At 61.0% G+C, this 57,671-nt stretch carries 51 protein-coding genes (2 of these 51 running past the window's edge); 22 read left to right on the top strand and 29 right to left on the bottom strand.

Annotated features, from left to right (window positions below; all coding sequences use genetic code 11):
• The 4 genes from H4W29_RS14245 to H4W29_RS14230 form a co-directional block, all read right to left on the bottom strand.
• Nucleotides 1-332 carry the 5' end (the start) of an IlvD/Edd family dehydratase gene (locus H4W29_RS14245; RefSeq protein ID WP_192729480.1) on the bottom strand. Its footprint begins 1,453 nt before the window's first position, so the window shows 332 of its 1,785 coding nt (coding positions 1-332); the start codon lies at nt 330-332; its stop codon lies off the left edge, out of view.
• A gap of 232 nt (nt 333-564) precedes the next feature.
• Nucleotides 565-3,762, bottom strand: coding sequence for an efflux RND transporter permease subunit (locus H4W29_RS14240; protein ID WP_192729479.1), 3,198 nt, complete (start codon nt 3,760-3,762; stop codon nt 565-567).
• 121 nt (nt 3,763-3,883) lie between these two features.
• Entirely contained in the window at nt 3,884-5,074 is a 1,191-nt protein-coding gene (locus H4W29_RS14235; protein WP_192729478.1) for an efflux RND transporter periplasmic adaptor subunit, read from the bottom strand.
• Between the two features lie 48 nt (nt 5,075-5,122).
• Nucleotides 5,123-5,935: an alpha/beta hydrolase fold domain-containing protein gene (locus H4W29_RS14230; protein ID WP_192729477.1), complete on the bottom strand. Its 813-nt coding sequence runs from the start codon at nt 5,933-5,935 to the stop codon at nt 5,123-5,125.
• 156 nt (nt 5,936-6,091) lie between these two features.
• On the opposite strand from H4W29_RS14230, the gene H4W29_RS14225 reads away from it, so the two are divergent.
• The gene (locus tag H4W29_RS14225; RefSeq protein ID WP_192729476.1) at nt 6,092-7,003 is read left to right on the top strand and encodes a LysR family transcriptional regulator; all 912 of its coding nucleotides are present in this window, start codon (nt 6,092-6,094) and stop codon (nt 7,001-7,003) included.
• Between the two features lie 240 nt (nt 7,004-7,243).
• On the opposite strand, the gene H4W29_RS14220 is transcribed toward H4W29_RS14225, so the two are convergent.
• The 3 genes from H4W29_RS14220 to H4W29_RS14210 form a co-directional block, all read right to left on the bottom strand.
• Complete coding sequence (locus H4W29_RS14220) at nt 7,244-7,747, bottom strand: DUF1097 domain-containing protein (protein WP_192729475.1); 504 nt, start codon at nt 7,745-7,747, stop codon at nt 7,244-7,246.
• 71 nt (nt 7,748-7,818) lie between these two features.
• Complete coding sequence (locus tag H4W29_RS14215; RefSeq protein ID WP_192729474.1) at nt 7,819-8,721, bottom strand: SDR family oxidoreductase; 903 nt, start codon at nt 8,719-8,721, stop codon at nt 7,819-7,821.
• 82 nt (nt 8,722-8,803) lie between these two features.
• A complete protein-coding gene (locus H4W29_RS14210; RefSeq protein ID WP_192729473.1) occupies nt 8,804-9,544 on the bottom strand; it encodes an SDR family oxidoreductase in 741 nt (246 codons plus the stop codon).
• 120 nt (nt 9,545-9,664) lie between these two features.
• On the opposite strand from H4W29_RS14210, the gene H4W29_RS14205 reads away from it, so the two are divergent.
• Complete coding sequence (locus H4W29_RS14205) at nt 9,665-10,579, top strand: LysR family transcriptional regulator (protein WP_192729472.1); 915 nt, start codon at nt 9,665-9,667, stop codon at nt 10,577-10,579.
• A 19-nt stretch (nt 10,580-10,598) separates the two neighbouring features.
• Nucleotides 10,599-10,913 (top strand): hypothetical protein, encoded by a 315-nt coding sequence (locus H4W29_RS14200; protein WP_192729471.1) that lies wholly within the window; start codon nt 10,599-10,601, stop codon nt 10,911-10,913.
• Here H4W29_RS14200 and H4W29_RS14195 read toward each other — a convergent pair.
• Nucleotides 10,910-11,230: a hypothetical protein gene (locus H4W29_RS14195; protein WP_210332177.1), complete on the bottom strand. Its 321-nt coding sequence runs from the start codon at nt 11,228-11,230 to the stop codon at nt 10,910-10,912. The two genes, H4W29_RS14200 and H4W29_RS14195, sit on opposite strands and share 4 nt — an antisense overlap.
• An 83-nt stretch (nt 11,231-11,313) precedes the next feature.
• On the opposite strand from H4W29_RS14195, the gene H4W29_RS14190 reads away from it, so the two are divergent.
• Nucleotides 11,314-11,928, top strand: coding sequence for a DNA-3-methyladenine glycosylase (locus H4W29_RS14190; RefSeq protein WP_192729470.1), 615 nt, complete (start codon nt 11,314-11,316; stop codon nt 11,926-11,928).
• A 16-nt stretch (nt 11,929-11,944) separates the two neighbouring features.
• On the opposite strand, the gene H4W29_RS14185 is transcribed toward H4W29_RS14190, so the two are convergent.
• From H4W29_RS14185 to H4W29_RS14175, 3 genes are read right to left on the bottom strand one after another with little or no spacing between them, the layout of a single operon-like run.
• Nucleotides 11,945-13,486, bottom strand: a complete 1,542-nt coding sequence (locus tag H4W29_RS14185) for a DHA2 family efflux MFS transporter permease subunit (RefSeq protein ID WP_192729469.1) — start codon at nt 13,484-13,486, stop codon at nt 11,945-11,947.
• A gap of 5 nt (nt 13,487-13,491) precedes the next feature.
• Nucleotides 13,492-14,715, bottom strand: a complete 1,224-nt coding sequence (locus H4W29_RS14180) for an HlyD family secretion protein (RefSeq protein WP_192729468.1) — start codon at nt 14,713-14,715, stop codon at nt 13,492-13,494.
• Complete coding sequence (locus H4W29_RS14175; RefSeq protein ID WP_192729467.1) at nt 14,708-15,172, bottom strand: MarR family winged helix-turn-helix transcriptional regulator; 465 nt, start codon at nt 15,170-15,172, stop codon at nt 14,708-14,710. Before H4W29_RS14175 ends, H4W29_RS14180 begins: the two co-directional genes overlap by 8 nt.
• A gap of 497 nt (nt 15,173-15,669) precedes the next feature.
• On the opposite strand from H4W29_RS14175, the gene H4W29_RS14170 reads away from it, so the two are divergent.
• Nucleotides 15,670-16,845, top strand: coding sequence for an efflux RND transporter periplasmic adaptor subunit (locus tag H4W29_RS14170; protein ID WP_192729466.1), 1,176 nt, complete (start codon nt 15,670-15,672; stop codon nt 16,843-16,845).
• Complete coding sequence (locus H4W29_RS14165) at nt 16,842-20,048, top strand: efflux RND transporter permease subunit (RefSeq protein WP_192729465.1); 3,207 nt, start codon at nt 16,842-16,844, stop codon at nt 20,046-20,048. The genes H4W29_RS14170 and H4W29_RS14165 overlap by 4 nt, the downstream gene beginning before the upstream one ends.
• Here the strand turns inward: H4W29_RS14165 and H4W29_RS14160 are convergent.
• Nucleotides 20,030-20,806: a metallophosphoesterase gene (locus H4W29_RS14160; RefSeq protein WP_192729464.1), complete on the bottom strand. Its 777-nt coding sequence runs from the start codon at nt 20,804-20,806 to the stop codon at nt 20,030-20,032. The two genes, H4W29_RS14165 and H4W29_RS14160, sit on opposite strands and share 19 nt — an antisense overlap.
• A 162-nt stretch (nt 20,807-20,968) precedes the next feature.
• On the opposite strand from H4W29_RS14160, the gene H4W29_RS14155 reads away from it, so the two are divergent.
• Complete coding sequence (locus H4W29_RS14155; RefSeq protein ID WP_192729463.1) at nt 20,969-22,093, top strand: acyl-CoA dehydrogenase; 1,125 nt, start codon at nt 20,969-20,971, stop codon at nt 22,091-22,093.
• Nucleotides 22,094-22,158: 65 nt separating this feature from the next.
• Here the strand turns inward: H4W29_RS14155 and H4W29_RS14150 are convergent, their stop codons facing one another.
• Both H4W29_RS14150 and H4W29_RS14145 read right to left on the bottom strand, forming a co-directional pair.
• Nucleotides 22,159-22,620: an RrF2 family transcriptional regulator gene (locus H4W29_RS14150; RefSeq protein WP_113319555.1), complete on the bottom strand. Its 462-nt coding sequence runs from the start codon at nt 22,618-22,620 to the stop codon at nt 22,159-22,161.
• Between the two features lie 211 nt (nt 22,621-22,831).
• The gene (locus tag H4W29_RS14145; protein WP_192729462.1) at nt 22,832-23,620 is read right to left on the bottom strand and encodes an SDR family NAD(P)-dependent oxidoreductase; all 789 of its coding nucleotides are present in this window, start codon (nt 23,618-23,620) and stop codon (nt 22,832-22,834) included.
• Between the two features lie 162 nt (nt 23,621-23,782).
• On the opposite strand from H4W29_RS14145, the gene H4W29_RS14140 reads away from it, so the two are divergent.
• On the top strand, nt 23,783-24,550 hold the full coding sequence (locus tag H4W29_RS14140) for a TIM barrel protein (RefSeq protein WP_192729461.1): 768 nt from the start codon (nt 23,783-23,785) through the stop codon (nt 24,548-24,550).
• Nucleotides 24,551-24,588: 38 nt separating this feature from the next.
• Here H4W29_RS14140 and H4W29_RS14135 read toward each other — a convergent pair whose 3' ends face one another.
• Nucleotides 24,589-25,644 (bottom strand): LacI family DNA-binding transcriptional regulator, encoded by a 1,056-nt coding sequence (locus tag H4W29_RS14135; RefSeq protein WP_192729460.1) that lies wholly within the window; start codon nt 25,642-25,644, stop codon nt 24,589-24,591.
• Between the two features lie 182 nt (nt 25,645-25,826).
• On the opposite strand from H4W29_RS14135, the gene H4W29_RS14130 reads away from it, so the two are divergent.
• From H4W29_RS14130 to H4W29_RS14095, 8 genes are all read left to right on the top strand, one after another.
• The gene (locus H4W29_RS14130) at nt 25,827-27,752 is read left to right on the top strand and encodes an ABC transporter substrate-binding protein (protein ID WP_192729459.1); all 1,926 of its coding nucleotides are present in this window, start codon (nt 25,827-25,829) and stop codon (nt 27,750-27,752) included.
• A gap of 87 nt (nt 27,753-27,839) precedes the next feature.
• Nucleotides 27,840-29,948, top strand: a complete 2,109-nt coding sequence (locus tag H4W29_RS14125; RefSeq protein ID WP_192729458.1) for an alpha-amylase family protein — start codon at nt 27,840-27,842, stop codon at nt 29,946-29,948.
• 107 nt (nt 29,949-30,055) lie between these two features.
• Nucleotides 30,056-31,042: an ABC transporter permease gene (locus H4W29_RS14120; protein WP_132653339.1), complete on the top strand. Its 987-nt coding sequence runs from the start codon at nt 30,056-30,058 to the stop codon at nt 31,040-31,042.
• Between the two features lie 10 nt (nt 31,043-31,052).
• Nucleotides 31,053-32,240, top strand: a complete 1,188-nt coding sequence (locus H4W29_RS14115) for an ABC transporter permease (RefSeq protein ID WP_192729457.1) — start codon at nt 31,053-31,055, stop codon at nt 32,238-32,240.
• A 10-nt stretch (nt 32,241-32,250) separates the two neighbouring features.
• The gene (locus tag H4W29_RS14110) at nt 32,251-33,963 is read left to right on the top strand and encodes an ABC transporter ATP-binding protein (RefSeq protein WP_192729456.1); all 1,713 of its coding nucleotides are present in this window, start codon (nt 32,251-32,253) and stop codon (nt 33,961-33,963) included.
• A 10-nt stretch (nt 33,964-33,973) separates the two neighbouring features.
• Nucleotides 33,974-34,753, top strand: coding sequence for a 2-oxo-tetronate isomerase (gene otnI, locus H4W29_RS14105; protein ID WP_192729455.1), 780 nt, complete (start codon nt 33,974-33,976; stop codon nt 34,751-34,753).
• Nucleotides 34,754-34,760: 7 nt separating this feature from the next.
• Nucleotides 34,761-35,636 (top strand): 2-hydroxy-3-oxopropionate reductase, encoded by an 876-nt coding sequence (locus H4W29_RS14100; protein ID WP_192729454.1) that lies wholly within the window; start codon nt 34,761-34,763, stop codon nt 35,634-35,636.
• A gap of 107 nt (nt 35,637-35,743) precedes the next feature.
• Entirely contained in the window at nt 35,744-37,846 is a 2,103-nt protein-coding gene (locus tag H4W29_RS14095; protein ID WP_192729453.1) for a beta-galactosidase, read from the top strand.
• On the opposite strand, the gene H4W29_RS14090 is transcribed toward H4W29_RS14095, so the two are convergent.
• Genes H4W29_RS14090 through H4W29_RS14065 form a run of 6 tightly spaced genes read right to left on the bottom strand, consistent with a single transcriptional unit; the run spans nt 37,847 to nt 43,470 of the window.
• A complete protein-coding gene (locus tag H4W29_RS14090) occupies nt 37,847-38,575 on the bottom strand; it encodes an ABC transporter ATP-binding protein (protein WP_183732435.1) in 729 nt (242 codons plus the stop codon).
• On the bottom strand, nt 38,572-39,396 hold the full coding sequence (locus H4W29_RS14085) for an ATP-binding cassette domain-containing protein (RefSeq protein WP_192729452.1): 825 nt from the start codon (nt 39,394-39,396) through the stop codon (nt 38,572-38,574). The genes H4W29_RS14090 and H4W29_RS14085 overlap by 4 nt, the downstream gene beginning before the upstream one ends.
• On the bottom strand, nt 39,389-40,246 hold the full coding sequence (locus H4W29_RS14080; RefSeq protein ID WP_192729451.1) for an ABC transporter permease: 858 nt from the start codon (nt 40,244-40,246) through the stop codon (nt 39,389-39,391). Before H4W29_RS14080 ends, H4W29_RS14085 begins: the two co-directional genes overlap by 8 nt.
• Nucleotides 40,243-41,325: an ABC transporter permease gene (locus H4W29_RS14075; protein WP_192729450.1), complete on the bottom strand. Its 1,083-nt coding sequence runs from the start codon at nt 41,323-41,325 to the stop codon at nt 40,243-40,245. The genes H4W29_RS14080 and H4W29_RS14075 overlap by 4 nt, the downstream gene beginning before the upstream one ends.
• Entirely contained in the window at nt 41,326-42,912 is a 1,587-nt protein-coding gene (locus H4W29_RS14070; RefSeq protein ID WP_192729449.1) for an ABC transporter substrate-binding protein, read from the bottom strand. It lies immediately after the preceding gene.
• A gap of 27 nt (nt 42,913-42,939) precedes the next feature.
• Nucleotides 42,940-43,470: a carboxymuconolactone decarboxylase family protein gene (locus tag H4W29_RS14065; RefSeq protein ID WP_192729448.1), complete on the bottom strand. Its 531-nt coding sequence runs from the start codon at nt 43,468-43,470 to the stop codon at nt 42,940-42,942.
• 229 nt (nt 43,471-43,699) lie between these two features.
• Here H4W29_RS14065 and H4W29_RS14060 point away from each other — a divergent pair, with 229 nt between their 5' ends.
• From H4W29_RS14060 to H4W29_RS14040, 5 genes are read left to right on the top strand one after another with little or no spacing between them, the layout of a single operon-like run.
• Nucleotides 43,700-44,371 (top strand): amino acid ABC transporter permease, encoded by a 672-nt coding sequence (locus H4W29_RS14060; protein WP_192729447.1) that lies wholly within the window; start codon nt 43,700-43,702, stop codon nt 44,369-44,371.
• Nucleotides 44,371-45,042, top strand: coding sequence for an amino acid ABC transporter permease (locus H4W29_RS14055; protein ID WP_192729446.1), 672 nt, complete (start codon nt 44,371-44,373; stop codon nt 45,040-45,042). The genes H4W29_RS14060 and H4W29_RS14055 overlap by 1 nt, the downstream gene beginning before the upstream one ends.
• Nucleotide 45,043: 1 nt before the next feature.
• A complete protein-coding gene (locus H4W29_RS14050; protein WP_192729445.1) occupies nt 45,044-45,778 on the top strand; it encodes an amino acid ABC transporter ATP-binding protein in 735 nt (244 codons plus the stop codon).
• 8 nt (nt 45,779-45,786) lie between these two features.
• Entirely contained in the window at nt 45,787-46,704 is a 918-nt protein-coding gene (locus H4W29_RS14045) for an isoaspartyl peptidase/L-asparaginase (protein WP_113204116.1), read from the top strand.
• Between the two features lie 22 nt (nt 46,705-46,726).
• A complete protein-coding gene (locus tag H4W29_RS14040; RefSeq protein ID WP_113116746.1) occupies nt 46,727-47,518 on the top strand; it encodes a transporter substrate-binding domain-containing protein in 792 nt (263 codons plus the stop codon).
• A 57-nt stretch (nt 47,519-47,575) separates the two neighbouring features.
• Here H4W29_RS14040 and H4W29_RS14035 read toward each other — a convergent pair whose 3' ends face one another.
• Complete coding sequence (locus H4W29_RS14035) at nt 47,576-48,577, bottom strand: LacI family DNA-binding transcriptional regulator (protein WP_192729444.1); 1,002 nt, start codon at nt 48,575-48,577, stop codon at nt 47,576-47,578.
• Nucleotides 48,578-48,770: 193 nt separating this feature from the next.
• Between H4W29_RS14035 and H4W29_RS14030 the strand changes: the two genes are divergently transcribed.
• Nucleotides 48,771-49,247 carry a cupin domain-containing protein gene (locus tag H4W29_RS14030; RefSeq protein ID WP_192729443.1) on the top strand — a complete coding sequence of 159 codons (477 nt, stop codon included), beginning with the start codon at nt 48,771-48,773 and terminating at the stop codon, nt 49,245-49,247.
• A 9-nt stretch (nt 49,248-49,256) separates the two neighbouring features.
• Here H4W29_RS14030 and H4W29_RS14025 read toward each other — a convergent pair whose 3' ends face one another.
• The 7 genes from H4W29_RS14025 to H4W29_RS13995 all read right to left on the bottom strand — a co-directional run.
• Nucleotides 49,257-50,870 carry a GMC family oxidoreductase gene (locus H4W29_RS14025; RefSeq protein ID WP_192729442.1) on the bottom strand — a complete coding sequence of 538 codons (1,614 nt, stop codon included), beginning with the start codon at nt 50,868-50,870 and terminating at the stop codon, nt 49,257-49,259.
• An 8-nt stretch (nt 50,871-50,878) separates the two neighbouring features.
• Complete coding sequence (locus tag H4W29_RS14020; RefSeq protein WP_192729441.1) at nt 50,879-52,096, bottom strand: mandelate racemase/muconate lactonizing enzyme family protein; 1,218 nt, start codon at nt 52,094-52,096, stop codon at nt 50,879-50,881.
• Between the two features lie 11 nt (nt 52,097-52,107).
• Nucleotides 52,108-53,526 carry an aldehyde dehydrogenase family protein gene (locus tag H4W29_RS14015; protein WP_192729440.1) on the bottom strand — a complete coding sequence of 473 codons (1,419 nt, stop codon included), beginning with the start codon at nt 53,524-53,526 and terminating at the stop codon, nt 52,108-52,110.
• A 96-nt stretch (nt 53,527-53,622) separates the two neighbouring features.
• Entirely contained in the window at nt 53,623-55,212 is a 1,590-nt protein-coding gene (locus H4W29_RS14010) for a dipeptide ABC transporter ATP-binding protein (RefSeq protein ID WP_192729439.1), read from the bottom strand.
• On the bottom strand, nt 55,209-56,054 hold the full coding sequence (locus H4W29_RS14005; RefSeq protein ID WP_192729438.1) for an ABC transporter permease: 846 nt from the start codon (nt 56,052-56,054) through the stop codon (nt 55,209-55,211). Before H4W29_RS14005 ends, H4W29_RS14010 begins: the two co-directional genes overlap by 4 nt.
• 8 nt (nt 56,055-56,062) lie before the next feature.
• Entirely contained in the window at nt 56,063-57,022 is a 960-nt protein-coding gene (locus H4W29_RS14000; protein WP_312872303.1) for an ABC transporter permease, read from the bottom strand.
• A gap of 53 nt (nt 57,023-57,075) precedes the next feature.
• A protein-coding gene (locus H4W29_RS13995; protein WP_192729437.1) for an ABC transporter substrate-binding protein crosses the window boundary here: on the bottom strand, nt 57,076-57,671 show its 3' end. Its footprint extends 1,030 nt past the window's final position; the window shows 596 of its 1,626 coding nt (coding positions 1,031-1,626); its start codon lies off the right edge, out of view — the gene reads right to left on this strand; the stop codon is at nt 57,076-57,078.

Here is a 57,671-nt window from a genome sequence, read left to right as displayed (position 1 = left end):
CCGAGATAGGCGAGATTGCGGTCGAGCGCTGCCGTCGGGCGCTTGCAGTTCTCGAAGATCGGGTGCGTCGGAAATTCGATCGGGATGCCGCCTGCGTCGCGGATGCCGTCACGTACGCGCTTTGCCAACTCGATATGGACGCGGTTGCAGGGGGTCAGATCGCTGCCGCTCTGGGCGATGCCAATGATCGGCTTGCCGGACCGCAGCTCCTCCGGCGTTACCCCGTAATTCATGAAGCGCTCCAGATAGAGCGCCGTCATGTCGATATGATCGGGGTTATCGAACCAGTCCTGTGAACGCAGGCGGCGCTTGGCGGTCTTGCTGTCGGTCATTTCTTTCCTCCCAATCGGGCATTCCTGTCTTCGAGATGGAGCAGCAAGGCGCTGTGATCCGTCTCGCCAAGCATGCGTCACCCAGCCCTCCCGAACTGTTGCCTGCCCTTGATATCCCCCTCACCTCAGCATGCAACCGTTTTGATGGACGTAACGCATTTTTGTCGCATCGCCTAAAAACGAAACGGGCGAGGACCCAAGCCCCCGCCCGATTTACCCGACAAAGGAGAGGTTACTCTGCAGCGACCTTCATATGGTCGTCTTCGTCCTGCGGATGATTGTCGTTGTGCTGAATGAGCGGACGGTTGCCCGTCATCCGGCGCAGAAGCACGTAGAATACCGGCGTCATGAAGATGCCGAAGAAGGTGACGCCGATCATGCCCGAAAACACCGCGACACCCATCGCGGCGCGCATTTCCGAACCGGCACCGGTCGAGGTGACGAGCGGCACGACACCCATGATGAAGGCCATCGAGGTCATCAGGATCGGGCGCAGACGCAGGCGGCTGGCCTCGATCGCGGCTTCACGCGGCGTCCTGCCTTCGAACTCCAGTTCACGGGCAAATTCCACGATCAGGATCGCGTTCTTGGCCGATAGACCGACAAGGACGACGAGGCCGATCTGCGTGAAGATGTTGTTGTCTCCACCGGTGAGCCAGACGCCGGTCAGGGCGGCCAGAACACCCATCGGCACGATCATGATGATCGCAAGCGGCAGCGTCAGGCTCTCATACTGGGCAGCGAGCACGAGGAAGACGAGCAGCAGCGCCAGCGGGAAAACGACGACGCTGGAGTTGCCGGCAAGGATCTGCTGGTAGGTCAGGTCCGTCCACTCGAAGTCGATGCCCGAGGGCAGCGTTTCATGCAGGATCTTCTCGATTGCCGCCTGGGCCTGGCCGGACGAGAAGCCCGGAGCCGGACCGCCGTTGATATCGGCAGCGAGGAAGCCGTTGTAGCGGTTCGCACGCTCAGGACCGGTGCTGGCATCCACCTTCAGAAGAGCTGCAAGCGGGATCATCTGGCCCGATGCCGAGCGAACCTTCAACTGACCGATATCTTCCGGCTGGGCGCGGAACTTGGCATCGGCCTGCACACGGACGCTGTAGGTGCGGCCGAAGGCGTTGAAGTCGTTCACATAGAGCGAACCGAGATAGATCTGCAGCGTCTGGAAGACGTCGGTGACGGAGACTCCGAGCTGCTCGGCCTTGGCGCGGTCGAGATCGGCATAGAGCTGCGGCACGTTGATCTGAAAGCTGGAGAACAGGCCGGCGAGTTCAGGCGTCTGATAGGCCTTGGCAAGCACGGCCTTGGTCGCTTCGTCGAGAGCCTGGTTACCCAAGCCTGCGCGATCCTCGATCTGCAGCTTGAAACCGCCTGTCGTGCCGAGACCGTTGACCGGCGGCGGCGGGAACATGGCGATGAAGGCATCCTGGATGGCGCCGAATTTCTGGTTCAGGGCCATGGCAATCGCCCCGCCCGAAAGATCAGGCGTCTTGCGTTCCTCGAAATCCTTCAGCGTCACGAAGACGATGCCGGCATTCGAAGAGTTGGTGAAGCCGTTGATCGACAGGCCCGGGAAGGCGATCGCATTGGCAACGCCCGGCTGCTTCAAGGCGATGTCGGTCATGCGCTTGATGACGTCTTCCGTACGGTCGAGGCTTGCAGCATCCGGCAACTGGGCAAAGCCGATCAGATACTGCTTGTCCTGCGACGGTACGAAGCCGCCCGGTACCGTATTGAAGATGCCGTAGGTCGCTCCGACCAGCGCAAGGTAGATCACCATGACGATGCTCTTGCGCGATACCAGACCGCCGACGCCCTTGCCATAGGCATTCGACCCGGCGCCGAAAGCGCGGTTGAAGCCACGGAAGAACCAGCCGAAGATCGCATCCATGAATCGCGTCAGCCAGTCCTTCGGCGCATGGTGACCCTTCAGCAGAAGGGCGGCGAGCGCCGGAGACAGCGTCAGCGAATTGAAGGCCGAAATGACGGTCGAGATCGCGATCGTCAGGGCGAACTGGCGATAGAACTGACCCGACAGTCCGGAGATGAAGGCGAGTGGCACGAAGACCGCGACAAGCACCAGCGCGATCGCGATGATCGGGCCGGAGACTTCCTTCATGGCCTTGTAAGTCGCCTGACGCGGACTGAGCCCGGCCTCGATGTTGCGTTCGACGTTTTCAACAACGACGATCGCGTCATCCACGACGATACCGATCGCCAGCACCAGGCCGAAAAGGCTGAGTGCATTGATCGAGAAGCCGAACATGTACATGACCGCGAATGTACCGATGATCGATACCGGAACGGCAATCAGCGGGATGATCGAGGCACGCCATGTCTGCAGGAACAGGATGACGACGAGAACGACGAGCGCGATGGCTTCGAGCAGCGTGTCGATGACCTTCTCGATCGAGGCGCGAACGAACTTCGTCGTGTCGTAGACGATCTCGTACTTCACGCCTGAAGGCATAGCCAACTGCAGCTCGTCCATCGTCGCGCGGACATTGTCGGCGATCTCGATGGCGTTCGAGCCCGGCGCCTGGAGAACGGCAACGGCGACAGCCGGCTTGCCGTCGAGCAGCGAACGCAGCGTATAGTCGGCGGCACCCAGTTCGATCCGGGCAACGTCGCGCAGACGGGTGATCTCGCCATTGGCGCCCGTCTTCACGATGATGCTGCCGAATTCCTCGGGCGTGCGCAGACGACCTTGAGCGTTCACGTTGAGCTGAAGATCGACACCCGGCTGGCTCGGCGAAGCGCCGATGATGCCGGCAGCGGCCTGGACGTTCTGCGAGCTGATCGCATTGCTGATGTCGCTTGCGGCAAGATTATGCTCGGCTGCCTTCTGCGGATCGATCCACACACGCATGGAATAGTCGCCGGCACCGAAGACCTGCACCTGGCCGACACCGGCAATACGGGCAAGCCGGTCCTTGACGTTCAGCGTCGCATAGTTGCGCAGATAGGTGATGTCATGGCTGTTCCCGTCGGAGACGAGGTTGACGACCATGATGAAGTCGGGCGAGCTCTTGACCGTGGTAATGCCGAGCGCGCGAACTTCCGCCGGCAGGCGCGGTTCGGCCTGCGACACGCGGTTCTGCACGAGCTGCTGCGCCTTGTCCGGGTCGGTACCGAGCTTGAAGGTGACGGTGACGTTCAAGGCGCCGTCGGACGTCGCCTGGCTGGACATGTAGAGCATGCCTTCGACGCCGTTGATCTGTTCTTCGAGCGGCGTGGCCACCGTTTCTGCGATGACGGACGGGTTTGCGCCGGGATAGGTGGCATGCACGACGATCGACGGTGGCACGACCTCCGGATATTCGGAGATCGGCAATGCCCGGAGGCCAATGAGGCCTGCGACCACGATGAGGACCGAAAGAACACCGGCAAAGACCGGGCGGTCGATAAAGAATCTGGATATGTTCATTTTAGCGCCCTCTCCGGGGTGAACATGGATGCAAAGTCCCTCGCCGGCGGCTTGAAGGCGCACCGGCAGGTCATGTTATCTGGGGTAACGGCCGCCTCCCCGAGGGAAGGAGGCTCAACTCCTACTGAGCGGTGGCGACCTTCTCTTCCATCTGGGGTGCTACGACTGCACCCGGACGGATACGCTGAAGGCCGTTGACGACGATCTTGTCGCCGACTTCGAGGCCGCCTTCGACCACGCGCTGACCATCGAACAGCGAACCGAGCTTGATCTGCCGGTAATTGACCTTGTTCTCACCGTCGACGACGAAGACGAATTTCTTGTCCTGGTCGGTTCCGACGGCGCGGTCACTGATGACGATCTTGTTCTCGGCCTTCGGCTGGCCCATACGCACCCGAACGAACTGGCCGGGGATGAGTTTGCCGCCGGGATTGTCGAAGACTGCCCGCACGGCAATGGTGCCGCTGGCAGCATCGACTTCGTTGTCGACGAGCTGAAGCTTGCCCTTGATCGGCGTTCCTTCATCGGCAAGCGTACCGATTTCGACCGGGATCTGTTCGACGGCCGGCAGAGCCGCGTCGGTTGCCGGAAGTTCCGAGAGAGCCTTGGTGACCATCTCTTCGCTTGCATTGAAGCTTGCATAGATCGGATCGACGGAGACGAGAGTCGTCAGCTCAGGCGAGGCCGAACCGGCCGCCACAATGTTGCCAACGGTGACCTCGATCTTGCCGATACGGCCGGAAACCGGCGCCTGAACCTGCGTGTAATCGAGATCCAGTTGTGCAGACTGAAGGGCCGCCTGTGCCGAACGCAGGCTTGCCTGGGCCTCAGCCAACGTGCTCTGGCGCTGATCGAGATCGCTCTGCGAGATTGTCCGGTTGTCTGAGAGACGGCGACCACGGTCGAGTTCCGTCTGCGCCAGGCTGACCTTGGCTTCGGCCGAAGCGACCTGGCCTTGTGCTTGGGAGACAGCCGCCTGATAGGGGGCCGGATCGATTGCGAAAAGCAGGTCGCCCTGTTTCACCAAGGCACCTTCGCGGAAATGCACGGACTGGATGGCCCCCCCAACGCGGGGTCGAATCTGCACGCGGTCGATGGCCTCGAGGCGACCGGAGAAATTCTCCCAGTTCGTCACATCACGGCTGGCGACGACGGCAACCGTCACCGGCACAGCGGGAGGCTGCGCAGGTTCAGAGGCGGCCGTGGCGGTTGCGCTCATCGGCAGTTCGAAAAAGATGGCAGCGGCCGAAACGGACGCAGCAACACCCAGACCGGCGCCCACCAGGGCCCAGCGCTTATTTCTGGACGTCATCGGTACTCTCCTTGCGGCCCTGAATGGCCGTAAAAAATCAGTTCGTCTTCAATGCAATTGTGGCTGAACGCTCACGTCCTGAAGGAAATCTCCGAAGTGGCGGCTGACGTTGCCCTGCCACGTGGAAGTCCCCTCAGATTTTCCGCCATAAATGGATGGCCAACCTGTCCCGGCGGGAAGGACATGCTGGCGCACGCCAACGCCTGCCTTCTTTAGGCGAGCGGCGTAACCGATAGTCTCGTCGTGCAGCGGATCGTCTTCCGCCGTAAAAATCAGAGCCGGTGCAACACCCGAAATCCGCGAGCATAGGCAAGGCGCAGCATAGGGATGACAGCCGCCGCCGCTCAGGTAATGGCTCCAGCCTTCAGTCCACCGCTGGCGCATGCCGATCCTATCCGCCTTGCGGATAGAAGAAGTGCCCATGAAAGGATCGAGAAGAGGAGAAAGCAGGATCTGGCCGTCAAGCGCATCCGGCATCTGGTCACGGGCTTTCAGCGCAACGCCGGCGGCGACATTACCGCCCGCCTCTTCGCCGGCGACGAAAAGCAGCGACTTGCGGTCGCCGAGGCCGGCCTTCTTGAGTGCGAGGTAGGAAAAGATCGAGAAGGAGACTTCGAGCGCCTTCGGAAAGACATTGCCCGAAAGCGTGCTGTAGTCGGCGGAAACGACGATCGCGCCGGCCTTTGCCAGGCTCTGCGCAATCGGGCGGTCGGCCTTAGGGTCACTGTCAAGAAACGCCCCGCCATGCAGATAAAGCACGATCGGCGGACCCTTGCCGAAATCGGCGCCCATATAGACGCGCGCAGAAACGGGGCCAGCGGCCACCTTTTCCAGCACCATGTCTTTGATCTCGGGCACCATCGTCTCTATCTCTTTGCATATGACGGATAACGTCCGCCTCTTGCATTTTGAACCAAAAAGATATTGTTATTCAAATCCGGGAATAAGAAGCGATATCGCGATAACACTATTCCAAATCCCGAACAATGTTGCAACGCAAACTGCGGACTTGAACCGATGGATCAGCTCTCGGCAATGCGCGTCTTCATCCGCGTGGTGGAGACGGGCAATTTCACCCGCGCCGCCGACATGCTCGCCATGCCCAAGGCGACGGTGACCAATCTCATTCAGGGGCTGGAAGCGCACCTGCGTACCAAGCTCCTCAACCGCACCACCCGCCGCGTCATGGTGACGACGGACGGCGCGCTTTACTACGAACGCGCTGCGCAGATCATTTCCGAGCTCGAGGAGCTGGACGGCAGCCTCTCGAACTCACAGAGCCTGCCGACGGGCAGGCTGCGCGTCGAGATGGCCGGCGCCTTTGCCGATTCCATCCTGGTGCCCGCGCTCTGTGATTTCTACGAGCGTTATCCCGATATCCGCATCGACCTCGGCGTCGGCGACCGCACCGTCGACTATCTCGCCGAAAACGTTGACTGCGCGTTGCGCGCCGGCACGCCGGCCGATCAGTCCCTGATCGCCAGGCGCGTCTCGGAAATCGAAATGATCACCTGCGCCGCACCGCTCTACGTGGAGAAATTCGGCCTGCCGCAGCGGCCGGAAGAGCTTGAAACGGAACACTATTCGGTCAATTACTTCCGCGCTCAGAACAATCGCACGGTGCCTTTCGAATTCCGCAAGGGTAACGAGACCATTGAGGTCAATCCGCGCTATATCGTCTCCGTCAACGACAGCCGCACCTATATGACCGCGGCACTCGCCGGCCTCGGCCTCGCCCAGATCCCGATCTTCATGGCCCGTGAGCCGCTGGCGAAGGGAGAACTGGTTCAGACCCTGACGGAATGGAGCCGCGAGTCGCTGCCGCTCTACGTCGTCTATCCGCCGAACCGGCATCTCAGCAACAAGGTCCGCGTCTTCGTCGACTGGCTGGTGAAACTGCTGGCAGACGCCAAACTCAACGCCCGCTGACACGGAGCCGCTGGCGAAAAAAAGTGACCCGTGATGGGAGGGATAACCGTCACGGGCCTTGATCTGATGTCTGAGACTTGAAGGCCTGTCGCACCGCAGGAAAGGCGCGGCAGGCCCTGGAGTGGAGGTCGGGCAAGCTCATGAAGTTCGCTTACCTTCAAGATGAGATGTAGGGGCCTGCTTATTCGATTTAAAGGCTACGCTTCTGCATTTCTGCGTTGCCGAAATGAGGCAGCATTTTTAGAACCGGCTCTTGATCCTGCCTTGCCACTGATGGGCGACCCATGCGGCGAAGGAACCGAGTCCGCTGACCGCTGCAAGTTCCGACAGAGCCAGAACTCCCGGCTCGACATGTGCGGCGAAGAAGGTAATCAGCCCGAGAAAATAAGCAGGGATGTTGTTGATCGGCGCAAGCGCTCGTAGCGATACAACGACGAGCGCCACAGCAAAGACGACGATGCCAAACGCATAATGCCCGACAAAGGGCATAAGAGCACCGACGCAAGCAGCCGCGCCGACACCGAAAGCAATGCCGATTGTCAGGCAGAGATAGCTGAACAGCGCCTCTTTTGCCGAGTGACCGCGCGTGAAAAACCCCACCCAACCCATGAACATCGCCCAAACCGGCCACCCAAGACCGGCAGACGTTGTGGCGGCGACGGCTGCCGTAACAGCGGCCGCAAGTGTCAAAAGATTAAACTGCACTGAAGTCGGGACCGGCGCAGCCTTGGTTTGCGAAGTCATCGTCTTTCTCCTTCAGGTTTCGAGTGAAAGGCCAGAACCTCATTCGAAGCGCTGGCCGACATTGACAGGGGTCAATTATTGATGACCGGCTTCAGCAGATCCTCGATGCCGATGCGGCGGAAGAGCTCGGCACGAACGCGGTCCGCGACGACGTTGACGATTTCAGCACCGTCTTCCGACGGATCGATATGGGTGCGGAACGGCCGTTTGCCGAAAGGCATATTCACCACATCGACGATGGCGGTCGCAACGGAAGCCGCATCTGCATCGGCAGGTTCAAGCGAGGCGAGCCCCTTCAGTGCCTGTTCCGGCAGATCCTTGTAGGGGCCTTCGTTATATTCCCCAGCGCGGGCCGTATCGGCAGGCGAACCGGAATGGGCGAAGTGGTTCGTACCCTTGGTGAAGGCTCCGGGAACGATGATCGCCGTTTCGATGCCCCAGCGGGTCAGTTCACTGGCATAGGAGACGGCGAGCGAGTCCATGGCAGCCTTGGCGGCGAAATAGGGAGCAAGGTATGGAGGCGTACCGCCGCGGGTGCTGGAGGAAGAAACCCAGACAACCAGGCCCTTGCCCTGCTTGCGCAGATGCGGCAGCACTGCACGGTTCACACGCTGGGTCGACAGCACGTTGATGTCGAAAAGCTCGGCATATTGCTCCGGCGTAAAGGCTTCGGCCGGACCGAAGGACATGTGGCCGGCATTGTGGATGATTGTGTCGATATGGCCCTCGGCAGCGATCACCTTGGCAATACCTGCCTCAACCGAAACATCGGAGGCGACATCCAGTTCGACGGCCTTCAGATCGACGCGGTTTTCTCTTGAGAAGGCTTCGACAGCCTCGACCTGCGGCCGGTTACGGCCTTCGGTTTCACGCATCGAGGCATAAACGATGTGACCGGCCTTGGCGAGTGCGCGGGCGGTAAGAGCGCCGAAACCGCTGGAAGCGCCGGTGATGACGATGACTTGTCTGCACATGATCCTGTTCCTTCTATGAGAGCGGGCGATTGAAAGAATGCGGGGAAAGAGTGTGGCGGCGCGACACTGCCACGAGTTTGCTTCAGACCATGCCGCCATTGGCGCGCAGCACCTGACCGTTGACCCAGGCACCATCAGGGCCGGCGAGGAAGGCAACGACACCAGCAATGTCCTCTGGCGTGCCGAGACGTTCCAGCGGGTTTGCCTTGGCAAGGCGGTCGATCAGTTCATCGGACTTGCCGTTGAGGAAGAGGTCGGTGCCGGTCGGACCGGGGGCGATCGAATTGACGGTGATCTGGCGGCCGCGCATTTCCTTGGACATGATGGCGCTCATCGTCTCGACGGCAGCCTTGGTGGCGGCGTAGACGCTGTAAGTTTCCGGCTTCAGGCCGACGACCGAACTCGAGAAGTTGATGACCCGGCCACCGTCACGCAGACGCTTGGCAGCTTCGCGCAACGTGTTGAACGTGCCCTTGAGGTTGACGTTGATCTGACGGTCGAAGGTGGCATCGTCCACATCGGCAAGGCGGGAGAGCAGCATGATGCCGGCATTGTTGACGAGGACGTCGACGCCGCCAAAGGCAGCTTCCGCAGCATCGAACATGCGGCGCACGGCCTCTGCATCGGCAACGTCGGCTTGTGCGGTCAGCGCCTTGCCGCCGACCTTCTCGATCTTCTGGGCCAGTTCTTCGGCAAGTGCCGCATTGCCAGCGTAGTTGATGACGACAGTGAAGCCATCCTTTGCGAGACGTTCCGCAATCGAAGCACCGATGCCACGGGAAGCGCCTGTAACGAGAGCGACCTTGTTTTGATTGGCAGACATTTTCTTCTCCTTTGGTTCGGCGCCGCAGCGCCCTTTCGATGAGAAGAAGATGTCCCTTTCCATTTGGCGGATAATCAGCCATTATCCGGCATCAGTATCCGGAAAATACGAACAAATAAAATGGACAGATTCGATGCCATGCGGGTCTTTTCCCGCGTCGTGGAGCGCCGCAGCTTCACGCTTGCCGCAGAAGATACCGGCCTGCCGCGCTCAACGGTGACGGATGCGGTCAAGCAATTGGAAGCCCGGCTCGGCGTGCGCCTGCTCCAGCGCACGACGCGCCATGTCAGCCCGACGCTCGACGGCGAAGCCTATTACCAACGCTGTCTGTCGATTCTGGCTGATATCGAGGATGCCGAAGGCGCCTTCGCCGGTGCCAAGCCAAAGGGGCTGCTGCGGGTCGATGTACACGGCACGCTCGCCCGGCATTTCGTGCTGCCGAGCCTGCCGTCCTTTCTGGAGACCTATCCAGACATCGAGTTCTATATGAGTGAAGGCGACCGGCTGGTGGATCTGGTGCGCGAGGGCATCGATTGCGTGCTGCGTGTTGGTGTACCGCAGGACAGCGACATGGTCGCCCGGCGCGTCGCCATGCTGGACGAGATCACCCTCGCCTCGCCCTCCTATATCACCGCATTCGGCAGACCCGAACATCCTGAAAGGCTCGATACGCACCGCATGATCGGCTTCCGCGCCACCGGCAGCGCCGGCCCCCTGCCCCTGGAATTCATCGTCGACGGCAGCGTGCGCAGCATCACGATCCCCGCAACTGTGACCGTCAATGCCGCCGAAAGCTACATCTCCACTGCGAGGATGGGGCTCGGCATGATCCAGATCCCGCGTTATCACGCCGAACAGGATCTGGCAGCCGGCACCCTCGTCCAAGTGCTCGCCGATTTTCCGCTCACACAGACGCCGGTTTCGCTGCTCTATCCGCGAAACCGCCAGCTTTCGCCGCGCGTGCGTGTCTTCATTGATTGGCTGGTGAAGGTCTTTGCTCGACAAAGTGCCGAAAACGCGGTTCACTCATATTAGCGTTTTCGGAGGAACGAACATGGCACTCAGCGATATCATCGTCTACCAGACCGATGAAGGCTTCGTCGTCGAGTTCGGTAGTGAAGGGGAAGACAGGATCGCAGTCACCCTGCGCGAGGCCCCCGACCTCACTCAAGACAATGCAATCGCCAAAGCCAAAGCGCTGCTCACCTTGGCATTCGAGCCCGTTCATGGCGACAGCGCCCGCAACAAGGATGCCGCCCTACTGGAGGAAGAGCTGAACGAAGGCCTCGAAGATTCCTTCCCGGCAAGCGATCCTGTCTCCGTCACCGTCTCCTCCATTCCAATGCGCGACCCCAATGCCGGCCACTAGATCTGTGTCGAGATGATATTGTCGACGCGGACCTCTCCACGCACAACACCACGCTCGGTGATATCAGTGCGCGCCGCCTCCTCGATGACGGTGTAGAGCTTCTCGTTGCGGAAGGCGCTGGCGTTCTTTGTCGACTTGTCTTCCGCCGGCGAGCCGTCGATCTCCAGAAAATCGAGTTCGGCTTCCGAGGCGACGATACGTGCATCCCCCGGTGTCAGAGCAGCAACGACGACCACGCCATGGGACGGCGCAAGATCCCAGTTGGGATCATCAGGGGCAGCAGCGGGGACCAGCCGGTAGAGCTTGAGATCATCCATGATCCATTTCCTTACGATTGTTGGCTTGCGTTCCAAACGCCAGCCGGCAAATCATTGTTCCGGGTGGTGGATGCGCAAAGAGGATGCTATCGGCATTCTCCATGACGACCGATATGATCAATGGCGCGATCGGCGCCGACCCGCTTGCCGGGAAAAGTCTGCGCCATTTCTTCGAACGCGATGCGATCGAGGTCGCCCGCGACTTGCTTGGCTGCCATCTGATGGTCAACGGTGCAGGCGGGCGGATCTCAGAGACGGAAGCCTATTATCCTGACGATGAGGCCTCCCACAGTTTCCGCGGCCCGACGAAGCGAAACGGCGCCATGTATGGCCGTCCGGGCAACGTCTATATCTACCGTATCTACGGCATGTACTGGTGCCTGAACTTCGTCTGCACGCCGGGCTCGGCGGTGCTGATCCGTGCGCTGGAGCCGGAAACAGGCCTGCCGGTCATGATGGAACGGCGCGGCACTGATGTGTTGACCCAGCTCTGCAGCGGCCCCGGCAAGCTTTGCCAGGCGCTCGGTATCGATATCGCCATCAACGACCGGACGCTCGACCAGCCACCCTATGCGATCTCGCCTTCCGCGCCTGTGCCCGTCGTCTCGGGCAAGCGGATCGGCATTACGAAAAATGCCGAAGCACCATGGCGCTTCGGCATTCAGGGATCGCGGTATGTGAGCAAGCCATTCCGCTGAATGGGAATCTTCAACGTCATTCCATGACGGCACTATGGTCCATGGCCGGCGCGGCCTTCGGCTTGCGCAGCAGCAGGACCAGCGGCATGACGGCAAGCGACATCAGCATCAGCAATTTGAAGTCGTCCATATAGGCAATGATGGTCGACTGCAGCGTGATGACGTCGTTAAGCGCCGCGCGGCCGACCGCCGTCAGCGGGCTGAGGCCTTGTGCCGCCGTCGCATTGAAAGCGTGGTTGAACGGCGTCACATAGGCTGCAATCGACTCGTGATTGCTCTGCGTGTTCTCGACGATCAGCGCCGAGACGATCGAGATGCCAACAGAGGACCCGATATTACGCGACAGGTTGTAGAGGCCGGTCCCGTCGCCGCGCATCTGCGCCGGCAGCGTCGCAAAGGCGATCGTCGTCAGCGGCACGAACAGGAAGCCGAGACCGGCGCCCTGGATGAAGCCGACCGACACGATCGTCCACTGCGAAACGTCAGGCGTCCAGCCGGTCATGTCATACATTGCCCAGGCCGTCAGACCAAGGCCGAGCAACAGCAGCCAGCGCGTATCCACCTTGCCGATCAACCGGCCGACAATGAACATGCAGAGCATGGTGCCGAGCCCGCGTGGCCCCATGACGATACCAGCCGTGACGACCGGATAGCCCATTAACGTCTGCAGATACGGCGTCATCAACGCCAGCGAGGCGAGATAGGTGATGCCGATCACGAAGATGAAGATCATGCTGACGGTGAAATTCTGGTCGAGGAACAGCCGCGGATTGACGAAGGATTTCTCCGCCGTCAGCGTATGCACTAGGAGCAGATAGAAGGCCGCGGCGCAGACGATCGCTTCGATCATGATCTCGCCGGAGGAAAACCAGTCGAGCTGCTCGCCTCGGTCGAGGAAAAGCTGAAGCGCGGCGATGAACAGGCTCATCATCCCGAAGCCGAACCAGTCGAGCTTGGCAAACGCATCCCTCTTCGTCTCCGAGACGAATATGACGATGCCGGCAAAGGCGAGCGCGCCGATCGGAATGTTGATGTAAAAGACCCAGCGCCAGCTGATATTGTCGGTCAGCCAGCCCCCGATGACAGGACCCAGAACCGGCCCGACCATGACCGAGACGCCGAATAGGGCCATGGCCGAGCCGCGCTCCTCGACGGAATAGATGTCGAGGAGGATGCCCTGGGAAAGCGGAACCAGCGAGGCCCCGAACAGGCCCTGCAGCAGGCGGAAGGCAACGATCTGCGGCAGTGACTGCGCCAGACCGCAGAGCACGGAGGCGACGACGAAGCCGACGATCGCCGCCAGCAGCACGCGCTTGCGGCCGAACTTGGCAGCAAGGAAGCCCGACGGCGGCGTCATGATCGCAGCAGCGACGATATAGGAGGTCAAAACCCAGTTGATCTGGTCGGCTGAAGCCGAAACGCTGCCCTGAATATAGGGCAGCGCCACGTTGGCGATCGTCGTATCGAGCGCCTGCATGATGACGGCGAGAATAACGCAGGCCGTGATCGCGCCGCGATTGGCAACCGGGGTTGCCGGTGATGCAGGAGCATTGCTCATGGCCGTTACTCGTGGCTGTTGCCGTAGCCCAGAAGGTTGTTGACAAAATCAGGCAGCCCGCGCGCATGACCGGTATCGACATCGACGACCGTGCTCATGCCGACGCGAAGCGGCGGCTTGCCCTGAGAGTCATCGATGCTGACGCGCATCGGAATGCGCTGCACGACCTTCACCCAGTTGCCGGTCGTATTCTGTGCCGGCAGCAGCGAGAAGGAGGAACCCGATGCCGGACTGATGCTCTCGACCTTGCCCTTCCATAGGACGCCCGGATAGGTGTCGACGTAGATATCGACCGACTGGCCGGGCTTGACGTAAGTAAGTTCGGTTTCCTTCGGGCTTGCGGCGATCCACAGATGCGAGGTCGAAACCAGCGAGAAGGCCTGCTGCGAAGCCTGCAGGTAGGAGCCGACCTGCAGCGCGTTCACATTGGTGACGATGCCGTCGAAGGGCGCCTTGACAACGCTGTGGTCGAACTCGCGCTGATCGTTGTCGACCTGCGATTTGGCCTGCAGGTAGAGGGGATTTTCCTCGACCGGCTGGTCGGCGCTGCCGCCGAGCTGCGCAAGCGTGGTTGCTGCCTCCGCCTTGGCGACGGAAACCTTCTGCTGCGCAGCTTCGAGGTTGTGCTTGGCTTCGTCATAGGCCGACTGCGTCGCGCTGCCGTTGTTGACGAGATTCTGCTGCCGGTCGAACTGATCCTGGAAATAGGGCAGATCGGCTTCGGCCTGCGTGATCTCCGCAAGCGACTGCCGGTAGCTGGCCTGCATATTCATGATCTGGTTGCGCTGTGCGCCGAGCTGCGCCTTGGCGCCATCGAGCGCGATCTTGAAGGAATCCGACTGCAGGCTGAAGAGCACCTGTCCTGCCTTGACCTGCTCGTTCTCATGCACGTTGATCTTGTCGACGATACCGGAAACGTCGGTGGTGATGCCCACCATGTCCGCCTGGATATAGGCGTTGTCGGTCGACATGATCTGGCCGCCATTGACGTAATAGTAGCCACCGGCGACGAGCGCCACGGGCAGCAGGGCAAAGAGGACGGGGCGGGTGAAGCTGCGCCGGCGGCGGACCTTGTTGCCGCCAGGCGCAGCCACCGCGGCAGCCGCGGGCGCTGAATTGGATGAAGGCGCCTCAGCTACCGTTTCCGGTTGTTGGGGAATGTCTTTTTCTTCCAGAGGGTTCTTGGCATTCGCGTCGGACACGACGCGCAGGGAGGATTGGTCAGCCATGTTTCGTCTCATTCTCGGCGATCGGGGACCGGCACGCCTGCACTAGATTCGTCTTCATTACGGATAGGACATGGAAAAGCTGCTCGCGCTGTTCGGGCGTGACGCTTTCCAGCGCCTCACCGCGGGTCACGTCGCCGATCTCTCGCATTTCGGCGAGAATCGGATGAGCTGCTTCACGCATATAGAGTAGCCAGATGCGCCGGTCGGTCGGGTGCTGGCGGCGCTCGATCAGGCCGCGCTCGGCAAGCTTGTCGAGGATGCGGACCAGCGTGATCGGCTCGATTTCGAGGATTTCGGCAAGCCCGCTCTGATGGATGCCCTCATTATTGGCGAGATAGGCAAGCGTCTGCCACTGAGACCGCGTCAGCCCAAGGTCCTTTGCGCGCTGCTCGAACCGCTTGCGAAGCAGACGGGCAACGTCGTGCAGAAGAAAACCGAGTGTCGGATTGTTGGTCATATACCTTCGCCGGCTAGTAATAAGCATCCTTATAATATTGGTAGATATATTGAGCATAGGCAGCGCACAAGGATGCAGCCTCAAGATTCCGCACCTGCGGCCAAAATGCCGCAGCCGGCACTAAGGGGAGCCTTCGATCCGGTCTTTCGAAAGATCCAAGCAGCGGCCGGAACTCGTCACAGCAATGTGATAAAGCGACACATCGGCGGAAATGCCGGGGTTTGGGGAACTCCAAATCAATGCAATCAATTGACGTTTGCAATTTTTGGATTCTCCCGTTTATAGTCTGCCTTCATAGAGTTAGGGGGAAGCAGGATTTTCTCCCTCCGGTTGATTTCGAGGTGCTGGCTTGCACCTGTCATCTTCCCGGCAGCCAAGCATGAGTAGAATTCGGACTTAGGACGAAGGCTCATGCTTTCGTTCCAGCAGACATGAACAGCTTATCTTTAGGCATAGGTTCAGGCGGCTGCGTTCGGCCGCCCGCAAGGGGGACCGGAATGGCTTATTCGCTTCGACAGACACTGGCGCTCGGTTGCTTTGCGGCCTTCCTGCCGCTCATTGCGGAGGCGCAGCAGGCGCCCGCCCCCCCGCCCGTCACCGTCGCCAAACCCGTCGTGCGTGACGTGGTCGACAATGATGAGTTCATCGGCCGTTTTGAACCTGTCGATGAGGTCTCCGTCCGCTCACGCGTCGGTGGTTACCTGCAGGAAATTGACTTCACCGACGGCGCTCTGGTGAAACAAGGCGACCGGCTCTTCGTTATCGATCAGCGCCCGTTTGTCACCGCACTCAATCAGGCCAATGCTGCGCTCGAAGCGTCGAAATCAGCTCTGGTCTTTGCCGATGCGCAATATAAGCGCGCCCAGTCGCTTGCTTCGAGCGGCAGCCAGTCGGCGCAGACGCTGGACGATCGCCGCCGTGAATTCGATTCGGCGCAAGCCAATGTCCGCGGCGCTCAGGCTGCAGCCGATCGCGCGGCTCTCGACATGGAATATACGGAGATCACCGCGCCGCTTAGCGGCCGCATCGACCGGCGCCTGATCTCTGCCGGCAACCTCGTGCAGACAGATCAGACCGTGCTGACGACGATCGTCTCGCTCGATCCGATCGATTTCTATTTCGATGTCGACGAGCGCCGCCTGCTGAACTTCGCCGACACGGCGCGCAAACTGGGCAAGGCTCTCCAGCAGGGCGGCGGCGGACTGGATGTAACCGTCACGATCTCGGATCCCAATGCCAAGCCATTCCAGGGAAAACTCGATTTCGCCGAGAACCGGATCGACAACGAGAGCGGCACCATTCGTCTGCGTGCCCGCTTCCCCAATCCCGATCTCGTCCTTCAGCCCGGCCTCTTCGGCCGCATCCAGGTCGAAGCTTCTAACACCTATCAGGCCATTCTCGTCCCCGACGAGGCAATCGGTTCCGACCAGAATGAGCGCGTCGTTTATGTTGTCGCACCAGACGGCACGGTTTCGACCAAGCCCGTCCGGCCCGGCCCGCGGCTCTACGGCTACCGCGTCATTCGCGAAGGCCTCGACGGCACCGAGACGATCATTGTCAACGGCCTGATACGCGCCCGGCCCGGCGCAAAGGTAACACCTCAGATGACCGAACTGCCGAAGGAGCGGACAGACGCGCCGCCGGAAACCGCCGGTGCGGAGAGCGGCCAATGAGATTTGCCCATTTCTTCGTAGATCGGCCGATCTTTGCGGCCGTCATCTCGATCGTTCTCCTCGTCGTCGGCGGCATCGCCTATACGCAATTGCCGGTCTCCCAATACCCGGAGATCGCACCGCCGACCATCGTCGTGCGCACCTCCTATCCGGGCGCCGACCCGCAGACGATCGCCGATACGGTTTCGACCCCGCTCGAGCAACAGATCAACGGCGTCGAAGACATGCTCTACATGTCTTCCTACTCCAGCGCCGATGGCGCCATGTCGCTGACGATCACCTTCAAGCTCGGCACCGATCTCGACAAGGTCCAGGTTCTTGTCCAGAACCGCGTCTCCATCGCCCTGCCCCGGCTTCCGGAGGAGGTCCAGCGACTCGGCGTAACGACAGACAAGAGCTCGCCTGACCTGATGATGGTGGTGCACCTCTTGTCGCCGTCGCACCGCTATGACCAGCTCTACGTCTCGAACTACGCCCGCAACCGCATACGCGACGTTCTCGTGCGCCTTGACGGCGTCGGCGACGTGCAGCTCTTCGGCGAGCGCCAGTATTCGATGCGAATCTGGCTCGATCCGGAAAAGCTCTCTGCCTACGGAATGACATCCGATGACGTCGTCGCCGCATTGAGAGACCAGAACGTCCAGGTGTCAGGCGGCAAGATCGGCGCCCCACCCGTCACCGGCAAGAATGCGTTCGAATATACGGTACGAACGGACGGGCGTTTCTCGGATGTGCGCCAGTTCCGCTATGTTATCGTGAAATCGACGGCCAGCGGCCGGCTCGTGGCCCTGCAGGATGTCGCCCGTATCGAACTCGGCGCACAGGACTACGTCACCAACAGCTATCTGAATAATGACCCGGCAGTTGCCCTCGGCATCTTCGCCCGGCCGGGAACCAATGCGCTGGATACGGCCCATCAGGTCCAGGGCATCATGAAGGATCTTTCGCAGAACTTCCCGCAGGGTCTGGAATATCGCATCGTCTACGATACGACCGAATTCATCTCGGATTCGATCAATGAAGTCTACAGAACCATCGCCGAGGCGGCGATCCTCGTGGCGATCGTCGTTCTCGTCTTCCTCCAATCCTGGCGAACCGCGATCATTCCGATCATCGCCATCCCCGTATCGCTGATCGGCACTTTCGCCGTGCTGCTCGCCTTCGGCTTCTCGCTCAATATGCTGACGCTGTTCGGCCTCGTCCTTGCGATCGGTATTGTCGTCGACGATGCGATCGTGGTGGTGGAGAACGTCGAGCGAAACCTGGCGCGCGGCATGACCCCGAAACAGGCGGCGCACGTCACGATGGACGAAGTCGGGACCGCCGTGGTCGCCATTTCGCTGGTGCTGATCGCAGTATTCGTGCCGACAGCCTTCATTCCCGGCATTTCCGGACAGTTCTACAAACAGTTCGCGGTGACGATTTCAGTCACGACGGCGATTTCCGCGCTGAATTCGCTGACGCTTTCGCCCGCGCTTGCAGGCATATTGCTGAAAGCCCACGATCACGAGACGAAGCGCAAGAATATCTTCTCCCAGTTGGGAAGCGGGCTTGCGAATGGCTTCAATCGCGGATTCGATCGAATGAGCTCTGGCTATTCCTGGATCGTCCGGCACCTCGTCAGCAGTTGGGTAGGATTGACAGCTTCGCTTATTGTCTTCGCAGGCCTGCTGGGCGCGACCTGGTATATGGGACAGAAGGTTCCCTCCGGCTTCATCCCGACTATGGACCAGGGTTATGCGATCGTCGTCATCCAGCTTCCGGACGGTGCCTCACTGGCGCGTACCGACGCCGTCGTCAAACAGGTGGGTGACATCGCCCGCACGGTGCCAGGCGTCGGCAATGCCGTGCAGTTTGCCGGTTTCAGTGGGGCGACCTTTACCAATGCCTCGAATGCAGGCGTCGTCTTCGTCCCGTTCAAATCCTTTGCCGAGCGTGAGGAAGGCGGCGAAACCGCCAACAAGATCATCGGCGAACTCTACGGCAAGCTGCAGAGCATCCAGGAGGCCTTCATCATTGCCATCCCGCCGCCATCCGTGCGCGGCGTCGGCAATTCCGGTGGCTTCAAGATGCAGATTTTGGATCTTGAAAACGCGGATATGACGCGCGTCCTTGGTCTGGCCCGCCAGATGATGGGTGCCGCTGCCACGACCCCGGGGCTAACAGGCGTCTTCACGACATTCTCGGATGCAAGCCCGCAATATTTCCTTGCGATCGATCGCGACAAGGCACGTTTCCTGAACGTGCCGATCCCCAATATCTTCAACGCGCTCTCCATCAACCTCGGCGTTGCCTATGTGAACGACTTCAATGCGTTCGGCCGCGTCTACCAGGTTCGTGCCCAGGCCGACCGGCAATACCGCATGGATAGGGACGATATCCTCGCTCTGAAGGTTCGATCGGCAACCGGCGCATTGGTTCCGCTCGGCACTCTGATGGACATCCAGGACTCCAGCGGTCCGGCACTTGTCCAGCGCTACAACATGTATGTCTCGGTGCCGCTTCAGGGCAATCCGACGCCCGGCACATCGACCGGCGACGCCATCCAGAAGATGGAAGGTCTGGCTGCGCAGATCTTGCCGCCGGGAACAACCTTCGAGTGGACCGAGCTTGCCTATCAGGAAACCCACACCGGCAATACCGCCATCTACATCTTCGCTCTGTCTGTCATTTTCGTCTTCCTTGCGCTTGCGGCACAATATGAAAGCTGGGTCCTGCCTCTGGCGATCATCCTCATCGTTCCGCTGGCGGTGCTCGCCGCGTTGATCGGCGTATCGCTGAGGGGAATGGACAACAACGTCCTCACCCAGATCGGCCTGATCGTCCTGATCGGCCTTGCGGCCAAGAACGCCATTCTGATCGTCGAGTTTGCACGACAGGCAGAAGAAGAAGGGAAAAGCGTCGTGGATGCCGCAATCGAGGCAAGCCACCTTCGCCTGCGCCCGATCCTGATGACGGCCTTCGCCTTCATCTTCGGCGTTCTGCCGCTTGCGATCGCCACCGGCCCAGGTGCTGAAATGCGCCAGTCGCTCGGCACGGCAGTGTTCTCGGGCATGTTGGGTGTGACGATCTTCGGCCTGTTCCTGACGCCGGTCTTTTACGTCGTGCTGCGCCGCTGGCGCAAAAAGCCGGCCGAAGCGCCGGCTGAGATCGATGCGGAGGAAAACGGCGCCTTAGCGGAAGTTCAGGTGGAAAACAGGTAAACCTGTCCCTGCCAGAAGCGGGCGACGGAGAGCCTGCCGCTCCTGAAGGCGCGGGTATCGAGGTTCAGCCGCATCGGCTGCACATCCGGCTGGTCGCCGGGCGTATGACCATGCACGATGAGCTTCGGCAATGGCAGCGGGCTTTCCAGGAAACGCTGGCGAATGAAAGCCAGATCGTCGTCGGCCTGCTCTTCGAGCGGCACTCGCGGGTCGATACCCGCATGCACGAAGGCTACATTGGGCGTATCGAGCATGATCGGCAGGGAGCGGATGAAATCGATATGGGTATGCGGCAGCGACTGGCGGATGAAGGCGTCGAGCTGCGCACCGGAACGGAAAACGAGCGGCAGGTGATCGGGATCGAGACCGTAGGATCGCAGAAGCTCGGCGGCACCCATGGTCATCCAGTCGTCATAGGATGCCCAGCCGTCGATATAGTCGAGCATGACGATCTCATGGTTGCCGGCAAGGCAGATGCGCTCGAAACCCTCGGGCGCCGGGTCCATGATATGGCTGATGACATGCGCCGATTGCGGACCGCGGTCGATATAGTCGCCAAGCATGACGATGAGTTTGGTGCCCGGTATATGCTCTGCATCGCGGATGATCGCTTCTTCCGCTTTCTGCAGGAGGTCGAGACGACCATGCACGTCGCCGATGGCATAAGTGGGGATGTCAGCTATATCCATGCTCACGCGCGGGCGCGGCTGACGTCCAGCCTTCGAACCCTCGCGGCTTCGTGCAAGAGAATCACTCATCATCATTCCTGATCAGTTCGCCGTCCCTTAACCATACGTAGAGCATACGGCAAGGCGATCAAGCTGGTAAGAAAATTCCGCCGGCCGGGCTTTTGTGGAAAAAGCGGCCTTACGCAAGTCGATGCAATCACGCACTTTTTTAGCGCTAGGAAAGAGTGGCAGATGGGCACAGTATCGCAACTGCACGACAACGTGCGTCCTCCGGCGCACCGCATCGAGACCGAGGAAGAGGCCATCTCCGCGGCGCGCGAGCTTGCGGTCGGCTTTCGCCGGCAGGCAAGTGAGCGCGACATTAACCGCCTCATGCCGAATATCGAGCTCGACGCACTCTCGCAATCCGGCCTCACAGCAATCACCGTCCCCCCTGAATATACCGGGCTCGATATTTCCAACGCCCTGCTCGCCGAGATCGTCGCCATCGTCGCCGAAAGCGATGCCTCGATCGGCAACGTGCTGGCATCTCACTTCCGCGTGCTGGAAGGGCTGCGTAACCAGCCCTCGGAAGAGCTGAAGATCGTCCTTTTCACCCGTGCGCTCGACGGCGACCGTTTCGCGGCAACCCGTTTTGCCGATCAGGCAAGCCTCGTCGCCGAAGGCTCCGGCCTTCGCCTGACAGGCCGGTCGGAACAGGCAGCCGCCATCCTTTTCTCCGACTGGATCGCCGCAGCAGCGATCGATCCCGGCGGCCGCAGGGTGATGTTGCATCTGCAGCGTGACAGCGACGAACTGCAGGCAGTGGATGACTGGGATGCTTTCGGGCTGCGCACGAACGGCACAGCAACGCTGATTGCCGGCAAGCTGCATGTGAATGCCGATACTGTCATCGCCGCTCTGCCCGGCGATCACACGACGGAAAAGTCCTTGGGCCTTCTGCTGCAGGCAGCCGTCAGCCTCGGTATCGCCCGTGCAGCCTTTGCCGACCTGCTCGTCATGGCGAAGGAGCCTTCTGCCCTCTTTGGCAAAATCGGTGAGCGCGCCATCCGCATCGAAATCGCGACCGGCGCGCTGGAACAGGCAGGCCGCAAACTGGATATCGCCCAGGTAAGTCCCGCCGAGGCAGCCATGGCGGAAGCCTATTTCTGCGCCTCATCCGCCTGCCTCGCTGCAATCGAGGTGGCGCTGGACACGGCAAATGCTCTATTCGAACTGGCCCGGGGCGCGACCGGCAGCATAGCGCTCAACCTCGACCGTCACTGGCGTAACGCCCGCATCCATGACATGGCAATCCAGCGCGAGCCGCTGTTGAACGCAGCGGGCGCGTATATTCTGAAAATCAGGGAAAGCTGAAGCAATTCCAGCAAAGCTGTGCCGCGGTCTGCGTTCGGAATTGCGTGAAATAAAGGGAGCGCGGATCAGCTCGCGGCGGAAACCGGAACCTTTTCCTCTACCGTTTCGATGCCCCCGCCGACAACGAACTGTTCGAGCGTCATGTTGTCGAGAATGGCGGCGATCGCGTCCCGGACTTCGGTCATCGAGCGCCGCACCTGACAGGTCTCGGGATCCGCACAATCGTCGCAGGCCTCATAGGCCGTGCGGCTGGCACACCGGATCGGCGCGAGCGGCCCGTCCAGCGTGCGGATGACATGACCGATGCGGATCTCCGACGCTGGCCGCGACAGCGAATAGCCACCGCCCGGCCCCTTCTTTGATCGCAGGATACCGACATTGCGCAGTTCGAGCAGGATCGTATCGAGAAACTTCTTCGGAATATTGTTGCGCGAGGCGATATCGTTGATGAAGGCGGTCTCGCCCGGCGCAAGCCGCGCCAGATCGACCAGCGCCTTCAATCCGTATTTTCCCTTTTTCGTCAACATCTCGGTCGCCCTGCACTTTGCGGCATTATGCTTCTGTAATAGCAGGCAAATAGAGTCAAAACCATGAAGAGACAACAAAATAACCCGTTTTTATAGGTTATTTCGGCTATCTATGTTGCCGTAAAACCGCGCCTTCAAGTCTCCTGAGCCCCAGCAAGATTGATGTGCCGGTCCCGTCTTGGGCAAGCCTAAGCGAGACCGGAAACACGAACTATACCGTTTTCAGCATCCCGCCATCGACGAAATAGGTAGAGCCGATGCTATAGCTCGACCGGTCGGAGCAGAGGAAGACGAAGAAATTCGCGAGCTCCTCCGGCGTGCCGAAACGCTTGGACGAGGCATGCTCATCTGCCACGCTCTGCAGATAGCCCTCCCAATCGCCACCGGTCTCCGCCGTCAGTTGCTTGGCGGTCTTGATCCAGTCCGGCGTCAGGATAAGGCCGGCATTGATGCAGTTGACGCGGATCTTGTCCTTCACGAGCTCGACGGACAGCGTCTTGGAAAACATCATCAGCGCCGCCTTGGTGACGTTGTAGATCGGCTCATACCAGAGCGGCTGCACAGCACAGATCGAGGCATTGTGGAGGATTACGCCGCCGCCGCGCTTCTTCATCTGCGGCGCAATTCCGCGGGCAAGGCGCACGGCGGCCATCACATGCAGATCAAAATACGCCTGCCACTTCTCGTCGGGCGCCTCCATGACCGTCTCGTTCGAGCCGGTGCCGGCATTGTTGATGAGAATATCCGCTCCACCGCGTTCGGCTGCCGCCGCGATGATCGCCTCCGTGCCTTCGACAGTCGCCACATCGCTTTCGACCGCAATGGCGCTGACGCCGTATTTTTCAGCGATGCGCACGGCTTCGGCATCCAGCCGCTCGCGTCCACGCGCAGACAAAATGAGGTTGGCGCCCTCAGCCGCCAGCCCTTCGGCGATCGCCAGCCCGATACCGACCGAACCACCTGTGATGACGGCGGTCTTTCCCTTCAATCCAAGATCCATGAAATCCTCCCAATCCGGCCGGCGTCCGGCCGCTCCGCCAACTCTTCCGGCATTGGTTCTGCCCGTCAAGCCGTGACGGAAAATCATCGGTGCCGTTAGCTGGTCCCTCTTGCCGCAAGTCGCGATCTGTCGCATGCCTGCTGGCATAGTGGAGGAATTTTCATGCGCCTTTATTCAGCTTGCATTGAATGGCTGTTTGCCGAGGAAGGCGATCATTTCGCCGATCGCGTCCGCCGCGCCCATGCCGCCGGCCTCAAGGCCATCGAGTTTTGGCGCTGGACGGACAAGGACCTCGACACGATCGAAGCCGCATTGAAGGAAACCGGCCTCAAGGTGACGAGCCTCGTCGCCGAACCGATGATCGCGCTTACAAACGCCACCAATCGCGAAACCTGGCTGAAGGGCCTTGCCGATTCCGTTGCCGTCGCAAAGCGTCTCGGCGCGCCGGTGCTGATCGCACAGGCGGGCGACGACCTCGCGGGCTTCGCGCGGGACGAACAACGCAAGTCGCTCACCGAAACACTGCGGGCCGGCGCCGATATTCTTGATGGCAGCGGCGTGCGCCTCGGTGTCGAACCGCTGAACATCCGCATCGACCATGTCGGCTATTTTCTCGATTCCACCCGCGAGGGGCTGGATATCGTCGATGATGTCGCCCGTCCGGAAATCGGTATCGTCTATGATATCTATCATTCCGCCGTCATGGACGAGCGCACGGAAGATGTTCTGGCTGGCCGCATAGACCGCGTGTTTCACGTCCACGTAGCCGATCACCCAGGCCGCAACGAACCTGGCACCGGCAAGATCGATCTCGTTCACCGCCTCAACTGGATCTTCGCCAACGGCTACACCGGCGCTGTCGGCCTGGAATACAAGCCGATAGCACCGGGTGCCGATGCGGTGAAGGCGGCTATTGCGAGGTTGGGCTGACACTCAGCTTCTGCCGCCACCCGGCAGCACCAGCCCAATCACTTCACGAGCGCGTTGTTCTCAGCGATTTCCGATTGCAGCTTTACTGGATCGGTCGCTGCCGTGACCTTGCACGGACCGGCAGACCGGCGCTCGACGATGCGTGACGCGATCATGACGCGGCGGGCAGGCATGCCGGGCAGACGCGGATTTTCTATCCGCTCCAGGAGCAGCCGGAGACCGACGGCCCCGCCCTCCTGTCCTTCCATTTTCACCGTCGTCAATGGCGGCGAAATCTGCGTGGCCGGAGAGAAATCGCCGAAGCCGACGACCGAGACGTCATCGGGAATGCGATAGCCCTGGCCCAGCAGCTCGGAAACCACCGTCAGCGCCAGTCCGTCATGGGCACAGAAGAAGGCCGTCGGGTGAATGCCCTTTGCCTTGAGGTCCTTGAAAACCTCGCCGAAACCGACCTGCTCGTCGAAACGCAGCACATGCAGCGCAACATCCTCGCAGCGTTCGGCAATCTCCCGCGCCCCGTAGAAGCGTTCGCGCCGGCCTCGGAAACCGGGCGTGCCGTTGACATAGCAGATCGACCGGTGGCCAAGCCCGATCAGATATTGAAGCACGGCCTGGCCCGCCTCATGGTCCGTGCCGGTGATCTGATCCGCCTGCTCCAGAGGATCAACCCAGCCGAAACGCACGATCGGCACCCCGATTGCCGTTGCTGCGGCGATTGCCCCCCGGTCATGCGGGCCGACAAGCAGCAACCCGGCGCAGGAACGCGCCAATTCCTCAAGCTGACCGGCGCTATGTGTCCAGCGGATGCGTAGCGCCATGCCCAGCCTGTGTGCCTCACGCTGCACGCCATTCTGGATCTGCATATAGAGTTCACTGTTGACGGCATCGAGATCGTGGAAAACGACAGCGATATCGTTCGTCTGCGATTGGCCGGCAGGACGCGTATAGCCCAGCCGCTCGGCCGCCTCCCGGATCAGCGCGCGCGTCTCCTCACTGACGCCGCTCTTGCCTGCCAGCGAGCGCGACACCGCATATTTCGAGAGGCCAACCTCCCGCGCGATCGTCTGTAAGGTAACTCGCCCCCTGCTTCCCACTCTACACCTCGATGTTCCCAGGCATTCGGAACGCTTCCGCTACACCGCCCTAACGAAATTGCAAATTCTTGCACTAACAGAACATAACGCTTTACCTAACAATATTCAAATGCATTCTTTCTGTTATCCCAGCCTCAAAGCAAAAATAACGATAAGGCTGGGGATTTTTGGAGGAGAACCCTATGATCAAGCTGAAACGTCGTGCGTTTCTGGCCGGGACTTCGGCCGTTCTGATCCTGCCGGCTCTGCCGGCCTTCGCCGCCGACTTCAAGGAAGCGGACATTCTGAAGGAGAAAGTTTCAAGCGGCACGCTGCCGGCCCTGAAGGACCGGCTGCCGGAAAACCCGCTTGTCATCAAGCCGGTCGAAAGCGTCGGCAAACATGGTGGCGACTGGAACATGGCCCTCGTGGGCGGCGGCTCGCTATCGATGCTGTTCCGTTATCAGGCCTATGAACCGCTGCTGCGCTATACGCCGGACTGGTCCGGCGTGACGCTGAACGTCGCCGAAGCTTTCGATGGCAATGCGGATTCCACCGAATATACCATCCGCCTGCGCAAGGGTATGAAGTGGTCAGACGGTCAGCCCTATACCACCGCCGACGTGAAATTCTGGTACGACACCATCCTCACTGACAAGCGTGTCGCCGCCACCGGCCAGGGCCATTGGAAAAGCGGCGGCCAACCTGCCAAGCTCGAAGTCGTCGACGAACAGACGTTTAAAGTAATCTTCGACAAACCTAACGGTATGTTTCCTCTGCAGGTCGCCTGGGCCAATAACGACCAGACGACGCGCTGCCCGAAGCACTATCTCGAGCAATTCCACATCGACTACAACCCGAAGGCCGACGAACTTGCCAAGCAGCAGGGCTTCGAAAGCTGGATCGTGGCTTTCCAGACCGCTTCCGGCTTCCGGGACGACAATGCCTTCTTCCTGAACTCCTCGAAGAAGCCTTGCCTACATGCCTGGATGTTCACGATCGCGCCCGGCGAGAACACCGAGCGGGCCGTGGCCGAACGCAATCCCTTCTATTGGAAGGTCGATACCGAGGGTAACCAGCTGCCCTATATGGACCGCATCGTCTACCAGATGGTCGCCGACCCGCAGGTGCTGCTCCTGAAGGCCATGCAGGGTGAAGTCGACTTGATGGACCAGTATATCGCCACGCCGAACAACAAGTCGGTGCTCTACGATGCGCGCGAGCAGGGCAAATATGATTTCTACACACTGACTTCGACCGAAGCCAATGTGATGAATTTCATCTTCAACCTGAACCACAATGACGAGACCAAGCGCAAGCTCTTCCGGAACAAGGATTTCCGCGCAGCACTCTCTATGGCACTTGATCGCCAGGCACTGATCGACGCCGTACTCGTCGGCCAGGGTGCGCCTGCCCAGCCTTCGATCAAACAGAGCGATCCGCTCTACAACGAGCAACTCGCCACACAGTTCACGAGCTACGATGTCGACAAGGCGAACGCAATGCTCGACACGCTCATTCCGAAGCGTGACGACCAGAACTTCCGTCTGGACGAGAAGGGCCGCCGCCTGACGGTGATCTTCGAGATCGACCAGGCACGCGCCGTCTTCCTCGATCTCTTCCAGCTGGTCATTCCGATGTTCCAGGCGGTCGGTATCGATGCACAGATGCGCACCATGGACCGCTCGCTCTGGGAAACCCGTGTTCGCCAGGGCCGCGATTTCGATGCCACGGCCCACCAATTCGGCGCCAATGGCGGCGTCGCCGCCATGCTCGACCCGCGTTACTACGTGCCGACGGATTCGAACGCCATGTACGCTCCGGCCTGGCAGCTCTGGTATCTCGACCGCAACAATGCCAATGCGGAAGAGCCGCCGGAAGAAACGAAGAAGCAGCTTGAGCTCTACGACAAGCTGAAATCGACCTCCGATCCAGCCGGCCAGCAGGGGATCATGAAACAGATCCTGCAGGGTGCTGCCGACAACTTCTATGTCTTCGGCATTTCCCTGCCGCCGGATGGCTACGGGATCGTCAAGAACAATATGAAGAACATCACCAAGACCATGCCGAATTCCTTCGGCTGGCCGACGCCTGCTCCCACCATGCCGGAGCAGTTCTACAAGGTATGATGGCCTGAGACAGCTTGATGCATTGCAGGCGCCGGCCCCACCGGCCGGCGCCGCGGCCCTTCTTTTGCCAATGATTGGATGAAGACGATGCTCGACGCCAGAAGACAGAACACCGACACGCTGCGCACGCCGTACTGGTTCAAGACCGCAACGCGCTGGACCCAGCTAACCTTCGTGGAGGACGATCCGGAGAAATACGATCCGGCCTTCTGGGTCGATGTCTTCAAGCGCACGAAATCCAATGCCGTCTGCCTCAGCGCCGGCGGCTACATCGCCTATTATCCGAGCGAAGTGCCCTATCACTATGTGAGCAAATATCTGGGTGATAAGGATATTTTCGGAGCGCTCGTCGATGCTGCCCGCAAGCTCGACATGCATGTCATGGCCCGTGTCGATCCGCATGCGATCCACGACGATGCCGCCAAGGCGCATCCCGAATGGGTCATGATCAATGCCGATGGTACGCCGCGCCGCCACTGGGCCTATCCCGATGTCTGGGTCACCAATGCTTATGGCGATTACAACACGGTCTTCATGCCTGAGGTCGTCAAGGAAATCGTCCGCAAATACGATATCGATGCCGTCTTCGCCAATCGCTGGCAGGGTCACGGCGTCGATTACAGCGAAGACAGCGCCCGCCGATTCAAGGATATGTTCGGCCACGCTTTGCCGAAGAAGGCGGATGCCGAGGATCCGGCCTGGCAGGCCTGGGTGCAGTGGCGCCGCCGTGTGCTGACCGACATGATCGCCCAGTGGGACGATGCGGTCAAAGCGATCCGCCCGCATGCGAGCTTCATCCCCAACATGGGCGGCGCCTCGCTGATGGAATTCGACCTCTCGGTCATCGCCAAACACTGCCCCTTCCTCGTCGTCGATCATCAGGGCCGCAAAGGTCTGGAGCTGGGCTGGTCGGCCGGCCGCAATGGCAAGCGCATCCGCGCCACCTTCCCCGACCGTCCGGTCGTGCTCATCACCTCGATCGGCCCGGAAGAGGAATATCGCTGGAAGGATGCCGTTACCTCTGGCGAGGAAATGCAGCTCTGGATCAATGACGGCACGGCCCACGGCCTCTATGCCTGGTTTACCAAGTTCAACGGCGTCGTACCCGACAAGCGTTGGGTGGAGCCGGTCGCCGACGCTTTCGCCCTGCAGGCTGCCGTCGAGCCCGTTCTCGAAAGCATGCATCCGACGGCGGAAATCGCCGTCATCGACCCCTCGACGACGCTCCGCCACTGGGCGCCGGAGGAGCGCCATAGTGCCGAAAAGCACGATCTCGGTTTCTACCACGCCCTCGTCGAAGCCCGCTTGCCCTTCGAGCTTGTCTCCGATCAGGTTCTGACGAAGGAAAATCTCGACCGCTTCAAGCTGATCATTCTCGCCAACGCTTCCTGCCTTTCGGATGCTCAAAACGAGGCGCTCCGCACCTATGTGGAGCGCGGCGGCAGCATTGTCGCCTCCTACGAAACGTCGCTGCGCGACGAATTCGGCAAGAAGCGCAGCGAGTTCGGCCTCTCTGACGTGCTGGGCGCCAAATTCGTCTCCGGCCCGCGCGGCATCGTCAAGAACACCTATGTGGCGCTGTCGGGCGATCATCCCATCAATCAGGGCTATGAGGGTGCCGAACGCATCATGGGCGGCACGCGCCTGATCCATGCCGATCCGACTGGCAATGCGACGACGCCTTTCCTCTATGTGCCCGATTTCCCGGATCTGCCGATGGAGGAAGTCTACCCGCGCAAGGCTCCTGAAGGGGCTGGCGTCATCACCCGCGAAACCGGCAAGGGTGGCCGCACGGCCTATATCCCCTGGAATATCGGCGAAATCTTCTGGGAAGTCTTTGCCGTCGATCATGGCAGGCTGATCGCCAATGCTGTCCGCTGGGCACTCGGCAAGACCTCGCGCGTCACCATCGAAGGCCCCGGTGTCATCGACATGGCCTTGCGCGAAAATGCCGAAGGGATCGCCGTCAGCCTCTTCAACCTCACCAACCCGATGATGATGAAGGGGCCGATACGCGAAAATTACCCTCTGGCGGCCCAGACGGTTTCAGTGGAAATTCCTCAGGGCAAGTCGGTGGCCAGGGCTTGGCTTGTTGTTACTGACCGCGCCGCAAACTTCAGCGTCAAGGACGGTCGTGCACTGGTGGAGGTGCCGGGCATTGAACGGCTGGAGGTTCTGCACCTCACCTGGAAATGAGGTGACGAGGCTAAGAGGAGCGCTTTCGGCCTGGAGGGGCCGAAAGCGGATGGAGATCCGAAGGAAGCGCCTGACCCGGTGCTCTCAACGGGAGGAGAAACATTCCGATGCTTGGCTACATCTTCAAGCGCGTGCTTTACATGATCCCGACGTTGATCGGCATGTCGCTGATCTCGTTCCTGATCATCCAGTTGCCGCCAGGTGACTATCTGACCTCGATGATCGCGACGATGAGCGACAGCGGCCAGGCCGTCGATCCCGCGCAGATCGAGCGGCTGAAAGAGATCTACGGTTTCGATGATCCCTTCTACATCCAGTATTTGAAATGGATGTGGGGCATCGTCAGCCGTGGCGATTTCGGCTGGTCGTTCGAGTGGAACCAGCCCGTCTCCGGCCTCATCTGGGCGCGCATGGGATCGACGCTGGTGATCTCGCTCTTGAGCCTTCTCTTCGTCTGGATCGTTGCCTTGCCGATAGGCATCTATTCGGCCGTGCGCCGCCATTCGGTCGGCGATCATGTCTTCACCTTCTTCGGCTTCATCGGCCTTGCCGTGCCGAACTTCATTCTGGCGTTGACGCTGATGTACATCGCCTACCGCTACCTCGGCCAAAGCGTCGGCGGCCTCAACTCTCCCGAATTTGCCGAAGCGCCCTGGAGCCTCGCCAAGGTCGGCGACTTCCTCGCCCATCTCTGGATCCCGATCATCATCATCGGCGCTTCGGGCACGGCCGCTCTGATCCGCATCCTGCGCGCCAACCTGACGGACGAATTGCACAAGCCCTATGTCATCACCGCCCGCGCCAAAGGCCTGCCGGAATACAAGGTGATCATGAAATATCCGGTGCGCATTGCGCTGAACCCCTTCGTCTCGGCAATCGGCTGGGTGCTGCCGCATCTCGTCTCGGGTGTCACGATCACCGCGATCGTGCTGAACCTGCCGACCGCCGGTCCCCTGCTCTTCCGCGCGCTGGTCTCGCAGGACATGTATCTCGCCGGCAGCTTCATCCTTCTGCTCTCGGCGCTGACCCTCGTCGGCATGCTCCTTTCGGACCTGCTGCTTGCGCTGCTCGATCCGCGCATCCGGTTCAACTGAGGAGGCGCCGATGACGCACGAAACATTCGGAACCCATACCGGTCCCCTGAACGTGGTCGCCGACGGCCCCTCGATCAGCCCGCTGAAACAGGGCAAGACCGTCTCGACGGCCGCCATCGGCCCGTGGCGGCTGATTGCCGGCAAGCTCATCCGCCAGAAGGTGGCGATGGTCGCCGGCGTGATCATCCTCCTCCTCTATCTCATCGGCCTCTTCGCCGAATTCCTGGCGCCTTCCCTGCCCGCAACCTCGAAGCCGCAATATACCTATGCGCCACCGCAGGGCCTCAGCTTCTTCGTCACCAAGCCGGATGGCAGCTCCGAATTCAACTTCCATGTGAAGGGCTACAAGGTGGAGATCGACAAGGTGGCGCTGAGGCGTACCTTCGTCGTCGACAACACAAAGGTCGTGCCGGTCGGCTTCTTCGTCAAAGGTCCGGCCTATTATCTCTGGGGCCTGATCCCGATGACCACGCATTTCTTCGGCCCGATCAATCCCAATGATCCCATGTACCTGCTCGGCGCCGACCGCCTCGGCCGTGATGTGCTTACGCGGCTGATCTACGGCACCCGCATTTCCATGTCGATCGGCCTCGTCGGCGTCGCCATGTCACTGGTGCTTGGGGTCGTCCTCGGCTCCATCTCCGGCTTCTACGGTGGTTGGGTCGACACACTCATCCAGCGTGTCATCGAAGTGGTCAGCGCCATGCCGACCATCCCGCTCTGGCTCGGCCTTGCAGCGGCGATCCCGCTCACATGGTCGCCGGTGATCGTCTATTTCGTCATCACCATCATCGTCTCGCTGCTCGGCTGGACCAGCCTTGCCCGTGAGGTGCGCGGTCGTTTCCTGGCGCTACGCAGCGAGGATTTCGTCACCGCCGCAAAGCTCGATGGGTCGAGCGAGGCGCGGCTGATCTTCCGGCATATCCTGCCCTCGCTGACGAGCCATATCCTCGCCGTCGTCACCCTTGCAGTGCCGACGATGATCGTCGCCGAAACCTCGCTCTCCTTCCTCGGCATCGGCCTCAAGCCACCGGTCGTCAGCTGGGGCGTGCTGCTGCAGGACGCCCAGAATATCCGCACGGTCGCAACCGCACCCTGGCTGCTGATCTGGCCGTCTCTGGCAGTCGTCATCGCCGTCCTGTCCTTCAACTTCTTCGGTGACGGTCTGCGCGATGCAGCCGATCCCTATGACAATTGAGGAGGAAGCCATGACCGATCTTCCTGATGACGTCGTTCTCTCGGTTGAAAACCTCTCGATCGATTTCCGGCTGCGCACGCATATCCTGCATGCCGTAGAGAATGTGAGCTTCCAGCTCAAGCGCGGCCAGACGCTCTGCCTCGTCGGTGAAAGCGGCTCCGGCAAGAGCGTGACGGCCCGCTCGCTGCTGCAGATCGTCGACAAGCCCGGCACCATCGTCGGCGGCCGCATCCTGCTGCGCAACGGCAGCGAGATCACCGATATTGCTACGCTCGAACCCGGCAGCCGCGCCATGCGCGAGATCCGCGGCCGGCGCATCGGCCTGATCTTCCAGGAGCCGATGAGTTCGCTCTCGCCGGTCCACACCATCGGCTCGCAGATCATCGAGGCGATCCGCCTGCACAGCAATCTCGACAAGAAGGCGGCGCGCGCCCGCATGGTCGAATTGCTGCGTCAGGTGGAAATCCCCAATCCCGACAAGATGGCCGACCGCTACACGTTCGAATTTTCGGGTGGCATGCGCCAGCGCGCCATGATTGCCATGGCACTATCAGGCAATCCGGATATCCTGATCGCCGACGAGCCGACGACCGCTCTCGACGTGACGACACAGGCTGAAATCCTCGACCTCATCAAGCGCTTGCAGGTCGATCGCGGCATGGCGATGCTGCTCATCACCCATGACATGGGCGTCGTCGCGGAAGTGGCTGATGAGGTCGCCGTCATGCGCTTTGGCCATATCGTCGAGCGGGGTCCCGTCGATGCGATCTATCATGCCGCGACCCATCCCTATACGCGCCAGTTGCTGGCTTCGACGGTGAAGCTCACACATCACGTCGAAGGCAGATTGCCGGCGGCCATCGCGCTATCTTCGCAAGCACCGCAGCCGATCCTCTCGATTCGCAATCTCAGCAAGACCTTCGGCTGGCATGGCAATGCCAATACGCTGCGCGCCGTAGATGACGCCAATTTTGACCTCTATCCCGGTGAAAACCTCGGCATCGTCGGCGAAAGCGGTTCCGGCAAGACGACGCTTGGCCGTCTGATCCTGCGCACCGTCGAGCCGACGACCGGCAGCGTCCTCTATCGAGGCAGGGATGGCGGTGAGACCGATGTCACCAAGCTCGGCAAGAAAGAACTTCGCAACTTCCATCGCGAAGTCCGCCTCGTCTTCCAGGATCCCTTCGCCTCATTGAACCCGCGCATGACCGTCAAGGAAGTGATTGGCGATCCGCTCATCGTCAACGGCCTTGCCAAGGGCAAGGCGCTTGAAGATCGCGTCGCCGAACTGATGCGCCTCGTCGGCCTCGATCCGATGGGAATGGAGCGCTATCCGCACGCCTTCTCAGGCGGCCAGCGTCAGCGCATCGGGATTGCCCGTGCGCTTGCGCTGGACCCACGCATCATCATCGCCGATGAGGCAACCTCGGCGCTCGACGTATCCATCCGCAGCCAGATCCTTGATCTGCTGCTCGATATCCGCCAGCGGCTGAACCTGAGCTTCATCTTCATCTCCCACGATATTTCCGTGGTACGCTACTTCTGTGACCGCGTCGCCGTCATGCATCGAGGCAAGATCGTCGAACTTGGCGAGGCCGAGCAGATCTGCACCGCGCCACAGGAAGCCTATACGAAGAGCCTCATTTCCGCCGTTCCCAATCCCGATCCCCGCGACAAGCGCATGCTGCACCGGCATCGTTTCATCGCTCCCGCCAATGCCTGAGGATGTTCCAGTGCCGAAATTTTCCGCCAATCTTTCTTTCCTCTATCAGGATCTTGCCTTTCTGGACCGCTTCGCCGCTGCCGCGAAGGACGGCTTCGGCGCGCTCGAATATCTTGGCCCCTATGCCGAACCGAAGGAAAAGGTCGCCGATGCTCTCCAGGCAAACGGCCTGAAGCAGGCGCTCTTCAACGTGCCCTCGGGAGATTGGGCCGGCGGCGAGCGCGGTATCGCCTGCCTGCCGGATCGCATCGAGGAGTTCCGGAGCGGCATCTCGCTGGCGCTCGATTACGCCAAGGCGCTCGCCTGCCCGCAAGTCAACGTCATCTCCGGCCTCGTGCCGAAGGGAGCCGATCTCGCAACGCTGGAAAAGGTGCTGGTCGAAAACCTGAAATATGCCGCCGAGCGCGCGGCCGACGCCGGCGTGAAGCTGCTGATCGAGCCGATCAATCTGCGCGATATTCCCGGCTTCTTCCTGTCGAACACCGACCACGCCGAGCGCATCCTCGAAAAGGTCGGCTCCGACAATCTCTACATCCAGTATGATTTCTACCACATGCAGATCATGCAGGGCGACCTGATCCCGACCTTCACAAGGCTGAAGGACAGGATCGCCCATGTGCAGATCGCCGACAATCCCGGCCGCAACGAGCCCGGCACGGGCGAGATCAACTACGGCTTCATCCTCTCCGAACTCGACCGCCTCGGCTACGACGGCTGGGTCGGCTGCGAATACAAGCCGAAGGCCGGCACCAGCGAAGGCCTCGGCTGGATGAAACCCTACCGGAAGTGAGCGTGACATGAATATCGGTTTTATCGGACTGGGCGTCATGGGTCGCCCGATGGCGGAACACCTGATCGATGCAGGCCATACCCTGCATCTGAGCCGCGTGAAGGAAGCCTCCCAGCACCTCGTCACCAAGGGCGGCAAGGCTGCTCATAGCGCCAAGGCTGTCGCGCAAGCCTCCGACATCATCATCCTGATGCTGCCGGATACGCCTGACGTCGAAGCCGTTCTCTTCGGCGAAGACGGCGTGGCCTCGGGCCTGTCCGCCGGCAAGCTGGTCATCGACATGAGCTCGATTTCCCCCGTCGCCACAAAGGGTTTTGCCAAGCGGATCGAAGCGCTCGGCTGCGACTATCTCGATGCACCTGTTTCCGGCGGCGAGGTCGGCGCCAAGGCCGCCTCGCTGACGATCATGATCGGCGGCAAGGAAGCGGCCTTCGAGCGCGCCAGGCCGCTCTTCGAGAAGATGGGCAAGAACATCACGCTGGTCGGCGGTGTCGGCGACGGCCAGACGGCCAAGGTCGCAAACCAGATCATCGTCGGGCTGACCATTGAAGCCGTCTCCGAAGCACTGCTCTTTGCCAAACGCGCCGGCGCCGATCCGGCCAAGGTGCGTGCCGCCCTGATGGGCGGCTTTGCGGCCTCGCGCATTCTGGAAGTCCATGGCGAACGCATGGTCAAGGAAACCTTCGACCCCGGCTTCCGCATCCGCCTGCACCGTAAGGACATGACGCTTGCCGTCGATGCCGCGCGCGCGCTCGATCTCTCGCTGCCGAACACGGCCGCGACCCAGCAGCTCATGAATGCCGCTGTTGCCAATGGCGACGGTGAACGCGACCATTCCGCCCTTATTCGCACGCTCGAGCTCCTCGCCGGAGGGCCGCGCTAGATCAGGACCACCTAGAACACCCGGACGACATCTTCGATTGCCTCCTGCCGGAGCCCTTCTCCGGACGGCGAAGCCATGTCCGGACATCGACAGAGAAGGACAGGACAATGCTCAGAAACGATATCCAATTCCCGTTCGGCGCCGTCTATTTCCGCAAGTCCAATCCGCCGCGCGACGATTGGGAGCGTGACTACACGACCGCCGGCGAAGACGGCCTCAACATCTTCCGCCACTGGTTCATGTGGAGCGCGATCGAAGTGGCCCCCGGTGTCTACGACTGGGAGGAATATGACCGACAGCTCGATCTCGCCGCCAAGAACGGCATCAAGACGGTCATCGCCGAACTCATCCATGCCGTACCGGACTGGGCGGTGCGCAAATATGCCGATGCGCTGCAGGTCAATGCCGACGGCACCAAGCTCGGCTCCTACATGGGCGTCTCGGCCGCAACGGGCGGCTTTTCCAACAATGGTGGCGGCGCTGGCGCACTGACGCTGAACTGCCCGGAAGTGAAGGAAGCCGCCGGTAAATTCCTGACCGCACTTGCCACCCGCTACAAGGATCATCCGGCGATCTACGGCTATGACGTCTGGAACGAGGTCAACTATTCCGCCGACGTCGATTACAGCAGCTATGCCAAGGCCGCCTTCCGCAAATGGCTGGAAAAGAAATACGGCAGCCTGAAAGTGCTCGCCAAGGCCTGGCACCGCTACAGCTATGCCGAATGGGACGATGTCGAGCCGCCGGTCCATATGGCGCCTTACCCTGAATGCATCGACTGGCTGCAGTTCAAGCGCGACAACTTCTACGACCAGATGCAGTGGCGCATCGACACCATCCGCGCCGTCGATCAGAAGAACGTCATCGCCGCCCACGGCATTTCCGGCGCGATCCCCAATATGGCGGCCAATGGCTGCGACGACTGGCTCGCCGCCTCCAAGGTGGAAATCTACGGCTTCACCTGGATCCAGGCCCGCAAGGGCACGGAGCCGTGGAAGACCTGGTACGGTGTCGATATCAACCGCGCCGCCGCCCGCGGCAAACCCTTCTGGCATGCGGAGCGCCAGGGCGGCCCGCTCTGGCTGCAGCCGCAGGTAATCAGCCGCGACAAGGAAGATGGCCGTGTCGCTGAACCCGAGGACATCCGCATCTGGAGCATGACCTCCTTTGCCGGCGGGGCGCGCGGCGTCCTCAATCTGCGCTGGCGCCCGCTGCTCGACGGCCCGCTCTTCGGCGCCTTCGGCGCCTATGGCATGGATGGCAGCCGCACGCCACGCTCCGACATGCAGAGCGCCATGGCGAAATGGGCGAATGATCCAGCGCAAAAGACGCTCTGGGACGCAAAGCCTGTTCGTGGCGAGGTCGGCATTCTGGTTGTCCCGGAAACACAGGAATGGGATTACCTGCTGAACTACGATCGCAAGGAAAAGCCTTATCCGGAAGCCATGTGGGGCGCCTACCGTGCCTTCCTCGCACAGGGCCTGCAGCCGGATTGGGTGCATATCGAGGATATTGACGCCTACGACTTCCTCTATTTCCCCTACCCGATCATGTTTACTGCCGCGCAGGCGTCGCGTCTGAAGGCCTGGGTGAAAAAGGGCGGCACGCTGATTGCGGAAGCTTGCCCCGGCTATTTCGGCGACCGCGGCCATGTCGGCCAGGCGCAGCCGAATATGGGGCTCGATGAGGTCTTCGGTGCACGCGAGGAAGAAGTGGAATTCATGCCGGATATCGGCGACCGCATCCACTTCAAGTTCGACGACATGGCCGTCGATGGCGGTGGCCTCCTACAGTCCTATCGCCTGACCGGCGGCACCGGCCGCGGCACGTTTGACGGCGGGCGTCTCGCCGTCGTCGAAAACCGCTTTGGCAAGGGCCGCACCCTGCTAATCGGCACCAACCCCTCTGTCGCCTTCTACCGCACCGACGGCAAGGCGAATGCCGCCTTCTTCGCCGAACTGGTGAAATGGAGCGGCAGGACGCGCCACGCGAGCCTGTCCAACGACGCGCTCTTCGCCCGCATCCACAAGGGCGAAAACGGAAGCTTCCTCTGGTTGGTCAACCCGACACGCAAGGCGCAGACGACGACGGTCACGCTCGCCGATAGGAAGCTGTCAGGCGGCAGACTCGCCTGGCCGGTGAACCATGCCTACGATGCCAGCCGCATCGAAGTGCCAGCTCGCGACGTGCTGATCCTGCCAATCGCCTGACTAGCGAACGGCAAGCTGCTCGACCCAGCCGCCTTGCGAAAGCGCGGCGCGGTCGAGTTCGGTTTCGACGCGACCGGCCCGCATCAGCACAGCCCGGTCGCACATATGCGCGACGACGCCAGGATCGTGGCTGACAAGCACGAAGGTCATCCCATGCGAGGCCTTGAGGTCGTTCAGCAGGTTCAGGATTTCGGCCTGCACCGAGACATCGAGCGCCGAAGTGGGCTCGTCGAGTAGCAGCAGCTTTGGCTTCAGAAGCAGCGCACGGGCAATCGCCACGCGTTGCCGCTGCCCGCCGGAAAGCTGGTGCGGATAACGCACGGCCGCAGTAGCCGGCAAGCCGACCTGATCGAGCGCAATACTCACCTCGTCCTCGACATTGCGCATGCCCCGCAACGCCAACGGCTCACCGAGAATGCGGGAGATGCGGTGGCGCGGATGCAGCGAGGAATAGGGATCCTGGAACACCATCTGGATATTGGATCGCAACGCGCCGGTGATTTTATGCCCCGGCTGCAGCGCCTCGTCGAAGACGGTGATGGAGCCTTGCCAATGGGTGTTGAGCCCGGCAACGGCACGCAGCACCGTCGTCTTGCCGCAGCCGGAAGGGCCGATCAGTCCGAATGTCTCGCCCGCCGCGACCTTGAAGCTGACACCGCGCACGGCGGTAAAACCCTTGCCGCTGCCCTGGAAGGTCACGGAAAGATCCGAAACGGAGAGCGCACTCATGCCTCGCCTCCATAAACCGGCAACCGTGTCCCATAAGTCGCCGCCGAAGGCCGTGCTGCCCAGAGCGCCCGCGTGTAATCCGATCTGGCATTGGCAAGATCGGCCGACGCCATCTGCTCTTCGATCTTGCCTTGGCGCATGACCATGACGCGGTTGGCATAACGCGAGACCTGCTGCAGATCGTGGCTGATGAGAAGCAGCCCCATGCCGAGTTCTTCCGTAAGCGATCGCAGCAACGTCAGGATCTGGTCCCGCAATCCGCGATCCAGCGCCGAAGTCGGCTCGTCTGCGATCAGCAGCTTCGGTCGGTTGATCAGCATGGCCGCGATCATCACGCGTTGGCCCATGCCGCCCGAGAGGGCAGCAGGATAACTCGAATAGACGCGCTGCGGATCGGGCAGGCCGACCTTCTCCAGCATATCGAGCGCCTGCTCGCGCCGTTCGGCAGCAGAAAGCTTGGTGTGTAAAAGCAATGCTTCTTCCACCTGTCGGCCAACCTTATGGGCAGGGTTTAGCGAATATTTCGGATCCTGCAGGATCAGTCCCAGGCCACTGCCGCGCAGCCTGTTCCAGCCGGATGCGGACAGCGTCGTCAGTTCCTGGCCATCGAAGGCAAGACGCTTTGCTCGCACCTCCGCCCGACGCGGTAGCAGCCCCATGATCGCCCGACCGGTCATCGACTTGCCGGAGCCGGATTCGCCGACCAATGCAAGAACCTCGCGGCCGACCGAGAAAGACATACCATCGACGACGCGCACCGGCCCCGCCTCCGATGGAAAGGCGATCGACAGATCCTCGGCGGAAAGCAGCGGCTCAGTCATGGCGCGGATCCAGAATATCGCGCAGACCATCGGCCAGCAGGTTGAAGGCGAAGGAGGTGATCAGGATGGCAAAGCCCGGCACGGCCGCCACCCACCATTGATCGAAGATCACCTGCGTGCCCTCCGAGACCATCGAACCCCATTCCGCCGTCGGCGGACGAACACCGAGACCGAGGAAGCCGAGGCCGGCCGCGGCAAGAATGATGCCCGAGAGATCAAGCGCCAGGCGGATGATCGCCGAAGGCAGAACCAGCGGCAAAATATGCCCCCAGAGCAATCGTACCCCGCGAATACCAACCATTTCGGCGGCCGCCAGATAATCGCTGCGCCTGAGCGCTGCCGTCTCGACGCGCGCCTGACGCGCATAGGCAGGCCAGCTTGTCAGCGCCAGCGCCAGCGCACCGTTGATCAATCCCGGCCCCATGATGGCAACGAAGGCGAAGGCCAGCAGCAGCCGCGGAAAGGACATGACGATATCGGTGATCCGCATCAGCACACGCTCGGTGATGCCACCGAAAAAGCCCGAGACGATGCCGACAAGAATGCCGAGCGGCGCCATCAAGAGCACGACGACAAGCACCAGAAGCAGCGTCGGCCGCGCACCATAGATGATGCGCGACAGGATATCCCGGCCGAACCCGTCAGTGCCGAACCAGTGCGCGGCATCAGGCGGCATCAGGCGATTGGCCGTCTCCTGCAGGTTCGGATCATAGGGCGCAATCAAAGGCGCGAGCAGCGTAAGCGCCAGGATGACGAGCACAACCGCGCTGCCTGCCGCCGCCGAAGGCGAGCGCAGCACACGCCGCAGAAAGGACGGACCGCCTGATGGCGCCTGGACGATCGCGCTCATCGCTTCTTCCCCGATTCAAGCCGCGCCACGCCAAGATCGGTCATTGCGTTCAGAAGCACGAAGGAGGCACCAACGACGAGCGTCGCCCCGAGGATCGCCGGCATGTCACCGGCAAACATCGCCGTCGTCAGATACCGGCCAATGCCGGGCCAGGCGAAAACGGTCTCCGTCAGTACCGCACCCTCCAGCAGGCTCGCATAGGAAAGGGCAATCACTGTCAGCAGCGTCCCTGAAATATTCGGCAGGATGTGGATGAAGACGATGCGGCGCAGGTTCGCCCCCTTGGCGCGCGCCGTCGTCACATATTCCTGCCCGAGTTCGGTGAGGATCGCAGCGCGCGTCAGCCGCGAGATCGCAGCGAGCGCATGGAAGGCAAGCACGATCGCGGGCAGCGCCAGATGCGCCAGCGCATCGCGAAAGGCGCCGGCTTTGCCCGAGATCCAGGTGTCGATAAGCGCAAAGCCGGTGACGGATTTGACCGTATATTGAAAGACGACATCCGCCCTGCCCGGCCCCGGTGCCCAATGCAGCCGCGCGTAGAACAGGAGCAGCATCAAAAGGCCGAGCCAGAAGATCGGTACGGAGTATCCGAAAAGCGAGACGAAACGAGCAAGCCCGTCCACCCACGTCCCCTGCCGCATGGCGGCGGTTATGCCGAGCGCCAGTCCTACGCTGGCACCAAGGATGATCGCCGCCGTCGCAAGCTCTATCGTCGCCGGAAAAGTCCGGGCAATGTCCTTCGCCACCGGCTGGCCGGTCGAGATCGACTGCCCGAAATTGCCGGATAGTGCCGTCTCGACATAGCGGAAAAACTGCACCGGCAGCGGCTGATCCAATCCAAGCTCCAGCCGCGCCTGCTGATAGGTGGACTGGCTGGCATGGTCGCCGACAAGCTGCAGCGCCGGATCGATCGGCGACAACCGCGTCATGGCAAAGGTCACCAGCGCCAGCCCGAAAAGCGTCAGCGCAAAGGACCACAGCCATTTCGAAAGCGGCCAGACGAACGACAACTCCCGCCAGCTGTTGCGCTGGCGGGAGTTGGTCATGTCGGCATTATCAGGCGTTGCCCTTTGCGGCACTTATTTTGCTACCTTGTCGTAATAGACCTGGTCTGCATTGAGACCCTGGGCATAGTTCTTCACCTTGTCGCTTATCACGACCTGGTCATTGCCTTGAAGCATGAAAACGAAGGGCGAGCTTGCCTGGATCTTCTTCTGCAGATCCTGATAGAGCGCGGCGCGCTTGGCGGCATCCTGTTCCTTCACTGCAGCAAGCGTCTCGTCGGTCAGTTCCGGGATCACCCAGCCGGCCTGCTTGGCAACGGTATTGGCCGAGTTGTCCTTGTTGATCGCAAAGGCGCTGGCGTTGGAGTGAGCGTCGAAATAATCCGGGATCCAGTAGCGCAGCGTCATCTCGAACTTGCCGGCGCGGCCGCGGGCATAGATGTCGCTGGCAACACCCGGCTGGATGTCGAGCGTGATGCCGGCCTGAGCGAAGGTGGACTGCAGCGATTGAGCGATCGACAGGAACGGCTGGTCGTTGAAGACGATGAATTCGATCTTGAACGGCGTCTTGATGCCGCCGTCGGCAAGAATCTTCTTCGCCTTCTCGACGTCGAGCTTGAAGGGCGTGTCGCTGAGCGCGCCGGGGAAGCCGTTCGGCAGGAAGGCCTGGTGAACGCTGCTGTGGCCGCGCAGCAGATTCTTGGTGATGCCGTCATAATCGACGAGATAACGCGCCGCTTCCCAGAAAGCCGGTTTGCCGAGCGTCGGGTTCGCCTTGCTGTTCAGCAGGATATAGTCCTGGCGGGCGGAGGGGACGGAGAGCACCTTGATGCCGCTCTTGTCCTTCAGCGCTTCGATCTGGTCGGCAGACAGGCCGCGAGCAATATCGGCATCGCCCTGCTCGACGAGCAGGCGGCGGGCGCCGACGTCAGGCACGTTGCGGATAATGACGCTTTCGAGCGTCGGCTTGTCGGAGGAACTGGCATTGGCCTGCAGCACCAGCGCCTCATGCGGCGTGTAGGTGGCGATCGTGTAAGCGCCGCTGCCGGCCGAATTGGTCTTCAGCCAGCCATTGCCGAAATCATTGTCCTTGGCCTGCGGCGAAACCGTCTGCTCGTCGACGATGGATGCGATTGGCGCCGTCAGGATCGAAAGCGCAAAGCCGGAGCCGACATCGGCCGTCCAGGTCAGCCTGACGTGCTTGTCGTCAACCTTGGTGATCGCGGCATCGACATTGTCGGCTTTCCAGCCGAGCTCGTTGAGGATGAAGGCCGGCGACTTGTTGAGCTTTACCGCACGGGTCAGCGAGAAGATCACATCCTCAGGGCGAACCGGATTGCCGGACGCAAACTTCGCATCGGCAAGTGCAAAGGTCAGGCTCTTGCCATCGCTGCCGGCTTCCCAGGAAGCCGCAAGCGCAGCCTCGATCTTCGTGCCGTCATCGCGGTTGGACTGGACGAGGCGCTGATAGAGATTATTGAAGGACTGAACGGTCGTCAGTTCGAAGCCTTCAGCCGGGTCGAAGCTGACGGCATCGTCGATCGACTGGGCAACGACGAGTACGTTTGGCGGCGTTTCGGCGTGAACGACCGGCGCGCTGAAAGCCAGCGCCAGGCTGAAGACGGTGCCGAGCAGCTTGGCGCGGCTTGAAATGATGGACATGGAAAACTCCCCTCGGGTGATGAAAATTCAGTTAGAGCTTTCAGCAAAGGCCTCAAGCTCGGGATCGAAATCGACCTCGACAACATTGATGTAGACGGCAGTGGCAATCATGATGCCGGCGAAGGCCACGAGATCGACGAGCACCTTGGTGTCGTAGCACGCCTTCAGTTCGGCCCAGATATCGGCAGGAATGGCTTTGGAATCGGCGACGATCGCAATGCCGAAACGTTTAAGCAGAGATTCGGTCTCGCTGAGTTCCAAAGCATCCGGGTTGAACCCGTTCTTGATCAGCGCCCGCCGAAAGAAGGTGACGGCGATATCGGACTTCAGTGCCTTCGAGATCGAATGTGAGAAGATCCAGATCTCGCGATCACTGATGGCGGGGTTGAGCTCAGCTCTCAGCGTAAACCATTCGGCATAGATGCGGTGGGCTTCAGGCGAATGCAGGAGCGTTCGCTTCATGTTGGTCATGTTGCCGCGAACCCGCACTTCCTCGTCATGCGCTGCGCGAATCTCTTCGGAAGCGGTCTCGTAATCGATCTGGGGAAGCTGGCTCATGCAGATTGCTCTTTCTTTGTGCGATAAAGGCTAACGAGGTGGCGAGATATTGTGCAGTCCATATTCATCCAGCTTTTTCCCGTTTTGACGAAAAATATTCTGCCGAACGTAACCGGCCAAAACGAACTTTTCGTCACAGATATATCAGCATTTCATATCAGGCGTTCTTGACATCAGAGCACACAAACGACACGATGAAACCGGTTTCAATCACGCATAGGGAGTGATCGTGCGGTTCGACCTTTCGATCCTCTTGCCCCATCTGGGCTTTCTCGCGCAAGGCGCGCTGCTGACGGCAGAGGCCTGTGCTCTAGCGCTGATCGGCAGCGTCATCATGGGTGCATTCGTTGCCATTGCGCGCACGTCATCATCAACTGTTCTGCGCAGGATCTCCTTCGTCTACGTCGATATCTTCCGCAACGTGCCCTTCATCGTGCAGCTGTTCTTCTTCTATTACGGCCTGCCCGAGATCGGCATCTATATCGATGCCTTCACGACGGGAGTCGTGGCACTCTCGATTGCCGGCGGCGCCTATGCCTCCGACGTTATCCGCGCCGGCATTCTGGCGATCGATCCCGGCATCATCGAAGCCGCCGAAGTGAGCGGCCTGTCGCGCCGGGTGACTTTTACCAAGATCGTGCTGCCGATCGCGCTCAGAACCTCCGTTCGCCCGCTCGGCTCCGTGCTGATCAACATGATCCTGACATCGTCGATCCTCTCGACGATCACGCTGAACGAGCTGACCGGCTCGGCGCAGATCGTCGTCTCGCAGACCTACAGGCCCTTCGAGGTCTATGTCGTGCTGCTCGTCGTCTATGCAGTGCTGACCTATCTCGTCTCGCTCGGCATCGCCCTCCTCCACCGCCGCCTGAACCGCGACATGATGGAGGCTGTAGCCTGATGCGTTTTTCCGATTTCACGCCCTTCGATATCTGGCTGCTTTTACAGGGCCTCGGCGTCAGCCTCGGTCTGTTTCTCTCGACGTCCCTCATCGGTCTCCTGATCGGTACACTCTGGGCAATCTGCCGCTTCTATCGCGTGCCGGTGCTGACGCAGGTCATCACCTTCATTGCAGAACTCCTGAAGAACTCGCCTGTTCTGGTGCAGCTCTTCCTCGTCTTCTTCGGCCTGCCCGGCCTCTTGCACATCCGGATCACGCCGACGACGGCTGCCACCATCACGCTTTCGGCCAATTCCGCAGCCTTCGTCTACGTCATCGCGGTCTCGGCAATCGAATCCATCGGCCGCGACCAGATCGAAGCCGCTCGCGTCTTCGGCCTCACCCGTTGGCAGGTGCTGCGCCATGTCGTGGCGCCGCAGGCAATGGCCTTCGCCATCGGCCCGCTGACGGCGCTGCTCGTCAACCAGCTGCAGGTCACATCGCTGATCTCGGTCATAGGCGTCGTCGATCTCACCAAGATAGGCAACATCCTGAATCTGCGCACGCTCAAACCCTTCATCGTCTGGACGGCGGTCGGGCTGCTCTATTACCTCTGCGCCAAGCTGCTCGCATGGCTGGGCGCCCGCTTCGAAAACCGCCTCAGGGCGCATTCCGCCTGGAGAGGGCTCTAATATGCTCAAAGTAGAAAACGTCAAAAAGGCCTTTGGTCCTACAACCGTTCTCGATGGCGTCAACCTCACCATCAATCCCGGCGAGGTCGTCTCCATCCTCGGCTCCTCCGGCTCCGGCAAATCGACGCTGATCCGTTGCATCAACGGCCTGGAGAAGCTGAACGGCGGCAGTATCACCGTCGATGATTTCGACGTCGGCAAGCCGAAGGAATTGGCCGAAGCTCGCAAGCGCTCGGCCACCGTTTTCCAGCTCTTCAATCTCTATCCGCACATGACCGTGCTCGGAAACGTGACGCTGGCTCCAGTCGAAGTGCTGAAAAAGCCGCGTGCCGAAGCCGAAGCCACCGCCCGTGCGCTGCTGCAATCTGTTGGCCTCGGAGACCGCGCCGATGCCTATCCGGCCCAGCTTTCCGGCGGCCAGCGCCAGCGCGTCGGCATTTGCCGGGCGCTTGCCATGCATCCGCGTTACCTGCTGCTTGATGAAGTCACCAGCGCGCTCGACCCGGAAATGACGGCCGAAGTGCTGGCTATCCTCGCCAAGCTCGCAGCCGAAGGCACAACCATGCTCTTCGTCACCCACGAGATCGAATTCGCGCGGCAGATTTCCAACCGCATCGTCTTCCTCGACAAGGGCAAGCTGCTCGTCGATCTGCCGACTGCGGATTTCTTCGCCGCCGAGGGCGGCATGACCAACCCGCGTATCGCCCAGTTCCTGTCCAAAATGCGTAAGGATTAGAGGTATTCATGCTGCTCTTGGCCAATAAAGAAGCCTGGCCCGGGTTCCCGACGACGGTGCAGATGCTGCGCGAAGGCGCCATCAGCCTCGACGCCATGGTCGCCGGCATCAGCAAGGTGGAAAGCGAAGTCCGGGTCCGTAGCGTCGGTTACGGCGGCTGGCCGAACATGCTCGGCAATATGGAACTCGACGGCGCCGTCATGGATGGCAACACCCGCGATGTCGGCACTGTCGGCGCCGTGCCGAATACGCTGCCGGTCGCTCGCCTCGCCCACGAAGTCATGAAGCGCCTGCCGCATGTGATGCTGACCGGCGATGGCGCTCGCCGCTTTGCCAGTGAAATCGGTTTCTCCGAAGATGACGTGCTCTTCGAAGACAGCAAGCGCGTCTGGTGGGAGCGCCTGGAAAAGGAACTGTCACCGGAGGAACTGGCGAAATTTCCCGATATCCCGTTGGCGCCGCTCAGCCGCACCATCACCGACCCGGAGCGTGTACGCGACACGACCGTCTTCCTGTCCGCCGACCCCACACGCGGCATCCACGCCGCGACCTCCACGTCCGGCTGGGCCTGGAAATATCCCGGCCGCCTCGGCGATAGCCCTATTCCCGGCGCCGGCTTCTATGCCGACAGCCGTTATGGCGCGGCGGCCTGCACCCATACCGGTGAGATGACCATGCGCTGCTCGACCGCACGCACCGTCGTCCTGGCGCTCAAATTCGGCTATTCGCTTTCCGACGCCGTCAAGCTGGCGGTCGAGGAACTCAATGAACTGTCCTCCGGTTTCCTGGCCGGCGTGGTCATCCATGCTGTCGATGCCAAGGGCAACCATGAGGTCGTGAATTTCAGATGCGAGGGCGAAATCCGCTACTGGCTCTGGGAGGACTCGATGCCCGAACCGGAACTTCGGGCCGCGAAACAGGCATAAACAAGAAGAGGGAAATGGAACCATGAAACGCATTCTCACAGCCATTGCCGCGCTGGCCGTCGTTGCCGGCTCTGCGCTTCCGTCCTTTGCCGGCATGCTCGACGACATCCGCTCACGCGGCGTCGTGCGCATCGGCGTATCGCTTGGCGGCGAGCCGATCGGTTTCCGCGACGCGCAGAACAACCCCGTCGGTTACGACGTCGATGTCGCCAACCGTCTGGCCGAAAAGCTCGGCGTACCGGTCGAATTCACCGACGTCTCGGGCGATGCGCGCATCTCCATGCTGGTTTCCGGCCAGATCGACGTGGCGATCGCCAATACCTCTGCCACGCTCGAGCGCGCCAAGGTCGTCGACTTCTCGATCCCCTATAACCGCGCCGGCCTGCGCGTCATCGTCCAGAAGGACGCCGGCATCAAGGAACTGAAGGATCTCTCGGGCAAGAAGGTCGTCGTCGGCCGTGGTACGACGGGCGAGACATTCCTCAAGTCCGCCGTTCCGGATGCGCAGCTCGTCTATGTCGACCAGTTCGCTCCCGATGGCGTACTGCAGCTCCAGCAGAAGCGCGTCGATGCTGCGATCGAAGATTCCTCGCTGCTCGACTATCTCGCCACCAAGAACCCGACGCTGGTTACGCTCGCCGGCCTCTATTCCAACGACCCGATCGGCATGGCTGTCGCCAAGGGCGATCCGGAATTCGTCCGCTGGCTCGACATGTTCGTTTCCGACTACATCCAGTCGGGCGCTTATGAAGCCAATTACAAGAAGTGGTGGGGCGCAGAAGCCAACCCGCCGGCTCTGAACCCGCAGTGGTAGGATGATCCTCACAGGCCGCCTTCGGGCGGCCTGTTTGCTATCAGGAGGTCATTTCTATCAGGCGGTCAGGCGCGGAAAATAGGTTGTCGGCACGATGACCGGTGGCTGGCCGGGGTGAAAATCGCCAGGATTTGCGATGAAATCCACGATGTGCTCGACATAGACACTCTTGTCGTAGCCGATCGAGGAAATCGGATAGGCGTCGAAATCGGTGAGCGAGAGATTGTCGAAACCATAGAGCCGGAAACGTGTCGGCCGGTTGCCGGGAAAATCGGCGCGGCAGACATCGAGAATGCCCATGGCCATCGCATCTGACGTGCAGAAGATCGCATCCGGACAATCAGCGCCAGCCAGTTCCTTTGCCGCCGCATGCCCGCTCTCATAGGAATAGTCGCCTTGCACTGTGTGCACCAGCTCTATGCCATTCTTCGTGAAGGCCTGTCTGTAAAAGCCGATACGCGCCTGTTCCATCGGCGAGGACGAACGGCCGGTGACGAGACCCGCCCGCTTCACGCCCTTCTTCGCCGCATTGGCGACGGCTTCGGCAATACCGCTGCCCTCGTCGGGCATGACGACGGGCGAGAGATCGTCATGCAGACCGTTCAGCATGACGACGAGATCGGAGCGGAACATGCGCCTGACGGTCGGCGCATCCGCAAAATCCGAAAAGACCAGCGCCGCATCGACATGATAGGCAACGCCGTTGCGCAGGAACTCCTCGACGCGGGCGACCGAGCCGATGCGGATCATGATGACCTGTTTGCCGATCGACTGGATCTGGTCGAGCAGCCGGTCGAAAAGATCGAGGTCCGAGAGATCATGGATGTGATTGACGACCACGGCGATGAGATTGACCGTCTTGGTCGTCAGGCTCTGCGCCAGAAGGTTCGGCTTGTAGCCGAGCCGGGCGGCCGCCTCGACCACTCGTTCGCGCTTGTCGGCAGAAACCGGCCGCGGCTCGTTGGAGAGCGCCCGGCTCGCAACCGCTCGCGACACTCCTGCCAGCTTTGCAACATCGGCAATTGTCGGAGCGGTATCGCGGCCAATGTTTTGTGTCATATTCGAGCGCTTTCCAACCTGTCATGGCGTGATAGCGCAGAGAGGCGCATCTTCGCTATCGGAAACTTGCAATCATCCACTTTCATGGCACTGAAACCGGCGCCACCAGCCCTTTTCGCCGCAATGCCAGCCAGCAGCTCTTGGCCGCTGGCCTCGCCTTATCTAGATTGCCATCAAAAGCAGGAGGAGCAGCATGAGCGACGATCACGATCACAAACATATCGACTGGCGCGAACATGGCGTGAAAGTCATTCCCGGCAATGCGCTCGATCCGAATACCGCCCAGACACCGGGCATGAACCGCGCGACCGCCATCAATAATGCGCGCGCCGGCGCCGAGAAGATCTGGGCCGGCACGGTGACGATCCATGCCAATGCCAAGACTGGCGCCCATCATCACGGCGATCTCGAGAGCATCATCTATGTGGTGAAGGGCAAGGCTCGCATGCGCTGGGGAGAGCATCTCGAATTCACCGCCGAAGCCGGCCCCGGCGATTTCATCTATGTGCCGCCCTTCGTGCCGCATCAGGAAATCAATGCCAGCCGCGACGAGACGCTGGAATGCGTACTCGTGCGCTCAGGCCAGGAACCCGTCGTCGTCAACCTCGATATTGAGCCGGTCGAAAAGCCGGAGAATGTGCCGTGGATCGATCCGATCCACAGACACTGAGACCGGTTTTCAGGCAGCGGCGAGGATCATCGCCGCGCCCCTCTCCGCCACCATCATCGTCGGCGCATTGATATTGCCCGCCGTGATATTCGGGAAGACCGAAGCATCGACGATCCTGAGCCCATTGATGCCGTGCACCTTGAGCGATGCATCGACCACGGACGACGAGGCGTCCGGGCCCATCGCTGCCGATCCGCAGAGATGGTAGATCGAACCGGAATTGCCGCGGAAATAGCTAAGCAGTTCCTCATCGGTCTGGGCTTCCACTGAAGGCGGCATCTCCATTTCGGTAATCGCCCGCAGCGCCGGCGCCTCCATGATACGCCGCACCAGCCGGCTGCCCTGGATCACCTCTTCCTCGTCATGAACGGTGCCGAGATAGTTCGGCCTGATCTGCGGCGCATCTGTCAATTCAGGCGAGACGATACTGACACTGCCGCGGCTCGTCGGCCGGCACGAGTTGAAGGCCAGCAGAAAGCCCGAATAGGGCTCAGGCTTCAATCCCGCCTTCGGATCGGTCGGAATGCGATAGGAGAGCGGATTGAAATAGAGCTGGATATTCGGCCGCTCTTCCTCCGGGCTGCCGCGCAGGAAGGCGCCAGCCTGATTGACACTGAGCGCCAGCGGCCCCCGTCGCGTCAGGATGTAACGCAGGGCCTGACGCGCCTGCCCGAAGATCGTGCCGAGTTCGTCATTCAGCGTCGGCACGGTGGAACGATAGTAGAAACTGGCGCAGAGATGATCCTGCAGATTCTTGCCCACCGCCGGCAGATGCCGGACGAGCGGAATGCCAAGGGATTGCAGATGTGCGCCATCACCGATGCCGGAAAGCTGCAGGAGCTTCGGCGTATCGACCGCACCTGCCGAGAGGATAACCTCCTGCCGTGCCGCATAGCTGGTGATACCGCCCGCGCCGATCACCTCGACGCCTGTGGCACGCGCCTCCGCATCGACGATCACCCGGCGCACCCGGCTGTTGCGCAGGATCGCGAGATTGGGCCGCCCGAGCGCCGGCCGCAGATAGGCGAGCGACGAAGACGAGCGCACGCCGTTGCGTGTATTGATGTCGTAGATGCCGGCGCCTTCGATGTTTTCGCCGTTGAAATCCGCATTCAGCGGCAGCTGCAATTCGGCGCACGCCTCCAGGAAACGATCGGTGATGGCATGCGACTGGCCGCGCATCGGCGTCACATGGATCGGACCGCCGGCGCCATGATATTTGCTCTCGCCGCCGGCATGGGTTTCCAGCTTGCGGAAGAAGGGCAGCACATCTTCATAGCCCCAGCCGAGATTGCCGGCGGCCTTCCAGTCATCGAAATCATCGGCGGATCCACGCACGAAGATCATCGCATTGATGGAGCCCGAACCACCCTGCACCTTGCCGCGCGGCGCGTAGATCCGGCGGCCGTTGAGTGCGGCTTCCGGCTCGCTCCAATACATCCAGTTGACCTTCGGATCGTAATAGGAGCGCGCATAGCCGACTGGGATGCGAAACCACGGCGAACTGTCGTTGCCGCCGGCCTCGATCAGCAGCACATTGTGCCTGCCGCTTTCGCTGAGGCGTGCCGCCAGAATGCAGCCGGCCGAGCCGGCGCCGACGATGATATAATCGCATGTCGTCATCTTCGTTCTCAGCCGCGGGCCGGGGCAAAAGCCTTCACGTCGGCGGGCTTGTCATCCATTTGCAGATGCAGTCGCTGCCCTTCGTAAGGTGAGTGTTTGGCGACGACATCGAGATTGAGTTCCACGCCCAGCCCCGGTTCGTCTGACGGGATCAAGTAGCCGTCCTCGAAGCGCAGCGGCGTCTTCAGGATCTCGGCGTAGAAGCCCGAGAAATCGACGATCGCCTCATGGATCAGGAAATTCGGCGAGGACGCGGCAAGTTGGATGCTTGCAGCGGCGCCGATGGGGCCGTTGTAGAGATGCGGCGCGATCTGCGCATAATGCGCCTCCGCCATGCCGGCGATCTTCTTGGATTCCAGAATGCCGCCGGCACGCGCCACGTTCATCTGCAGGATAGAGGCAGCACCGGTTTCCAGCACACGCTGGAACTCGTATTTGGTCGTCAGCCGCTCGCCCGTCGAAATCGGGATCGAGGTCTTGCGGGCGACCTCGGCCATAGCCTCTTCCTGACCCGGAGGCACCGGCTCCTCGAACCAGAGCGGATCATATTTCTCCAGTCGCTGCGCCAGCCGGATCGCCGAGGACGGTACCATCTGACCATGCGTGCCGAAGAGCAGATCGGCGCTGCTGCCGACAGCCCCGCGGATCTTGGCGCAGAATTCCTCGCAACGGTCCATGACACCGAGCGAAACCTGATGGCCGGAATAGGCCGTATAGGGGCCGGCCGGATCGAACTTGACGGCTGTAAAGCCCATCTCGACCATCCTCATCGCGCATTCGGCGGCGAGATCCGGATCGTTATAGTCATATTCGCCGGCTGCGTTCTTCGGATAGAGATAAGTGTAAGCGCGCAGCTTCTCATGCACGCGCCCGCCGATCAGTTTATGCACCGGCTTGCCCGCCGCCTTGCCGATAATATCCCAGCAGGCGATCTCCAGGCCAGAGACGATACCCATCATCGTCGGGTCCGGCCGCTGCGTGAAGCCGCTCGAATAGGCAAGCCGCCAGAAGCGCTCGACATCATGCGGATCATGGCCAAGCAGGTAGCGCTGGAAGACGTCCCCGATCAGCGGCACGAGCGCCTGCGGATGGAAGGCAGTCGAGTAGATTTCCCCGACACCCTCGATACCGTCAGCCGTCGTCAGCCGCACGAAGATCCAGTACATGCCGCCGATATGCGGCGGCGGGACGGCGACGACGTGGGTGGAAAGCGATGCGATCTGCATGGCCGTGATCCTCAATGCTTGAGTATGACGAGGCGCGTCTGGGTGAATTCGAGCATACCGTATTTGCCATCGTCGCCGCCGAGGCCTGAGCGCTTCCAGCCGGCGTGATAGCCCTGATAGGGGTCGGCCGGGAACCGGTTGACGTAGAATTCGCCGGCCTCGATCGCATCGGAAAAGCGCATGATCGTACGGTGATCGTTTGTGAAGAGCACCGAGCTCAGACCGAACTGATGGTCATTGGCAAGCGCCAGCGCCTCCTCCGTCGTGTCATAGGCGACAACAGGCAGCACAGGGCCGAAAATCTCTTCGGCGATGATCTCCATATCCTGACGGCAATTGGAGAGCAGCGTCGGTTGATAAAAGAAGCCGGGGCCTTCAGGCAAGATGCCGCCGGCCTCGATCCGCGCGCCCTGCTCCACCGCCTTCAACACGGCCTTGTGCACATTCGTCTGCGCAGACTTGGTGGCGAGCGGACCGACACGGGACGCGTCGACCGAGCGATCGCCGAAGGCGCGCGCGGCAAAGCCTGCCTTCAGCTTGGCAAGCAGCGCGCCATGAATGGAACGATGCACATAGACGCGTTCCGGCGCTGTGCAGAGCTGGCCGCAATGATTGGTCTTGGCAGCAACAAGCTGCGCGGCGACTGCATCGAGATCGGCATCCGGCTCGATGATGACGGGCGTCTTGCCACCGAGTTCCAGCGATGGCTTGGCAATGTTTGCCTTGCAATAATCCAGCACGACACGACCGGCCTGCAGGCTGCCGGTCAAAGTGATCATCCCGACCTTCGGATGCGTGCAGAGCGTGGCCGCAACCTCGTGCGACATGGTGAGAATGTTGATGAGTCCGGCCGGCAAGCCCGCCTCGACCGCAGCCTCGGCAATCTCGAAGGCCGATGTCGGCGTCGAATTGCTCGGGCGCACGACGACGGCATTGCCGGCGATCAGTGCCGGGGCGATCTTGCGCACCAGCGTGTAGATCGGGAAGTTGAAGGGGATAAGGCAGGCGACGACACCGATCGCCTCGCGCTTCAAAAGCAGCGTCTCATTGGCATTGTCGCTGGGGATGATTTCGCCTTCGATACGCCGCGCCCATTCGGCGTGATAACGCATCAGCTCGGCGCCATAGATCGCTTCGCCCGTCGCATCGGCAAGGCTCTTGCCGGATTCCAGCGCCAGTGCCGCGCCGATCTTTTCGGCCCGCTGCTCGATGACGGCGGCAAACTTTCGCAGCGCATCACCGCGTGCAATCGCCGGCAGCGCACGCCATTCTTTCTGCGCCTTCGCCGCGGCCTCGACAGCCTCGATAGCTTCGGCCACAGTCGCCGACGGCACTTTGGCGAATTGGGCTTCCGTTGCTGGGTTGAGCACCGGCACCAGCGTGCCGGAAGACCGGAATTCTCCGGCGATGAAATTGCGATATTCCGTCATGACGGTATCCTCAGGACAATAGCCAACCACGCGCATGCCGGCCTCTGCCGGCCATGCGTTGAAACGAAACAGGGTGCCGTCGCCCGGAAGCGACGGCTAGAATGTGCTGCGGCCCGGCGCCGCGTCGAGAAGCGTTCTCGTATAGGGGTGCGTCGGCGCCTGCAGCACCTGAGCCGCACTGCCACGCTCGACGATTTCACCCTTCTGCATCACCACGATCTCGTCGCTGATCTGGGCAGCGACGCGCAGGTCGTGAGTGATGAAGACGATGGCGAGCTGCAGCTTCTCCTGCAGCTCGCGAAGCAGTTTCAGAACCTGCGCCTGCACGGAGACGTCGAGCGCCGAAACGCTCTCATCCGCGATCAGCACATCCGGCCGCATGGCAAGCGCCCGGGCAATGCCGATACGCTGCCGCTGTCCGCCGGAAAATGCAGATGGCTTGCGCCAATAGGCACTCTTCTGCAGGCCGACGAGATCGAGCAGTTCTTCCGCACGACGCTTCGCCTCGCCTGCTTCCATGCCGGCCAGCTGGGCGGACCGTGCAATCATCGGCCCGACGCGGCGGCGCGGATTGAGCGAACCGAACGGATCCTGGAAAATCATCTGGATCGACCGGCGGCGAGCCCGCAGCGGTGCCGGCGAAAGACCGAGAAGATCGGCACCCGCCACTTCTACCCGGCCGCTTTTCGGTTCGATCAGCCGGATCATAGCCTTGGCAAGCGTGGACTTGCCGCAACCGGATTCACCGACGATGGAGAGAACCCGGCCCGGCGGCAATGTCAGCTCCACGTGCTTCAGAACCTGAACGCTGCCGTAGGAATGCTGCAGATCACGAACTGCAAGCACCGGCTCCGCGCCTGTCGGCGCGACAGGACGATCATGTGGCGTCAGGCTCGGAACTGCTGCGATAAGCTCCTTGGTATAGGGGTGGTTCGGGGCCGTCAGCACCTGCTTCGCCTCACCGATCTCGACGATCTCACCATGGCGCATCACCGCCACGCGATCGGCAATATCGGCCACCACACCGAAATCATGGGTGATGAAGACGATGCCGTGGTCATGCAGGTCGCGCAGTTCGCGCACCAGTTTCAGCACCTGCGCCTGCGTCGTCACGTCGAGCGCCGTCGTCGGCTCGTCGGCAATCAGCACGCGCGGGTTCATGGCAAGCGCCATGGCGATGACGACACGCTGGCACTGGCCACCGGAAAGTTCGTGCGGATAGGCCTGCAGGATACGGTCAGGGTTCGGCAAATGCATGGATTCGACCAGCGCCCGGGCACGTCTCCTGCGCTCGGCGGCATCGAAATCCGAATGCAGTTCGAAGACTTCTTCGATCTGCGCCGAGACCGTCATCGCCGGATTGAGCGAAGCAATCGGCTCCTGGAAGATCATGGCGATATCGCTGCCTCGGATAGCGCGGAACGCCCGTTCTGAGAGACCGACGAGATCGGTATCCCCGAGCATGACCTTACCGCCGGCAACCTTCAGCCCTTCCGCGACCGCGCCCATCAGCGCGCTCGACAGGACCGACTTGCCCGAACCGGACTCGCCGACGATACAGAGGATTTCCCGCGGCTTCAGATCGAAGCTCGCAGCTTTCACGGCGTAGGGCCGGTCGGCTCCCTTCGGCAGGGCGACGCTCAGATTTTCGACCCGAAGGATCGGCTGGTTTTCGTTGCTGCTCATGCGCGCCTCCCCTGCGCTTCCGAGACTTCCCGCAATCCGTCCGCCAGCAGGCTCAAGCCCAGCATCAGAGATGAGATCGCAAGGCATGGAAAAATCACGAGATGCGGGAAAGCGATCGCCATGGCGCGGCCTTCATTCACCATCGTGCCCCAATCCGGTGTCGGTGGCGGCAGGCCGAGGCCGAGGAAGCCGAGCGTACCGATGGTGATCGCCGTGTAGCCAAGGCGCAGGCAGAAATCGACTGCGAGCGGCCCGCTGGCATTGGGCAGAATATCGAAGAGCATGATGCGCCAGGTGCTTTCGCCCTGCGTCACCGCTGCAGCCACGTAATCGCGGCTGGCGACATCGATGGTGATGCCGCGTACGATGCGGAAGATCGCCGGCGCGCTGCCGAAGGTGACGGCAAGCACGATATTGAAGGGCGAGGAACCGACGACGACAATGATGACGATATAGAGCACCAGAACCGGGAAGGAGAGGACCACATTGGCGATGTAGGACAAAACCGCATCGCCCCAGCCGCGCCAGTACCCGGCGACAAGCCCGAGTGCCACGCCGACCACATAGGCTGTCAGTGTCGCAAGTGTGGAGAAGATCACCACCGTGCGGGCGCCATAGATCAGGCGTGAAAGAATATCGCGGCCGAGCTTGTCGGTACCGAGCCAGAAGATGTTGCCGGACTTATCGGCCATACCGGGCTTTGCGAGTGGCAGCAGCGTGCGGATCGGATCGTAGGGCGCAAGCAACGGCGCGAAGATCGCCACCAGCAGCCAGGCGATCGTCAGGAAACCGCCGATCACGACGACCGGGTTGGAAAGATAGGGTGTTACAGCTTTCCGCATGGCAGCCCTCACTTCCGTCCCTTGGCTGCATCGAGCAGCGAGACGCGGGGGTTGAGCCAGCCATAGGCTAAGTCGGAGAGGATCTGTGTGGCAACGACGACCACGACACTCACCATCGCGCAGGCCTCGACAAGGCGAATATCGCTGTTGAGCGCGGCGTCATAAAGAAGCGTGCCGAAGCCCTTATAGGCATAGAAGACCTCCACGACGATGACGCCCGAAAGCAGCCATGGAAACTGCAGCATGATGACGGTAACCGGCGTGATCAGCGCATTGCGCAGTGCATGACGCCACACGATGCGCGCCGTGCTGGCACCTTTCAGCCGCGCCGTGCGGACATAATGCGTGCCCATGACTTCGATCATCGAGGCGCGGGTGACACGCGCCAGATAACCGGTGGAATAGAAGCCGAGCACCAGAACCGGCAGGATGATCTGTTGCAGCGAAAAACCCGTCAGCATGGTGCTGGCACCGGGCAGCCAATGTAGCCAGAACACGAAGACGGCCGAGAAGAAGACGGCAGAGGCGAAATCCGGGATCGAGGTCGTGGCGATCGCGATGAAGGAAATAACGCGATCAAGCACTGAACCCGGGCGCATGCCGGCAATGACTCCTGCAAACAAGCCGACCGGAACGATGATGAGCAGTGCTCCGCCCGCCAGGATGCCCGAAGCCGCAAGGCGGTCCGGGATCAGCTGGGAAACCGGCGCACGATAATAGGTGGACATGCCCCAGTCTCCGGTCACGAAGGACCAGAGCCAGCGGCCGTAACGAATGATGAAAGGATCGTCGTAACCATTGGCCGTCAGCCACTGCGCGCGCTGGGCCGGCGTCGAGAACTGGCCGAGGACCTTGACGGCGACATCGCCGACATTGACCTCCAGCGCCAGGTAAACGAGCAGCGACACGGTAAACATCACCGCGAGTGCGCCTGCCAGTTTACGAAGAATGAAAAGGAAAACGGTCACGGACCACCTCTTTGCCGGGTCGGGGCCGCCGCGACGAGCGGCCCCGCCGAAGATCAAGCCTTGGCGAGCCAGACGCCATCCATGCGGAAATAATCCGCCGGATGGAGCACGAAACCGCGGACGGTGGTGGCTGCGGCGCTGAAGCGGTTCGGCCAGTAGGGTTGAATGATGACGCCGGAATCCTGCAGGATCTGCTGGACATCCTTCATGGCCTCAGGGCGCTTGGCCGGATCGACGACAGCCATCGCCTTATCGAGGGCGGCGTCGAACTCCTTGCTTGCGAAATGGCTCTCGTTCCAGGCACCGCCGGAACGATAGGCGAGGTCGAGCGTCATGGCGCCGAGCGGGCGATGCGCCCAGTAGGTAAGGCCGAAAGGAACCTTGTCCCAGATCGGCCAGTACTGCGAGGCCGGCAGCACATTGAGCTTCAGCCGGATGCCGGCTTCGGCCAGATTCTGCTGCAGTACCTGCGCGGTATCCTGTTCCCAGGTACCCTGCGTGTTGCCGAGCGTCAGCTCAAGGTCCAAACCGTCCTTGTAGCCGGCTTCTGCGAGAAGAGCCTTGGCCTTCTCGACATCGCGGGGCACAGCCGGCAGGGCGAAGTAATCGGGCTGAACCGGGGAGACGTGGAAGTTGGCGCCAACTTCGC

It is taken from the genome of Rhizobium viscosum, assembly GCF_014873945.1.
Classification (GTDB): Bacteria; Pseudomonadota; Alphaproteobacteria; order Rhizobiales; family Rhizobiaceae; genus Rhizobium; species Rhizobium viscosum.
Note: the sequence above shows the minus strand (reverse complement) of the source record. Positions and strands in the feature narration are given on the sequence as shown.

Bases quoted from the DNA above. Each gene is read 5' to 3' on its own strand.
- H4W29_RS14165 (WP_192729465.1), top strand. From the start codon at position 16,842: ATGAGATTTGCCCATTTCTTCGTAGATCGGCCGATCTTTGCGGCCGTC.
- H4W29_RS14160 (WP_192729464.1), bottom strand. From the start codon at position 20,806: ATGAGTGATTCTCTTGCACGAAGCCGCGAGGGTTCGAAGGCTGGACGT.
- H4W29_RS14015 (WP_192729440.1), bottom strand. From the start codon at position 53,526: ATGACGGAATATCGCAATTTCATCGCCGGAGAATTCCGGTCTTCCGGC.
- H4W29_RS14180 (WP_192729468.1), bottom strand. From the start codon at position 14,715: ATGGCTGACCAATCCTCCCTGCGCGTCGTGTCCGACGCGAATGCCAAG.
- H4W29_RS14195 (WP_210332177.1), bottom strand. From the start codon at position 11,230: ATGGATGATCTCAAGCTCTACCGGCTGGTCCCCGCTGCTGCCCCTGAT.
- H4W29_RS14225 (WP_192729476.1), top strand. From the start codon at position 6,092: ATGGATCAGCTCTCGGCAATGCGCGTCTTCATCCGCGTGGTGGAGACG.
- H4W29_RS14020 (WP_192729441.1), bottom strand. From the start codon at position 52,096: ATGCAGATCGCATCGCTTTCCACCCACGTCGTCGCCGTCCCGCCGCCG.
- H4W29_RS14005 (WP_192729438.1), bottom strand. From the start codon at position 56,054: ATGCGGAAAGCTGTAACACCCTATCTTTCCAACCCGGTCGTCGTGATC.
- H4W29_RS14230 (WP_192729477.1), bottom strand. From the start codon at position 5,935: ATGGTGCCCGAGATCAAAGACATGGTGCTGGAAAAGGTGGCCGCTGGC.
- H4W29_RS14140 (WP_192729461.1), top strand. From the start codon at position 23,783: ATGCGCCTTTATTCAGCTTGCATTGAATGGCTGTTTGCCGAGGAAGGC.
- H4W29_RS14125 (WP_192729458.1), top strand. From the start codon at position 27,840: ATGCTCGACGCCAGAAGACAGAACACCGACACGCTGCGCACGCCGTAC.
- H4W29_RS14050 (WP_192729445.1), top strand. From the start codon at position 45,044: ATGCTCAAAGTAGAAAACGTCAAAAAGGCCTTTGGTCCTACAACCGTT.
- H4W29_RS14110 (WP_192729456.1), top strand. From the start codon at position 32,251: ATGACCGATCTTCCTGATGACGTCGTTCTCTCGGTTGAAAACCTCTCG.
- H4W29_RS14120 (WP_132653339.1), top strand. From the start codon at position 30,056: ATGCTTGGCTACATCTTCAAGCGCGTGCTTTACATGATCCCGACGTTG.
- H4W29_RS14150 (WP_113319555.1), bottom strand. From the start codon at position 22,620: ATGTTGACGAAAAAGGGAAAATACGGATTGAAGGCGCTGGTCGATCTG.
- H4W29_RS14090 (WP_183732435.1), bottom strand. From the start codon at position 38,575: ATGAGTGCGCTCTCCGTTTCGGATCTTTCCGTGACCTTCCAGGGCAGC.
- H4W29_RS14205 (WP_192729472.1), top strand. From the start codon at position 9,665: ATGGACAGATTCGATGCCATGCGGGTCTTTTCCCGCGTCGTGGAGCGC.
- H4W29_RS14055 (WP_192729446.1), top strand. From the start codon at position 44,371: ATGCGTTTTTCCGATTTCACGCCCTTCGATATCTGGCTGCTTTTACAG.
- H4W29_RS14040 (WP_113116746.1), top strand. From the start codon at position 46,727: ATGAAACGCATTCTCACAGCCATTGCCGCGCTGGCCGTCGTTGCCGGC.
- H4W29_RS14010 (WP_192729439.1), bottom strand. From the start codon at position 55,212: ATGAGCAGCAACGAAAACCAGCCGATCCTTCGGGTCGAAAATCTGAGC.
- H4W29_RS14130 (WP_192729459.1), top strand. From the start codon at position 25,827: ATGATCAAGCTGAAACGTCGTGCGTTTCTGGCCGGGACTTCGGCCGTT.
- H4W29_RS14155 (WP_192729463.1), top strand. From the start codon at position 20,969: ATGGGCACAGTATCGCAACTGCACGACAACGTGCGTCCTCCGGCGCAC.
- H4W29_RS14185 (WP_192729469.1), bottom strand. From the start codon at position 13,486: ATGAGCAATGCTCCTGCATCACCGGCAACCCCGGTTGCCAATCGCGGC.
- H4W29_RS14200 (WP_192729471.1), top strand. From the start codon at position 10,599: ATGGCACTCAGCGATATCATCGTCTACCAGACCGATGAAGGCTTCGTC.
- H4W29_RS14145 (WP_192729462.1), bottom strand. From the start codon at position 23,620: ATGGATCTTGGATTGAAGGGAAAGACCGCCGTCATCACAGGTGGTTCG.
- H4W29_RS14220 (WP_192729475.1), bottom strand. From the start codon at position 7,747: ATGACTTCGCAAACCAAGGCTGCGCCGGTCCCGACTTCAGTGCAGTTT.
- H4W29_RS14095 (WP_192729453.1), top strand. From the start codon at position 35,744: ATGCTCAGAAACGATATCCAATTCCCGTTCGGCGCCGTCTATTTCCGC.
- H4W29_RS14240 (WP_192729479.1), bottom strand. From the start codon at position 3,762: ATGAACATATCCAGATTCTTTATCGACCGCCCGGTCTTTGCCGGTGTT.
- H4W29_RS14210 (WP_192729473.1), bottom strand. From the start codon at position 9,544: ATGTCTGCCAATCAAAACAAGGTCGCTCTCGTTACAGGCGCTTCCCGT.
- H4W29_RS14115 (WP_192729457.1), top strand. From the start codon at position 31,053: ATGACGCACGAAACATTCGGAACCCATACCGGTCCCCTGAACGTGGTC.
- H4W29_RS14030 (WP_192729443.1), top strand. From the start codon at position 48,771: ATGAGCGACGATCACGATCACAAACATATCGACTGGCGCGAACATGGC.
- H4W29_RS14065 (WP_192729448.1), bottom strand. From the start codon at position 43,470: ATGAGCCAGCTTCCCCAGATCGATTACGAGACCGCTTCCGAAGAGATT.
- H4W29_RS14045 (WP_113204116.1), top strand. From the start codon at position 45,787: ATGCTGCTCTTGGCCAATAAAGAAGCCTGGCCCGGGTTCCCGACGACG.
- H4W29_RS14070 (WP_192729449.1), bottom strand. From the start codon at position 42,912: ATGTCCATCATTTCAAGCCGCGCCAAGCTGCTCGGCACCGTCTTCAGC.
- H4W29_RS14175 (WP_192729467.1), bottom strand. From the start codon at position 15,172: ATGACCAACAATCCGACACTCGGTTTTCTTCTGCACGACGTTGCCCGT.
- H4W29_RS14025 (WP_192729442.1), bottom strand. From the start codon at position 50,870: ATGACGACATGCGATTATATCATCGTCGGCGCCGGCTCGGCCGGCTGC.
- H4W29_RS14100 (WP_192729454.1), top strand. From the start codon at position 34,761: ATGAATATCGGTTTTATCGGACTGGGCGTCATGGGTCGCCCGATGGCG.
- H4W29_RS14080 (WP_192729451.1), bottom strand. From the start codon at position 40,246: ATGAGCGCGATCGTCCAGGCGCCATCAGGCGGTCCGTCCTTTCTGCGG.
- H4W29_RS14215 (WP_192729474.1), bottom strand. From the start codon at position 8,721: ATGTGCAGACAAGTCATCGTCATCACCGGCGCTTCCAGCGGTTTCGGC.
- H4W29_RS14170 (WP_192729466.1), top strand. From the start codon at position 15,670: ATGGCTTATTCGCTTCGACAGACACTGGCGCTCGGTTGCTTTGCGGCC.
- H4W29_RS14235 (WP_192729478.1), bottom strand. From the start codon at position 5,074: ATGACGTCCAGAAATAAGCGCTGGGCCCTGGTGGGCGCCGGTCTGGGT.
- H4W29_RS14190 (WP_192729470.1), top strand. From the start codon at position 11,314: ATGCTATCGGCATTCTCCATGACGACCGATATGATCAATGGCGCGATC.
- H4W29_RS14085 (WP_192729452.1), bottom strand. From the start codon at position 39,396: ATGACTGAGCCGCTGCTTTCCGCCGAGGATCTGTCGATCGCCTTTCCA.
- H4W29_RS14035 (WP_192729444.1), bottom strand. From the start codon at position 48,577: ATGACACAAAACATTGGCCGCGATACCGCTCCGACAATTGCCGATGTT.